The sequence below is a fragment of the Gordonia sp. 852002-50816_SCH5313054-c genome (genome assembly GCF_001665925.1).
Classification (GTDB): Bacteria; Actinomycetota; Actinomycetes; order Mycobacteriales; family Mycobacteriaceae; genus Gordonia; species Gordonia jacobaea.
Genome location: NZ_LZTE01000064.1, coordinates 56,922 through 114,592, shown reverse-complemented (window position 1 = coordinate 114,592; position 57,671 = coordinate 56,922). Strand labels below are relative to the sequence as shown.

The window sequence follows — 57,671 nt, the reverse complement described above, 5'->3', positions numbered from 1 at the left end:
GCGTTGGAAGACGAGATCGCGTCGCTCTCCGACGACGACCTGCAGGCGAAGACCGACGAGTTCAAGGATCGCATCGCCAAGGGCGAGACACTCGACGAAGTGCTGCCCGAAGCATTCGCGGTCGCCCGCGAAGCCGCATGGCGCGTTCTCGACCAGAAGCACTTCCACGTGCAGATCATGGGTGGTGCGGCGCTGCATTACGGCAACATCGCCGAGATGAAGACCGGTGAGGGCAAGACCCTGACCTGTGTGTTGCCCGCCTACCTCAACGCGCTGTCGGGCGACGGCGTGCATGTCGTCACCGTCAACGACTACCTCGCAAAGCGCGACTCGGAGTGGATGGGACGCGTCCACCGCTTCCTCGGTCTCGAGACCGCCGTGATCCTCACCGGGATGACTCCGCAGCAGCGCAAGGTCGCTTACGCCGCCGACATCACCTACGGCACCAACAACGAGTTCGGGTTCGATTACCTGCGCGACAACATGGCGCATGCACTCGAGGATCTCGTGCAGCGCGGCCACAACTTCGCCGTCGTCGACGAGGTCGACTCGATCCTGGTCGACGAGGCCAGGACCCCGCTGATCATCTCGGGTCCCGCCGAGGGATCGAGCAAGTGGTACACCGAGTTCGCGCGCATTGCGCCGCTACTCGAGCGTGACGTCCACTACGAAGTCGACATCAAGAAGAAGACGATCGGCGTGCACGAGGCGGGCGTCGAGTTCGTCGAGGATCAGCTCGGCATCGACAACCTGTACGAGGCCGCGAACTCGCCCCTGGTCAGCTACCTGAACAACGCGATCAAGGTCAAAGAGCTCTTCCATCGCGACAAGGACTACATCGTCCGCAACGGTGAGGTGCTCATCGTCGACGAGTTCACCGGTCGCGTGCTCGACGGCCGTCGCTTCAACGAGGGCCTGCACCAGGCCATCGAGGCCAAAGAGGGCGTCGAGATCAAGGCGGAGAACCAGACGCTCGCCACGATCACGCTCCAGAACTACTTCCGCCTGTACGACAAGCTCTCGGGAATGACCGGTACCGCGGAGACCGAGGCCGCGGAGTTCGACCAGATCTACAAGCTCGGCGTACTCCCGATCCCGACCAACAAGCCGATGATCCGCAAGGATCAGGGCGATCTGATCTACAAGACCGAAGAGGCGAAGTTCGCCGCGGTCGTCGACGACATCACCGAACGCCACCAGGCGGGTCAGCCGGTCCTGATCGGTACGACCAGCGTCGAACGGTCGGAGTACCTGTCCCGCCAGCTCGCCAAGCGCGACATTCCGCACACCGTGCTCAACGCCAAGTTCCACGAGCAGGAAGCACAGATCGTCGCCGAGGCCGGTCGACCCGCAGCGGTCACGGTCGCCACCAACATGGCCGGTCGTGGTACCGACGTCGTGCTCGGCGGCAACCCCGACATCATCGCCGACACCCGCCTGCGCAAAGCCGGACTCGATCCGGTCAACACCCCCGACGAGTACGAGACGGCGTGGGAAGAGGCGATCACCGTCGCGCGTCGGGAAGCCGCTGAGGAAGCCGAAGCGGTGCGTGACGCGGGCGGTCTGTACGTGCTCGGTACCGAGCGCCACGAATCCCGTCGAATCGACAACCAGTTGCGCGGACGTTCGGGTCGTCAGGGCGATCCGGGCGAGTCGCGGTTTTACCTCTCGCTCGGTGATGAGCTCATGCGACGCTTCAACGGCGCGGCGCTCGAGACCATCATGAACCGCGTCAACCTGCCAGACGACGTCCCGATCGAGGCGAAGATGGTCACCAAGGCCATCCGCAGCGCACAGACCCAGGTTGAGCAGCAGAACTTCGAGGTCCGCAAGAACGTCCTCAAGTACGACGAAGTGATGAACGAGCAGCGCAAGGTCATCTACGCCGAGCGTCGCGTCATCCTCGAGGGCACCGAGCACCGCGAGCAGATCATGCAGATGATCGCCGAGGTCATCGGAGCGTATGTCGACGGCGCGACCGAGGAGGGTTACGCCGAGGACTGGGACATCGACGAGCTGTGGACCGCCCTGCGCGCGCTCTATCCCATCGAGCTCGACCCGCGAGAAGTTATGGGCGAGAACGAATTCGGTGAGCGCGACGACATCTCGGCCGATGAGCTCAAAGAGATCCTCGTCGACGACGCTCAGAAGGCGTACGAGAAGCGCGAGGAGGAGATCACAGCGATCGGTGGCGAGGACGCCATGCGACAGCTCGAACGCACCATCCTGCTGAGCGTTCTCGACCGCAAGTGGCGCGATCACCTCTACGAGATGGATTACCTCCGCGAGGGCATCCACCTGCGCTCCATGGCGCAGCGCGACCCGGTCGTCGAGTACCAGCGCGAGGGCTACGACATGTTCACCGGCATGCTCGAAGGACTCAAGGAGGAGACCCTCCAGTACCTGTACAACGTGCAGGTGCAAGCCGAGCCCGCTCCCACCGTCACACCCGCATCCGCTGCAGCAACTGCCGCTGCGGCCGCTGCCCGTCAGCCTGCGATGGCAGGCGCATCGGCATCGGGCAATGGTGCGTCGGGCAACGGTGCGTCGGGTAACAGCGAGGCACCGGCCGCACTGCGTGCCGTCGGTGTCGGCACCGAGGCCGACGTTCCGATGACGTACTCGGGTCCAGACGAGGACGGCGGCACGTCCGTGCACTCGGAGGAAGAGGAACTCGAAGACCCGGCACTCGTGTCCGCGTCGCGTCGCGAGCGTCGAGCCGCCGCGCGTGCCAGCGGAAAGCGTGAGGGCGCGAAGCCTCCGAAGTCCAAGCGACGTCGACGCTAGAAAATTCTCTGAAGTTCATGGAACCGGGCGTACCTCGCGTGCGTCCGAGTTTCCATGACCAACACCTGCACTGATCACCCGTCGCTCGAAGCGAGTCCGGCGCCGAGTCGTATCCGGATAATGGCCGCCCCCGACTACGAGATGTGCGGGCCTATGACCCGCGCAACACGTGACGAGTCGCCCGCCGCGATTCCCGCTCGCAGTGGCGCGGACATGCAGCGCCAGGAGTCGCCTCCCCGCACAGCGACCCGCGCGGCGGCCATCGCGGCACGGGAGTTCTCGGTTGGCACCCTCACGATGATCTTCGAGGTCATCTCACGTCGCCGACCCGCGTCTCACCTGCAGCATCGGGTCGGAATGCAGGTCGACGACCAGATCGACGCCCTCGCGCGGGCCAGAGCAGCGGGTGACGACATGTGCATACCCACGGTTCGACGCGTCCACGTCCAGATGTGCGACGCGGGCACCGCGGAGATCTTCGGGACATACTCGCGGCAGGGCAGGTCGCGCGCGTTCGCCGGGCGTATCGAACGCGTACCGTGCCGCGTTCGCGTCGCGGGCCAGCCTCGTGGTCGCTACAGTCCGGTGGCGACCCGCGTCGAGTACCGCTGGCAGTTGGTCGTGTTGACACTTGGATGAGTACCCTCCCGCCCGCAGCCGGCAGACGTGTCGGGTATCGCCATCACGATGTCGGCGACGGTGGTCGCAGCGCTAGGATCATCGCGTGGCGAACCGGCTGTCTCCGCGCGAGGCTATCTCCTATTTCCTCGACGGTGCGGGTGCAACCAACCATCTCGGTGCAGTCATCATCTTTCCTGGAACCAACGTCAAGAAGCGTTCCGCGACAAAGGATCTCGCGACCAACCGCGCACGGAAGAAGTCGGAACCGCCTGTACTCGACTACCCGGCGCTCGTGCGGCTCGTCGAGAACCGACTGCAACTCGTGCCGCGGTACCGCAAGGTGGTCCTGGAGGTCACCCTCGGTCTGGCCCGCCCGGTCTGGGCTGACGATCCCGATTTCGACATCAACTTCCACATCCGCCGATCGGGCTTGCCGTCGCCGGGAACGATCGCCGATCTCGAAGACCTCGTATCCCGTGTAATGTCGCGGCCCCTCGACCGCAGCCGACCGCTGTGGGAGATGTATCTGATCGAGGGGCTCGAGGACGGCGGGTTTGCGATCCTGACCAAGTCGCATCGGTGTCTGATCGACGGCGGTGGCGCCGAGATGAGCGAACTCATCTGCGACGACGAGCCCGACGTCGCCCCCTTGCCCGTGGATGTCTGGATGCCCGGCCCGCCGCCCGGCACCGCCTCGTTGGCGGTCAGTGCGCTGGCCGAGGCGTTGGCGCGTCCGGGGGAGCTGATCGACTCGGTCATCGGCGGCAACGGACTGCTCGGCGAGGCGAGGTCTGTGGTTGTGGGAACGGTCCGCCGCGCAGGACGCCTGGTGCAGCAGCTCACGGATTCTGCGCCGTCGAGTCTGCTGAACGCGCCAGGGTCGTCGACCCGCACGTTTGTCTCGGCGTCGGTCCCGCGCCGCGACGTCGCAAAGATCGCCGAGCGCAACGAATGCACCGTCAACGACGTCGAACTGGCGATCATCACGGGCGCAATGCGCCATTGGCTGCTGTCCATCGACGCGGAGGGACAGTTCGGCGACACCGTGCGCGCGGTGCTTCCGCTCGGCGCCCGACAGTCCGGGGTCCTTGCGCAGGAGGAGTCACCCGAGACGTGGATCGTCACCGACGAGCCCCGGTTCGTCACCGACCTCCCCGTGGGCGAGTCCAATCCGCTGGTCCGACTCGCGCAGGTCGCGGGACTGGCCAATCGCTACGCGCAATCGTCACGACGGGTCTCACCGTCGACGCAGCCGTTGCTGAGTGAACTGGGCGTCGTGCCATTCGCGGAGCTCAGTTCGCGCGCGTTCCGGTCACTCGACCGCCGCGGGTACAACGTGCCCGTCGCGATGAACACGGTGCCGATTCCCCCGCAATATGTCTTGGGGCACAAGGTATCCGACCTGTTCGTCGTGCCCGGCCTCGTCGCAGGGCGCGCGTTGTCGGTCGGCGTGTGCGAGTACGCGGGGTCGATCGAGTTCGGGTTCACCGCCGATCGTGGTGTGATCGACGACCCCGCGCTCATCGGTGATTACGTCCGCGAGTCGTTCGAGGAACTCGCCGACGCCCATTAGTGTTGGCAGCGGAATCCAGGTAGTGCACTGAGGATGTCGTAGGAGGAAACACGCGGTGAGGGTCTACTTTCCGGCGACGTTGACCATGCTGCTCGAACTCGACGAGACCGGAGAGTTCCGGCCCGTCGGCGGAACGGGCTTCGCACTCACCCCGGCGTTGCGCGAGTCGTATGTTGCCGGTGACGACGAGGAGTTGGCGGAGGCAGCCATCCGCGAGGCCGCGCGTGCGTCGCTGCGCCTGTTGGCAGGAGAAGCCCCCGAGCCCGGCGACCCCGACGCCGAGGCCGACCTCGAAGCCGACGAGGCGAGCGCCAAGCCCGGCGACACACCCCGCCTACCGCCTCGTCGGGCCGTCGTTGCCGCCGACGTCGATGACGCCACATTGCGTCCCGATCTCGACGACGCCGTCGTGAAGGTCGCCGGTCCGATCGCGAAGTCGGCGATCGCATCTGTGTTGGTCGACGGCGCCGACGCCGAGAGTGCTGTCCGTACCGCGGTCGTGGTCATCGACGCCGCGGACTTGGGCGACCAGGACGCCGAGCTCGCCGTCGGTGATGTGGAAGACCACGACCTGGGTTGGTACGCGACCCAGGAGCTGCCGTTCCTCCTCGAACTGCTCTGACGCGGTAGTCCCCGGAGTCCGCTCACCCCGTAACCTACGGTTGCGTAGGTTAGAGTGTTGGCGTGAGGTTTACGGGGTCCCGACAGCGGGTTCCCCGTCCAACGCGCGGTCGCACGACGAGGGAGTGGGAACGGTGAATCTGCGGGAGCTGCGGGAGCGGTTTGAAGAGCCGGTGTCTGGAGTGGCCGCGCGTAGTCGCGGAGCACGGTGGGCGCGTGCTGCGGTCGCGCGGATCACCACGCCGCTGTTGCCCGACGACTATCTCCATTTGGCCAATCCGCTCTGGTCGGCGCGCGAACTGCGCGGCCAGGTGGTCTCGGTGACTCCGGAAACCGACGACTCCGCCACCATTCGCATCAAGCCCGGATGGGGATTCACGCTCGACTACGCACCCGGGCAGTACATCGGGATCGGAGTCCTCGTCGAGGGACGTTGGACGTGGCGCTCGTATTCGCTGACGTCGGTACCCGATCTGACGCGCACAGAGGGCACCATCGCGATCACGGTCAAGGCAATGCCCGAGGGCTTCCTGTCGACGCACCTGGTCAAGGGGCTCGAGCCGGGAACCGTCGTGCGATTGGCCGCACCCAAGGGCGAGTTCGTCCTGCCCGAGCCACTGCCGGACAAAGTGCTCTTCCTGACCGCCGGCAGTGGCCTGACCCCGATCATCTCGATGCTGCGCATGATGCGGCATCGCGGCCAGTCGACAGACGTGCGCGTGGTGCATTCGGCGCCGACGCCCGACGATCTGCTGTTCGCCGACGAACTCGTCGAGATGGACGAGAGCGGACTCATCGACCTGCACGTGCAGTACACGAGGGCAGACGGCAAGGTCAGCGCACAATCGCTCGACGAGCTCAGCCCCGACTGGCGGACGCGCGAAACGTGGGCGTGTGGTCCTGGCGGCTTCTTGGAAATGGTCGAGGCCGCGTTCGTCGACGCAGATGCCTCCGAGCGCCTGCACATCGAGCGATTCGCACTCGAGCGTGGCGCGGTCGGCGCGCAGGGCGGAACGGTGACCTTTGGGCGAACCGGGCAGACCGCGGAGGTAGACGGCGCGACGACCCTGCTCGAAGCGGGTGAGCAGGCAGGTGTGTTGATGCCGTTCGGATGCCGCATGGGCATCTGTCAGAGCTGCGTGGTCATGCTCGACAAGGGTTGCGTGCGCGATCTGCGGTCCGGCGACGAGCATGTCGCGGGCGAACGAATCCAGACGTGTGTGAGCGCTGCTGCGGGCGACTGCACACTCGATGTGTGACAAACCGCCGGGACTCTCGGCGAATGCGCAGGTCAGAAGGGCTGCGGGAAGCCCGGTGACGGTGTTCCCCGCCGCAGGGGGAGCCGACACGTTAGGCTCTGTGGGCGAGGCTGTCGACCACGGAGGGGATCCGCGTGCGAGCTGAACTGATTGAACTGACCGCGACAAGTGATGTTCCGGTGCTGACCGATGGCACCATCACGCTGCGGGCACATCAGACCGACGACGTCGATCGGATCGTCGGGTATGCCACCGATTCGTTGACGATGCGATGGGCCAAGATGCCATCGCCCTATGGTCGGTCCGACGCCGAGCGGTTCATCATCAATGCACTGCAGGGATGGCGCAACGGGACGTCGATGATCTGGGCCATCGAGCACCACGGCCAGTTTGCAGGCAGCATCGATCTCCGCGGGCCCGGCCGAATTGTCGACATCGGTTTCGGGTTGCATCCCGATGCGCGCGGTGAGGGGCTCGCGCGGCGCGCGATGGTGTTGGCGATGCAGTACGCCGTCGACAACCGCGACGTCGAGGTCGTGCGCTGGGAGGCCGCCGAGGGCAACCTCACCAGTCTGCGGGCCGCACACGCCGCAGGATTCACACTGGTCGGTCGGCTGCCCGATTGGCTCGAGATGAACAGCGGCGTCGTCGACGCCTGGTGCGGCAAGTGGCACGCCGGCGAGAGTTTCGAACCCAAGACCGTCTGGCACGCAACGACTTTTGAAACCGAGCGGTTCCGGCTGCGGCCTTTGGAGGCCAAGGACGACGAGCGCATTCGAGAGACGCTCGACGACCCGATCTCGCGCAAGTACCTGTTCGGCCGGCCCGACCCGCTGACCGTCGAACATGCCGCGGCAGAGCGCACCAGGAAATGGTGGACGGCCGCGCGCGGCGAGACCTGCACGTGGGCCGTCGCCGACAAGGAGACGGACCACTACCTCGCCGATATCTCGCTGTTCAAGATCGATCCGGTGGTCGGCGCCGAGATCGGCTTCTACACACATCCCGAGGCGCGTGGTGCCGGAGTGCTCGGCGAGGCGTTCCCCGCGTCGGTGCGGCACAGCTTCGACGTTCTCGGTCTACGCAGGCTGACGATGTTCGCGGCCGACTCCAACGAGGGCAGCAAACGCCTTGCGCTGCGAGCGGGCTTCAACGAGTTCGGCACCCAGCCGCTTGCCGCGAGCTCGGCCGGCAAGATCGAGGATCTGCTCGGGTATGAACTGCTCGCAGAAGCAGGCGATCAGTAGCGTCACTGTCCCCACAAGCTGGGGCTTTCCGTGGAGTGGCAACACTGGGAAAATCGGATGAACGCGACGGATTCACCGCCGCACTCCGAAATTCAGGTGAATCATGCCTTCACAGAACAGTGCCGGAGCGGTAGTGAACGTCGACCTCTGCATCGTCGGCGCGGGAGTAGCGGGCTTGAATGCGCTCGCCGTGGCCACCGAATACCTCGACGCAGGCGCTCGGGTGGCCCTCGTCGACCGCCGTCCGGACGCGGGTGGAATGTGGAACGACACGTATTCCTATGTCCGACTTCATCAGCCGTATGAGTTCTTCACCGCCGGCGATATCGCCTGGAGGTTGCGTCGCCCGCCCGACTACCTTGCGACGAAGCCGGAGGTCCTCGACCATCTGCGGTACTGCCGCGACGTACTCGCCGAACGTATCGCGCTCGACGAGTACTACGGATGGACGATGGATCGATTCGACGAACGCGCCGACGGGGTGAGCGTTCATCTCAGCGGCCCCGACGGTGGGGAGCTGGTCGTCGATACACCGATTCTGATCAATGCCTACGGATTCAATGTGACTCCGAATCAACCTCTCGCGCTGAGTAGCGCGCAGGTGAAGTCGGTCTCGCCCGACTCCTTCGACTTCTCCCAGGCTGACTTCACCGACACCGATACCCCGGTCTGGATCATTGGCAGCGGCAAGACCGCCATGGACACCGCCTACCTGATCACGACCAGAGATCCCGGTCGTGAATTACATCTGGTGGCTGGTGTCGGGACGTACTTCAACAACCGCGACGCGACTTTCCCCGCGGGAATGCGGAGATGGTGGGCGGCCAAACCTGTCAGCCAGATATTCGGCTCAGTCGCCGACATGTACGACGGGACAAACGATGAGCAGGTGACCGCTGCCTACCGCGCGAGGTATGTGATCAGTCCGATGCCCGAGTCGCAGCGGTTCCTGAACGGCAACCTCTCACGATCTGAATGTGACGCGATCTCAGCTGCGCTGAGGAGTGTTGTCGCCGACTACCTAGCCGATGTCGTGGACCGAGATGGCATGCCGCAGTTGGTGTTCCGTAGTGGTGACGAGATTCCCGTCGTTCCGGGGAGTTGGGTGGTCAACTGCACCGGCTACCTCATTCGTGAGAAATCGGCCGACGACGATCCGTACGTCTCGAAGGGTGGTCGCGTACTCACCATCAACACCGGATCGGCCATCGTCCAGTTCTCCACGTATGCCGCGTATTTCCTCACCCACCTCGCCTTCCTTGGCAAGCTCGATTCGGTGCCGCTGTACCAAATCGACATCGGTGCGGTGTTACGCCGACATCCGCAGGCGGCTATCGGGATCAGTTGCTGTCTTGCGATGTACAACATCGGGCTGATTGCCGACGAGGTGCCGCTGAAGGTCTTCACCAACTGTGGTGTCGACTTCGACAGGTGGGCTCGGATGCCGCTGCGGCTCGCGTCGTCGGCTCAATTCATGCTGACCCATCGGCGCAAGCGCGAGAACTATCGCCGCGCGCTGGACATCGCCTCTCAGCGGTTGGGGTTCAATTGCGGGCCGCTCGTCGGCGCCCCAGCGTAGTGACCACCGCGTGACCACAGCGATCAAGGTCACTGCGCTCGTACACTGAACACGTCTGGACAGTCTGGCGTCCGTAACCTACGATTGCGTAAGTTACGCGAACGTAGCCACAGCAACGGCACGTTCGACCCTGACCATCCGCGACCAGTGAGGACGCCCGTGGCGATCACCGACATCCCGGAGTACGCACATCTGAGCAAGGCCGACATCGAAGAGCTCGGTCGTGAGCTCGACAAGATCCGCGCCGACATCGAGGCCGACCGAGGGGAGCGCGACGCGCGGTATCTGCGCAACACCATCCGCTTCCAGCGCGGTCTCGAGTTGGTCGGCCGCGGACTGATCTTCGGTTCGACGCGTCGCTCGTGCTGGTGGGCGGGCGCGACGGCGCTCGGCGTCGCGAAGATCGTCGAGAACATGGAACTCGGCCACAACGTGATGCACGGGCAGTGGGATTGGATGAATGATCCCGAGGTGCATTCGACCACGTGGGAGTGGGACAACACCGGCCCCTCGGCTCACTGGAAGCACACCCACAACTACATCCATCACAAGTACACCAACGTGCTCGGCATGGATGACGACGTGGGCTACGGCTTGCTCCGTGTGACGCGCGACCAGCGGTGGCGTCCGTTCAACTACGGCAACCTCGTCTACAACACGCTGCTCGCGCTCTTCTTCCAGTGGGGTGTTGCCGCGCAGCATCTCGAGATCGGCAAGAAGCGTCGTACGCCGGAGGCCAAAGCGGAGTTCCGCCGCGACCTCGCCGACGTCGGCAACAAGATCGGTCGCCAGGTCGGCAAGGATTACGTGATCTATCCGGGTCTTGCGGCTGCGGCAACCGCCGCGGTGACCAAGGGCGACGTCCGGGCGTCGGCCCGCGCCTACGGCAAGGCCGCCACCGCCAACGCGCTGGGCAATGTCATCCGCAACGTGTGGAGTAATGCGGTCATCTTCTGTGGGCATTTCCCCGACGGTGCGGAGAAATTCACCAAACAGGACATCGACAGCGAGACCCAAGCCGAGTGGTATCTGCGACAGATGTTGGGATCGGCCAACTTTCGCTGCGGATTCCTGCTCGCTTTCATGAGTGGAAATCTCTCGTATCAGATCGAGCACCACATCTACCCCGACCTCCCAAGCAACCGGCTCGCCGAGATTGCCGTCCGCGTCCAGGCTCTGTGCGACAAGTACGACCTGCCCTACACGACGGGGTCGTTCCCGCTGCAGTACGCGAAGTCGTGGCGGACGATCGCCAAGCTGTCGTTGCCCGACAAGTACCTCAAGGCGACCGCCGACGACGCTCCCGAGACGGCGTCGGAGCGTCGTTTCAAGACCGAGCTCGACGAGGGAGTTCGCCTCGAGTCGGTCGTCGACCCGGTGAGTGGACGTCGACGCGGCTTGCGCAGCGCTATCCGGTCGCTGCGTGATCGGCGCCGAGGACGTCCGGCAGCGCCGAGGCTCATTACGGAACGTTCAACGCGCGCTGCCTGATCGTGAATCCGGGCGACCCCACGCTACCTGTGGTTACTCGCGGGTAGCATGGGTGTCGCACACACGCGGCGTGCGACATAATGGAGTGCAATGGCTATCACCGACATCAATGAATACGCACATCTGACTGACGCGGATGTCGAGGCCTTGGGCGCCGAACTCGATGCGTTGCGGCGCGAGATCGAAGCCGATCGCGGCGAGCGCGATGTGCGTTATCTGCGCAGGACGATTCTCGCTCAGCGTGCCCTCGAGGTCGCGGGTCGGCTTGCGTTGTTCGGTTCGCACCGTCGTTCACTGTGGCTGCTCGGCACCGGTTCGCTGGCGCTGGCCAAGATCATCGAGAACATGGAACTCGGCCACAACGTGATGCATGGCCAGTGGGATTGGATGAACGATCCCGAGGTGCATTCCACGACGTGGGAGTGGGACATGGTGTGCGCGTCGCCGCACTGGAAGCACTCGCACAACTACATCCATCACAAGTACACCAACGTCATCGGGATGGATCACGACGTCGGCTACAAGACGCTGCGCGTCACGCGCGACGAACCGTGGCAGGCCAAACGTGCGATCCAGCCGGTCACCAACCTCCTATTGGCTGCCGGGTTCGAGTGGGGAATCGGACTACACGATCTCGAGATTGCGGACGTCATCGCGGGCAAGAAGTCCAAAGAGGTTGCGATACCGCAGATCAAGGAATTCCTGCGAAAGATCGGCAAGCAGGTCGGGAAAGATTACGTGCTCTTCCCCGCGTTGACCGGTCCGAACTTCGTGCACACGCTCACCGCCAATGTGACCGCGAACGTGATCCGCAATGTGTGGGCGTATGTTGTGATCTTCTGCGGGCACTTCCCCGACGGCGCAGAGAAATTCACGGCCGACACCCTCGACGACGAGACGCCCGGCCAGTGGTATCTGCGACAGATGCTCGGCTCCGCGAACTTCAACGCCGGCCCGGCGATGGCATTCATGTCGGGCAATCTCTGCTACCAGATCGAGCATCACCTCTACCCGGATCTGCCGAGCAACCGCCTCGCCGACATCTCGGTCCGCGTCCGCGAACTCTGCGACAAATACGACCTGCCCTATACGACGGGATCGTTGTGGGTCCAGTACCTCAAGACGCTGCGGACCATCAACAAGCTCGCACTGCCCGACCGCTTCCTGCGTGATACGGCCGACGACGCACCCGAGACCGCGTCGGAGCGACGCTTCGCAGGTCTCGACAAGGCGATGGGTCTCAAGACCGCCATCGGCGAGGTGCGTCGACGACGTCGGCTGCGTCGTCGGGCTGGTCGGGCCTAGCTGGTCGCAGCCTTCACGCGCAGGCGGCTGTGTGCCGCGACGCCCTGCACCGGGTGGTCGCGTTCGACGCGGGCGAAGACGGCCCACAGGATCATCCCCGCTATTGCCGTTCCAGCGCCCGCCGCGCACACCAGTGCCCATCCGCCGGTCTGGTACGCCCAGCCGCCGAACGCCGAACCGAGGACTCCGCCTGCGAAGTAGGCGACCATGTACGCGGTCGTCAGGCGTGATCGTGCTTCGTCGTCGAGCGAGTAGACGGCGGCCTGGTTGGCGATCTGCACTCCCTGGACACCGAAATCGAACACCAGCAGCGCGATGATCAGCACGATCACCTGATGCGCTCCCCAGTAGAGCAACGCCCAACCGACGAGTTCGACGGCCCAGACGCCGTACTGGGTGTGGCGTAGGTACCCGCGGTCGGCGAGCTTGCCGACACGTGGCGCGGCCAGGGCACCTGCCACGCCCGCGAGACCGAAGAGGCCGATCGCGGCGTCGGAGAAGTGATACTCCGAGCCGTGCGCGCCGGCGAGCAGAAACGCGATGGCCGTCCACATTCCGCTGAACGCGGCCATGTTCAGACCGCCGAGAAGCATGCGGTGGCGCAGCACGTTCTCGCTGCGGATCAGGGTGACGATCGACCACAGCACACGGGGATAGCTGGTCGACGACGCGTTGACCGGGGTGCGCGGTGCGAACCACCAGACCGCTGCCGCCATCGCGATCTGCACGACCGCGGCGACTGCCAGCACCGTGCGCCAGCCGCCGAGCTGCGCAACCAGGCCACTGAACACGCGCGAGAAGAGGATGCCGACGAGCAGACCGCTCATCACCGTGCCGACGATGGCGCCGCGCTGGCCGGGTGCGGCCACCGCAGCGGCCCACGGCACCACCACCTGTGCGGCCGACGCCGAGATACCGACCGCGAACACCATGATCATCAGGACCGCATACGACGGTGAGAACGCGGCAATCACCAACGCTGCGCATGAGACCACGAGAAGTCCGCCGACGAGGAGTCGTCGATTGACGAAGTCGCCGAGCGGAACCACGAGAGCCAGGCCGATGAGGTATCCCACCTGCGTGATCGACACGACGAGACCCGCCGCGGCGGTCGAGATGTGGAAGTCGTTACCGACCTCGTGCAGCAGCGGCTGCAGGTAGTAGAGGCAACCTGCCGACGACCCGGCAGTGATCGCGAAGAGCAATACGACGAGGCGGCTCAGGCGCTTGGTTTCACCGGATCGCGAGGTGGGCCCCGATTGCGTGGTGGGCACAGCCGCTCGATCGCCGTCTGCGGACGTTCCGGCCGAGGTGGAGGACGCGCACTCTGAAGAGGACATACGTCAATGGTGAGCTGTCTCCGGCATGATGGAAAGCGATGGATTTCGATACGGACATCACGTTTGTTGATACCTGTTCTCGTTGAATCGCTGAGGTGCGTAGGAGGCCGGCTATGGAACTGCGACAGCTCGAGTACTTCCTCGCGTGTTGTGACCAGGGAACTTTCACCGCGGCTGCGCGATCGTTGCATGTGGTGCAGTCGGCGGTGTCGACGGGCGTGGCCAAGCTGGAGCGCGAATTGGGAGTGAAACTCTTCGACCGCACACGCACCGTGCTCGTGCTCACCGACGCCGGTCGGGCGGCGATCGCTCCGGCCCGAGAGGCGCTACGCGCGCGAGACGAGGTGCACGACGCGCTCGCAGGGCTGCGCGGCGAGATCCGGGGCGAGGTGGTGCTCGGTGCGCTCGTCAACGTCGCGACGATCGACCTCGCGGGGGCATTCGAAGTTGTGCATCGGCGTCACCCGGGAATCTCGATCGCGATGCGCCAGAGCCCGCAGGGCAGTGCGGGCAATGTCCGGCTGTTGCGCGACGGAAGTCTCGATCTGACACTGATCGGCGGACTCGTCGACGACCTCTCGGGCATCACTGTCCATTCTTTGGCTGCGGAACCGCTGGTGCTCGTCACCCATCCCGACCACCCGCTCGCGTTGGCTGGTCGATTCGTCGCGGCCGATCTCGCCGACGAGCGCGTCATCGACTACCCGCCCGGCTGGGGTACGCGATCCATCATCGACCGCGAGATCCCGAATCGGCACTCCGTCATCGAGGTTGCCGACCAGGTGTTCGGTATTCAGTTGGCGCGCAGCGGTTTCGGCGTGACCGCCGTGCCCGCCAGCGTTGCGGCCGCCGAGTCCGGTGCGGGACTCGCCCGCTGCGTCGACCGTGATCTGACGTGGGGGATACACGTCGCGCACTCGGCGTCGAGGAGCCTCACTACCGCAGCGAGCGCGGTCCTCGACATCATCCGAGAGGTGTGCGGGCCGCCCGGCGATGTGACAGCGTGAGTGGCAGCAGCAGCACGACGACACGGCAGTACGAGGACAGGGAAGGTGCGCGATGAAACTCTCGATCCGCAATCAGCTCGCAGGCGAGGTGGTGTCGGTGACGCTCGGCGCCGTCAACGCCACGATCAAGGTTCGCCTCGACGGAGGCGACCAGATCGTCACGTCGTCGATCACCAAAGAGGCGGCAGAGGAACTGGGTCTCGCCGAGGGATCGCGCGTGTTCGCGCTCGTCAAGGCCTCCGAGGTCAGCATCGGCGTCCCCGACTAGCCACCCGCCGCACGCCGCCGGTCGAACTCCTTAAACCGCTGGTCGAGCTTGTCGAGACCACCGCCCGCCCGCTGGTCGAGCTTGTCGAGACCACCCCGCGCCGGCTCAGCCCGCCTCGCCCCGGGGGTCGCCCTGGGCCTCCGCGTCGCCCGCATCGCCCCCCGACACCGCGCGCAGCAGGTGCCGCACGGCCATGGCGCGCCGGTACGAGTGCCCGGTCAGTGAGTCCAGTGCGCACTCGGGGTCGGCGGGCGGTCCGAGGTGGGTGCAGCCGCGCGGGCAGTTCTCGATCGCTTCGTGGAGGTCGTCGAAGGCGTTCACGATGTCGTCGGCGCTGACGTGCGCCAGGCCGAACGAGCGGATGCCCGGTGTGTCGATCACCCAGCCGCGTGGCTTGTCGTCGTCGCCCGGTAGTGGCAGGGCAACCGACTGCGTCGACGTGTGGCGCCCCTTGCCCACGCCGCTGACGACCCCGGTGGCCCGTTCCGCTTCGGGGACAAGGCGATTCACCAACGTCGACTTTCCGACACCCGAGTGTCCGATGAGTGCCGTGCGGTGATCGGTGAGCAAGGCCAGCACGTCGTCGAGCGGATCGTCGCGGCCCGCACGCACAACGGGTAGGTCGAGATCCGCGAATGCGGCAGCGAACTCGTCCGAGGAGGCGAGGTCGGTCTTGGTCAGACACAGGATCGGCGACAGTCCGCCGACATACGCTGCCGCGAGCGCTCTTTCGACGAATCCGGTGCGTGGGGGAGGGTCGGCCATCGCCGTGACGATGAGGAGTTGATCGGCGTTCGCGACGACGATGCGCTCGTACGGATCGGTGTCATCGGCGGTGCGGCGCAACACAGTTCGACGCTCCGCCACCTTCACGATGCGTGCGAGGCTCCCGGAATCCCCGGAGAGATCGCCGACGAGAGACACGTCGTCGCCGACCACCACAGGCGTGCGGCCGAGTTCGCGGGCGCGCATCGCGACCACACGTCGGTCGGGGTCTCCGTCGATCACGCAGCCCCAGCGGCCCCGGTCGACCGAGACGACCATCGCATGTTGCGCGTCGTCGTGTGTCGGTCTGGTCTTGGTGCGTGGTCGGCTGCCCTTGCCGGGACGAATCCGCACATCGGATTCGTCGTAGCTGCTCGCGCGGCGGCTCACCGGCATCCTCCGTCAGGACACACTGTGAAAACCTTTGCCGCGCGGTAGATCACGGATGTCCGACCATCTGCTGCCACATCCCGGGGAAGTCGGGCAACGTCTTCGACGTGGTCTCGATGTCGTCGACGGTGACGCCGGGGACCACCAGGCCGATGATCGCGCCCGCGGTTGCCATGCGGTGATCGGCGTACGAATCCCATTGTCCGCCATGTAGTGGCGCTGGTCGGATGATGAGTCCGTCGTCGGTCTCGGACACATCGCCGCCGAGTTTGTTGATCTCGGTGGCGAGCGCGGCAAGCCTATCGGTCTCGTGGCCGCGAAGGTGGGCGATGCCACTCAGCACGGATTCCCCATCGGCGAGCGCGCACACCGCGGCGATCGTCGGTGTCAACTCGCCGATGTCGCGGAGATTGCGGCTGATCCCCGTGAGTCTTTCTGGCCCGCGCACCGTCAGCACGCCGTCGAAAAGCTCTACGGTGCAACCCATCTCGGCGAGAATGTCGGCGATCTGTGCGCCCGGCTGCGTTGTTGTCGCGGGCCAACGCGGGATGCCGACCTCACCTCCGGTGACCGCGGCTGCCGCGAGAAACGCTGCGGCATTGGACAAGTCGGGTTCGACGGCGACGTCGACCGCTTTGATCACACTCGGGGGTACGCGCCAGGTATCGGGTTGTGACGTGTCGACGACGACCCCCGCGGTGGCGAGCATCTCGACGGTCATGTCGATGTGCGGCGTCGACGGTACCGGCGCGCCGACGTGTCGCACCGTGATCCCGTTGTCGAATCGTGCTGCGGCAAGCAGGAGTCCCGACACGAACTGCGACGACCCGGACGCATCGATCGTGACCGTGCCGCCGGCGGCCGATCCCGTGCCGTGGACCACGAACGGCAGGCTGTCGCCGTCGACGCCCACCCCGAGGTCACGCAGAGCGTCGAGGATGGTGGTGAGTGGACGCTGTCGGGCCTGTGGGTCGCCGTCGAATGCGACGTCGCCGGAGGCGAGCGCGGCCACCGGCGGCAGGAAGCGCATGACTGTTCCGGCCAGGCCGCAGAACACCTCGCCCGCATGCATCGGCAGCGGTTCGATGGAGACGGTCGTCGGATCGGCGGGATCGACGCGCACCCCGATCCCGAGTTCGGTGAGCGCCGACAGCATGAGGTTGGTGTCGCGACTGCGCAGGGTTCCGGTGATTGTCGACGGTCCGTCGGCCAGCGCGGCGAGCACCAGGGCGCGATTGGTGACGGACTTCGAGCCTGGCAGGTCGACGGTGGCCTGAATTCGGCCGTCGGCGAGGGGCGCAGTCCAGATGCTCATGCGTTCAGTCTCGCATGTCGTGGTTGCACCGTCGGATGCCCAACTCAGCGGTTGTCCAATCGCAGCGGATGGTCGGCAGGTACTTCGACGAGGATGAGGGTGCGACCGTCGGGGTCGACGATGTGCATTTCGATGAGGCCCCACGGTTCGGTCAGTGCTTCCCTGCGGATGTCGACTCCCATTGCGCTCAGTTCGCGCTGGGTCGCGGCGACGTCGCGCACCTGAATCCACAGCGCGGCCCCGTTCGCGTGGCCGTCGGGCAGGTCGGTGCTCATGTGGCCGGGTACTTCGATCAGGCCATTGCCCGCGTAGAAGACCAGGCCGCCCGGGTACTCACGCGCGATCGCGAGATGGAGCTTGTGGCGGTAGAAGTGCTGCAGCGCTTCGGGATCGCGGGACCGCAACAGGATGCGACTACTCAGGATCTCCATGTCTTCAGTGTCTACACGGTTACCGACGAGTCGGACACCAGCCATCGCGGCGCGTCAGGACTTGCCGACGGTACCGGTGCACCTGCGCTGACAGGCCGACGGCGTCACTGCCCCTCGGTTGTCCCGTTGCTGCCACCGAGCGCGTGGCCACGATTGAGGTCGTTGCCGTGGCGGCCTGCTTCGTAGATCGCCTTCTCGCGGGCGATGCGATCGGTCTCGCCGATCGGTGTGGCGTCGCCGAAAGCGAACGCCGACTCGTGAGGCTGCTCGTGGGGGATGTCGGGGACGTCGGGATCGGTGCTGTCGACTTCGGGGCTGTCGGGATCGGGGCTGTCTGACATGCACCAACGATAGGACTGATCCGCTCGTGGCGCGGGGAGACGGCACAGCGACCCGTTACCGTCTAGGAATGCATCGCATCTTCACGACGAGCTTCGCCGACGTCTACCCGCTCTACGTCGCCAAGGTGGAGCGCAAGGGCCGCACCAAAGCCGAACTGGATCAGGTCATCACCTGGCTCACCGGATTCGACGACGCCGCGCTCACCCGTCACATCGAGGACGGCACCACCTTCGAGGAATTCTTCGACGACGCGCAGCTCAACCCGCGGGCAGAACTCATCACAGGCGTCGTCTGCGGTAAGCGCGTCGAGGAGATCGACGACCCGCTCATGCGCAAGATCCGCTACCTCGACAAGCTGGTCGACGAACTCGCCAGGGGCAAGGCCATCGAGAAAGTACTGCGGTAGGTCCAGCGTCGTCCCCGACCCTGGACCTACCGCAGCTCAGGCCGGTGCGTCCTGTCCGCGGCTGGAGAACTTGCCATCGGTGACGTCGTCCCACTTGTCGAACAAGCTCGTCACCTTCGGGTCGCCGAGAGCCTTGATCTCGTCGCACAGATCTTTCGGCGCCGACGGGTTGGTGACGATGAACGGGTGCAGCCCGGGGTCGTGCTCGGCCAGGATGCGTAGCGTCTGCGGACTCGTGTTCGGGTCCGCGGCGGCGAGCGCGTCGCGTGGGTCGAATGCCGCCCCGCGCGGTGCGTCGGACCCCGATATCCCGACGTTGTCGCCCGCGACGTCTATTTCACCGGTGTTGTGGTAGTCGACGGGATCGGGAGATGTGCTGCGCCAGTTGAAGACCAGGTTCAGCACGATGGCGCAGATGGCTCCGGCCGAGATTCCCGAGTGGAAGATGGTTTGGAACCAGTCGGGGAACTTGGCGTAGAGGTCGAGCGCAACGGGGACCTTGTCGTCGTTGGTGTACGACAGGCTCGCCTCGGTGAGCATTGCGACGCCGATGGAGATCGCGACCACCAGGATGTTGGAGTTGTTGAACTTGACCTTGGTCAAGGTTCGCACGCCACTGGCGGCGACCATGCCGAACAGCGCCACACCCGCACCGCCGAGCACGGGTTGGGGAATGCCCTCGATGATCGCGGCCATCTTGGGAACCAGACCCAGGATCACCAGGATGACGCCCGCGCACGTGGCAACGTGGCGCGACTTGACGTTGGTGATCGCCACCAGACCGACGTTCTGCGCGAACGCCGTGTACGGGAACGTGTTGAAGATGCCGCCGAGCACGGTGCCCGCACCGTCGGCGCGCATGCCGTCGGCCAGACGCTGCGGGGTGATCTTCTCGTCGACGATCTCTCCGACGGCCACGATGTCGCCGGTCGTCTCGGTCATGATGACCAACGCGACGATGATCATCGCGATGATCGAGCTGACGTCGAAGCTGGGGAAGCCGAAGTAGAACGGCTCGGGCACTGCGAACCACGAACTCGAGCCGACGTGGCTCCAGTCGGTCATCCCGAACGGAATCGAGATGAGTGTTCCCGCGACGAGGCCCAGGAGGATCGAGACGCGTTTGACGGCGGGTGGCCCGAATCGCTCGAGCAGGATGATGATCAGCAGCGTCAGGAAGCCGAACGCGATGGACTTGGGAGCACCGAAGTCCTCACCTTTCGCCGTGCCGCCGCCGAACCAACCCGCGGCGACGCTCATCAGCGAGATGCCGATGATCAGAATGATCGTGCCGGTCACCAGTGGTGGGAAGAATCTGATGAGCCTTCCGACTATGGGTGCCACGAGCATCATGAACAGGCCGCACGCGATGACCGAGCCGTAGATCGCGGTGATGCCGTGGTTGAGGCCGATGGTGATCATCGGGCCGACAGCGGCGAACGTCACGCCCTGCATCAATGGGAGTCGCACACCGAAGCGCCAGAATCCCACCGCCTGCACGATCGTGGCGATACCTGCGACGAAGAGGTCGGCGGTGATCAGGTGCACGATCTCGTCCGAGCGCATCTGCCCTGCGCCGACCATCGCGCCGCCGACGATCAGCGGAACGGCCACCGCGCCCGCGTACATCGCCATCACATGCTGAAGCCCCAATGGGAACAGCCGCGCCAGCGGTGGGATGTCATCGACCGCGCGGTCGGCCTTCTTGCCATGTTTGATGGTGTCTAGAACGGTCACGGATCATTGTTCTACTTTTCGGGCGTTTCGGACACGACGCGATCGTGTGACGTCCTTGTTTCCGCCAGAATATATTGCGTGGACAAGCGCACTCACCGACACAGTTTCGGGCTCCTGGTGTTTCGACGCACCGACGTTGCCGCGTCAATCGAAGCCGGTGAAGCCGGCTCTTTCGAGGGAGTCGAGGTACTCATCGCGCACCCGGGTGGTCCGCTGTGGGCGCGTAAGGACGAGGGCGCGTGGTCGGTGCCCAAGGGGCTGCCGGAGCCCGACGAGTCGCCGCTCGACACGGCGCGGCGCGAGTTCGAGGAGGAAACCGGGCACGCTGCGCCTGCAGGCGAGGTCATCGAGCTCGGCGACGTGCGCCAGAAGAGCGGCAAGGTCGTCACCGGCTTCGCCGTCGAGGGAGACCTCGACGTGTCGACAATCGTCAGCAACACCTTCGAGATGGTGTGGCCGCCGCGGTCGGGGCAGCTGCAGACCTTCCCGGAAGTCGATCGGGCGCAGTGGTGTGGCCTCGACGAGGCGCGCGTGAAACTGAACTCAGCGCAGGCGGAGTTCGTCAGTCGACTCGAGTCGGCGCTCGGCGACCGGTGAATGTCGTGCTCGCCAATCAGCGAGCCTCGCCGTTCGCTGACAACCATTGTCGATAAGGGTGTGGTGTCACTACGGTGGGATGCATGACAGATCATGCTGCGGAAACCAGGTTGGTCGGCTTGTTCAATTCGATCGGCACCGATTTCGACGCCTTGCGCCCGAGTCTGTGGGGGCCTGCCGGTCAGGCTCTGGTCGATGAACTCGACATCCGGCCGGGGGAGCGGATTCTCGACATCTGTTCGGGTACCGGTGCGAGTGCATTGCCCGCTGCTCGAGCTACCGGACCGGCGGGAACCGTCGTCGCAGTCGACTTCGCGGCCGAGCTCCTCGACATCGCGAGTACCAATGCCGCCGACGAAGGTCTGGAAATCGACTGCGTCGTCGCCGACGTCACGGGATTGAAGGCCGGAACACCGCCCTGCGCAACACCTTTCGACGTGGTGGCGTGCTCGTTCGGAGTCTTCTTCCTTCCGAACATGGACGACGCCGTGCGCAACGTGTTGAGTCTGCTGCGTCCGGGAGGACGCATGGGGGCATCGATCTGGCACGCCGACAGTCTTCGCGAGTTCAGCGAGATCTACCGCGCATCGGTCGCGGAGGTGGCAGGCGAAACCTCACATCAAGGGCCGCGCAGCGGAAGTCGGATGCCGATCAGTCACATCGACACCGAAGAGTCTGTCTCGCAATGGTTCACGACGTTGGGCGCACAGAAGGTCGACACGTCGGTGTATAGATTGCGCATCGAGTGCACGCCGGACTTCGCCTGGAAGATGGTCGTGGGCACGGGGATGCGTGGTGCACTCACGCCGCTCGACGACGAGCAGATCGCACGGGTGCGGCAGGTGTTCCTCGAACGGCTGGCACTCGAGGGGCCCGCTGAGATCAACTGCGACACACTCATCGCGGTGGCGACGGTCTGAGGTCGCCACCGCGATGAGTGGTGTTCCAGGCGGTACCTGATCTAGGTGACGGTGATCCCGCCGTCGACGGCGATCGTCTGGCCGGTGACGTAGCCGCCTGCTGCCGAGCTCAGCCAGATCGCGGTGGCTGCGAGTTCCGAGGGATCTCCCATGCGTCCCAACAGGACTCGCGGCATCTGCGACTCGATGTAACCGGGTGCGTAGGTGTCGGTCATCTCGCTCTCGAAGAACCCGGGTGCAATCGCGTTGACGCGGATACCTTTTCGGGTTCCCCACTGTTGGGCAAGATCGCGGGTGAGACCGACGATGGCGGCCTTGCTCGCCGCGTAGGCGGCCTGGGGGAGTCCTGCGGTGGTCAGGCCCAGGATGCTGGAGATGTTGACGATTGCGCTGCCCGGCTGCATGACACGGCCCGCGGCCTGAGCCATCCAGTAGGAGCCGTTGAGGTTGACGTCGATGACCGAACGGAACTGCTCCGGCGTCTCACGCGTAGCTGGTACCGCGGTGCCGATGCCCGCGTTGTTGATGAGGATGTCGACGCGGCCGAATGTTTCGACGGCGCTGTCGATCACGCGCTGGCAGTCCGCGGGGTCGGAGACGTCTGCGGCCACAGTGAGGGCTTTGCGTCCGAGCGCCTCTACTTGCGCAGCGGTCTCGGTCAGGCGGTCGGCGCGTCGGGCGGCGAGTACGACGTCGGCACCGGCCTCCGCGAAAGCCGTGGCGAAGCGGACACCGAGTCCCGACGACGCGCCGGTGACGACGACGACCTTGTCGGTGACGTTGAACAGATCGAGTACTGACATGAAGTCTCTCCTGGGTCGATCGTGCGGGGATGTGTTGTGGGTCAGAAAATCTCGGGACGCGCGTCGAGCGTCGTGCGGTCGAGCGCCGCGAGGAGGTCGAACTGTGCGTCGACCTTCGGTAGTTCGTAGGTGAAGAAGTACTGCGCTGCGACGCGTTTGCCGTCGTAGAAATCTCCGGCCTTGTCTGCGACGGCGAGCAGTTGCTCGAGCCACATCCAGGCGATGACGATGTGTCCGGTTGCTTCGAGGTACGCGGTGGCATTGGCCAGCGAGACCGCTACATCGCCTGCGGACCACACCTGCATGGTCACGGTGACGAGTCGTTCGACGCGCCTGCGCAATTCGTCGGCCAGCGCTGCGGTGGGGTTCGAGGCCGCGCGGTCGATGGTCTGGGTGATCGTGTTCGCGAGCAGTTCCAGGCCCGCGCCGCCGTTCATGACGACCTTGCGGCCGAGTAGATCGAGTCCGTGGATGCCGTGCGCGCCCTCGTGGATGGGATTGAGACGGTTGTCGCGGTAGAACTGCTCGACGGGGAACTCGCGGGTGTAACCGTAGCCGCCGTGAATCTGGATGGCGAGATCGTTTGCGGTCAAACACCATTGGGATGGCCACGACTTGGAGATCGGCGTGAGTACATCGAGCAGCAGGCCCGCTCGGGCTGCCTCGTTTGCGTCTCCGGTCTGCTGCAGATCGACGAGCTTGCCGGAGTACAGGCCGAGCGCGAGTGCTCCTTCGACATAGGCCTTCTGCGCCAACAACATTCGTTTGACGTCAGCGTGCTCGATGATCGGTACGGGCTTGGAGGTCGGGTCCTTCTGGTCGACAGGACGCCCCTGCGTGCGGACCTTGGCGTACTCGAGGGAGGCGAGGTAGCCCGCGTAACCCAGTGATGTTGCGAGGAATCCGACGCCGATGCGCGCCTCGTTCATCATGTGGAACATGTACTGGAGGCCCTTGTGCTCCTCGCCGACCAGGTAGCCGACCGCGCCGGGAACGGAGTGAGCGGGCGGAGTTGATTCAGCGCCGGGAACGGGTGAGTCTGCTGTGCCGTAGGTGCCGTCGCCGAAGTTGAGGAGGCAGTTGGTGGTCGCGCGCTGGCCCATCTTGTGGTTGAGGCCGACGAGTGCGACGTCGTTGCGGGTGCCGTCCGGCAGGTACTTGGGGACGATGAACAGCGAGATCCCCTTGACTCCGGGCTTGCCGCCCGGGGCCTTGGCGAGCACGAGATGCACGATGTTCTCGCCGAGTTCGTGGTCGCCTCCCGAGATCCACATCTTGGTCCCGGTGATGCGGTAGGTTCCGTCGTCGGTCGGTGTCGCCTTGGTCGTGATGTCGGCGAGGGAGGATCCGGCCTGCGGCTCGGACAGGCACATCGTGCCGAAGTAGCGCCCCTCGACCATTGGGCGCACCCAGGTGTCGATCTGCTCTGGTGTGCCGTACTCGGCGATCAGGTTGGCGTTGCCGATCGTGAGGAACGAGTACGACGACATGCCTGCGTTGGCTGCCTGGAACCATGACTGCGCAGCGAGGCTGACGACGGTGGGCAATTGCATCCCGCCGAGCGACTCGTCGAACGAGCCCGCACCCAGGCCGGCCTTGATGAACTCGGCGATGCCCGACTGGATTTCCTCGGGCAAGACGACGGCGCCGTCGTCGCCGACGTAGGGCTCCTTGGTGTCGCCGAGGCGATTGACCGGCGCGAAGCGTTTGGTCGCGAGGTCGGCGGCGAGTTCGAGTACGGCGTCGAACGTGTCGCGTGAGTGTTCGGCGAAGCGTTCGCGCTCGGTCAGTGACTCGACGTCGAGCCACTCGTAGAGCATGAATTCGAGGTCGCGCTTGGAGATCGGTTCGGCCATGACACTTTCCTTGGGGCAGCGGATTGCTGACTGCTCGACACGACGATCCGATCAGACGTGACGGAATCGTCGTCCTAAGCAGTCGCTCATTTTATGAGCACTCGCTTATACTGCCTGGTGTGCCGGTTGGGGTCAACCATCGGCCGGGAATTCGACGAGCGAAATGGGGTGACGGCGACGTGACGACGAGGGAGTCTGCTGCAGCGCAGCGCATCCGCGATGCGGCGATCGTGTCGTTCGCTCAACTCGGCTATGCCGGCACGTCGACCCGTCAGATCGCGGCGTCGTTGAAGATGAGCGCCGCGGCGATGTACCCGCACTTCCGCTCGAAAGAGGACCTGCTGTACTCGATTGCCCTCGACGGACACCGCAGCGTCTACGAGGCGCTCCGCGAAGTCGACGACCCGACGGACCCCTACGCCGTTCGTCTGGAGAACGTCGTGAGCGCCTTCGCGCGGTGGCAGGCCGAACATCACGAGCTGGCCAAGGTGGTCCAGTACGAGCTGGGTGCGCTCACCGCCGATCACTACCGCTCGATCAGCGCGGTTCGACGTAAGACGACAGCGATTCTCGCGACCATCGTCGCCGGAGGGGTCGCGGCCGGCGAGTTCGCTGCCGACGACCCCGACGATGTCGTGCTCGCCATCTCGTCGCTGTGCGTCGACGTGTGCCGCTGGTTCCCCAGCCGTGATCGCCGCGATCCCGGCACTTTGGGCACGGCGTACGCGCGTATGGCCCTGCGCATGGTGCTGGCGCGCCAGAGCTGATTCGACGCCCAACCGCACGCTCACCCGTTTCCTTCCGGCTTATTGAATTCAATAAGCCGGAAGGAAACGGGTGAGCGGGACTGCACCACTGTTGAATCAGCCGTGTCGGTTACCTCGCGGACATGATCCTCAGCCGCGCGCGATCCACGTCGTCTTGAGTCCGGTGAACTTCTCGATCGCGTGGACCGACAGGTCCGAACCGAACCCCGACGCGCCGAAGCCGCCGAAAGGCGTTCCCGGAGAGAGGGCGTCGACGGTGTTGATCGAGACGGTTCCGGCGTGCAGAGTGTCCGACATCCGTAGTGCGCGGTCGAGATTCGACGTCCATGCCGATGCCGCGAGCCCGTACGGAGTGTCATTGGCCAGGGCGACGGCCTCCTCCTCGGAATCGAACGCGATCACCGACAGCACCGGGCCGAAGATCTCGTCGGTCATCACGGTCGAATCGGCGGGAAGGTCGACGACGACGGTGGGTTCCATGAAGCATCCGACGTCGCCGATTCGGTTGCCGCCGAGTGCTATTCGTCCGTCCACGCGTGCCTGAGCGACGAAGCCGAGGACGAGGTCGAGTTGCTTGCGCGTCACCATGGCGCCCGTCGTCGACGCCGGGTCGAGCGGGTCGCCCGGCCGATACGCCGCGGCTTTCTCGACGACCTTGTCGACGAATTCGTCGAGTATCTCGCGCTGCACCAACAGTCGGCTGTTGGCGGAACAGACCTCGCCCTGATTGCCGAAGATGCCGAAACAGGCCATCTCTGCGGCGGCGTCGAGGTCGGCGCAGTCGGCGAACACCAGGTTGGGGCTCTTGCCACCGCACTCGAGCCAGACCTGCTTCATGTTCGATTCCGCGCTGTACGCCAAGAACTTCTTTCCGACCTCCGTGGAGCCGGTGAATGTCAGGCACTGCACGTCGGGATGGAGCCCGAGCGCGCGACCGGCGTCGGCGCCCAGGCCCGGTACGACGTTGAAGACGCCGGGTGGGATGCCGGCTTCGAGGGCGATCTCGGCCATGCGGAGAGCTGAAAGTGGGCTCTCCTCAGCGGGTTTGAGAACGACGGTGTTGCCCGCGGCCAGGGCGGGGGCAACCTTCCACGCCGCGATGTCGAGCGGGAAGTTCCAGGGAACAACAGCGCCGACGACGCCGAGCGGCACTCGGCGAACCATGGCCACGCTGCCGTCGGCGGTCGGTGGCAACTCGCCCGGGATCTTGTCGGCCACCTCGCCGTAGAAGCGGAAAACTGCTGCGGCGCCGGGAACTTCGACCTCGTAGGAATCGCGGATCGCCTTGCCCATCTCCAGCGTCACGAGCGTCGCGAGCTCCTCGGCATGCTGTTCGATCAGGGTGGCGAAGCGGATGAGTATCGCCCCGCGCTCGCCGGCGGACAGCTTCGACCAGCGCCCGTCGTCGAAGGCGCGACGCGCAGCAGCAACAGCGGCGTCGACGTCTTCGGTGTTGCAGGCGGCGACGGAGGCGAGCACGGTGTCCGTCGCCGGATTCACCACGTCGAAGGTCGCGCCCGACTGCGCGGCAACCCACTGGCCGTCGATGAACGCCTCCGAGCAGAAGGTGATCTCTCCGGCGCGTGCGGACCAGTCGATGGAGGTGAGGTCGGGTAGATCGGTCATGACTCCATCGTGACCGGGTTTCCGGGTGTGCGATAGATCAGGCGGCGCCGATTTATCTGACTTTCTACATCGGCCTGGTCGATGCAAGGTGTGCTGGGGTGGTTGCGCTCTCCGTCCGCGCCGAGAAGTGGTGGGGCGTCGAAGGTCATCTGTTCTCCAGATGTAAAAGACCGGAAGTTTCTGTTTTCCCGGTGATAGCGGTCACCCCGATACTTGCTGAACAGCCCCGACGCCGTGGCCGCGATTCCATCCGAGTCACTCACCCGTGACTCCCGCACAGACACCCGCATTGGGCAACACAGCAACAGAGCAGAGGTATCTCCCGATGAACACGTCAACCCAGCCGTCGACGGGCTCAGCTCCGTCGGTGGAGCGCCGCACCATCGACCACATTCCGCACGACGAGCGCCACGGCAGGGCGCGCGACATCTTCACCGTGTGGTTCGGCTCCAACATCATGTTGCTGACGATCATCACCGGCGCTCTGGCGACCACCGTGTTCGGGCTGCCATTCTGGGCGGGTGCGATCGCGGTGGTCGCGGGCAACCTCGTCGGCGGTGTGGTCATGGCACTGCACGCGGCGCAGGGCCCGCAGATGGGTGTGCCCCAGATGCTCCAGACCCGAGCGCAATTCGGCTCGCTCGGCAGCCTGCTCGTCGTGGTCCTCGTCGTCTTCATGTACCTGGGTTTCTTCGCGTCGAACGCGGTGCTCGGCGGCAAGGCCTTTGCCGAAGTGACCGGGCTGCCGGACAACTGGGCGATCTTCATCATCGGTGCCATCAGCGTCGTCGTGACCATGATCGGCTACAAGCTGATTCATTCGATGGCGGCGGTGCTGTCGGTTGTCGCAGGTGTGGCCCTTCTTCTCGCATTCATCTGGATGATCGGCGTCAACGGGTTGCCGACTGATACCTGGCATAGCGACGGATTCACCTGGGCGGGCTTCATGGCGACGTTCTCCGCGGCGGCCCTGTGGCAGATCGCCTATGCGCCCTACGTCTCGGACTACACGCGCTATCTGCCGCGCGACACCGGTGTGAAGACCGCCTTCTGGGCGACGTATGCGGGATGCGTTCTCGGGTCGGTACTTCCGATGCTGCTCGGTGTGCTGATCGGCGCCGCACTGCCCGACTCCGACACCCTCACAGGCATGGGCACGTTGACCCATGGGATCTCGACGGGGCTGTTCCTCGTCTTCGCCGTCGGTATCAGCGTCACCAACGGCATGAACCTCTACTGTGGTGCGCTCTCGACGATCACCGTGGGACAGAACATCTTTCCTCGATGGCGAGCTGAGGCGAAGAGTCGTGCAGTCATCGCGCTCGTGCTGTTCGCCCTCGCGATGTTGCCCGCACTGCTCAGTGCAGACGACTTCCTGGCCAACTACGCCAACTTCTTGGCTCTGCTGCTGTGCGTCCTGATTCCCTGGACCGCGGTCAATCTCGTCGACTACTACCTCCTGCGCCACGGCGAGTACGACATCGAGTCACTCTTCCGTCGCGACGGCGGCGTGTACGGCCGATTCAACTGGATCGCCATCGCGTGCTACGCAATCGGTATCGGAGTGCAGATTCCGTTCCTGTCGACAACACTGTGGACCGGACCGCTGGCGAAAGAGATTGGCGGCGTCGACATCTCGTGGATTGTCGGACTCGCGGTCATCTGCCCCCTCTACTACGTCCTGATGACCACCCGTAAGAGCGAGGCGTTGGCGAGCGCGAACCTGGCGTCAGAGCCGGCGGCATGAGCCAGCCTGACAACCCTAGTGCCCCTGACTATCTCGTCGTGGGAGGCGGCACCGCAGGCTGCATCGTGGCGGCCCGCCTCAGTGAGGATCCCGCCGTGACGGTCACGGTCCTCGAGGCCGGTCCGAGTGACGAGCACGAACCCCGCGCCCGGTCGATTCGACGCTGGGCGGAGATGCTCGAGAGCGAGTACGACCAGGATTACCGGAGCGTGCCGCAGGAGCGCGGCAACTCCGGAATCCGTCAGGCGCGCATGCACATCCTCGGAGGTTGCGCGACGGCCAACACGATGATCACGTGGCGACCGCTGCGCGCGGACATGGACGAGTGGGTCGCGCTGGGGGCCTTCGGCTGGGACGCCGACACGCTCGGCCGTTGCTTCGACAAGCTCGTCACGCCCATTGCGCCCGTCGCAGAAGCCGACCGCAATCCGTACGTCGCCGACGTCGTCGACGCTGCTCGCTCGGCGCTAGATCTGCCGGCGCGAGCAGGCTGGAACCACGACGCCGACTTCGCCGAGACGGGTGAGGGGTCCGGTTTCTTCGACATCGGGTACACCCCCGAATCCAACCTGCGATCGTCGACGTCGGTGCACTATCTACACCCGGCACTTGCCGAGCGTGCCAATCTGAGTGTGCTGCACCATGAACTGGCCAGTTCGATCCTCTTCGACGGAGACCGCGCCGTCGGAGTGCGGACCATCGCGCGCGACGGTAGCGAGAGCGATCACTTCGCGACGCGCGAAGTGATCGTGTGCGCGGGTGCGATCGCTTCACCCGCCCTGCTGCAGCGCTCGGGGATCGGCCCGAGTGACGTGCTCACCCGGGCGGGAGTGCCGGTGCGCGTCGTCGCACCCGGCGTCGGCGAGAACCTCATGGATCATGCCGAGGGTCTCATCGTGTGGGAAACCGATCGCGACGTGCCGTCGACGTGTGCCACCGGGTGGGATGCGGGCGCTGCGCTGCGTGTCGACGAATCGAGTCCCGCACGTCCGGACGTGCTCATGCACTTCCCGGTCGAGGCCGTCGCCGACCATGCCGTCAGCTACGGCGTCGACATGCCTGAACGGATCATCTCGATCGCGCCGAACGTCGCCAAACCGCGCAGCCGTGGCCGAGTCCAGATCGTCGACGACGATCCGTCGACTCCGCCGTCGATCGACTACCGGTACTTCACCGACCCCGACGGCGTGGACGAGGCGATGCTCGTGGCGGGTATTCGTGCCGCACGACGCATCGCCGCGACCGCGCCGATGTCGAAGTGGGTTGTGCGCGAGGTGTTCCCGGGCGAGGCCCTGCAGTCCGACGACGAACTGTCGTCGGCACTGCGGGCCACACATCAGACGGTCTATCACGTATCCGGAACCTGCAGGATGGGATCGGACGACGACCCGATGGCCGTGCTGGACCCCTCGCTGCGAGTTCGTGGTGTCAGCGGTCTGCGCGTCGTCGATGCCTCTGTCTTCCCCACGCTCACGTCGGTCAATCCTGTCGGCACCATCATGAGTGTTGCCGAACGCGCCGCGGAGATCATCGCTGCTCGACAGTGAGTGACGTGCTCCGGCGCGACCTTCGCGCGGCGAGGTAGCCGGCGACGGCGATGACGGTGAGCACCGCCAGCGTTCCGAGTGTGAACGCCTCGAAGCGGACGCGGGACACATTCCAGGTGTCGAGGAAGTCGTAGTCGAGGCCGAACAGCTTCTCCAGCGTGCCGGGGAACACGGCTACCCAGACTCCGAGCGCTGCCCAGAACGTCGCGAGTCCCGACGCGATGCCCATGCCGATCGTGCCGCCGGGCACGGCGTAGGGCCGCGGCGTCTCGGAATGGTTGATGCGCAGGCGGAATGCGGCGGGAAAGACGAAGAGGTAGGCGATCAGTGATGTCGAGATGGTGATGGTGAGTACCACCGTGAACGTTGCTGCGCTGTCGCCGCCGGAGAAGATGACGCCGACGATCATGAACGCCAGGGCGATGACTCCGGTGAAGATGCCGACCCGAAGCGGCGACCCCGTCTTCGCGTCGAACTTGGCGAAGTAGGGGAAGAAGCCACCGTCGCCTGCCGCGACAGCCAACGCGCGGTTCGCGGCCATCGCCCAGGTGGCGCCCGTGATCGCGAGCGCGATGATGAACGCGATCACCGCAACCTTCACGAGGATCGACGCTGCCGAGCCGTAGACACCGAAGACGGTGTCGAGGGCTGCCATGAAACCGCCGATGCCGGTGATCTTGTCAGTCGGCAACACCAGCAGGAGAGCCAACACCGGGAGCGCGTAGACCAACAGACCGATGCACCCACTCATCGCGATACCGCGCGGAACGTCGCGCTGCGGATTCTGCATCTCGCCGCCAGCCTGGCTGGGAACCTCGAAGCCGACCAGAGAGAACAGGAGAAGTGGGACGAGTCCGAGGAAGCCGCCGAGCGTCGGCGACCAGGTGACCGAGCCGATTCCGTTGAATCCGTGCTGAATTCCATAGACAACCGTGGTCACGAGGAACACGGCGGCCAGGATCAGCTTGAGGTAGGTACCCAGTTGCAGCACGGCACGTGCCCGCCGCATCGACAGCAGGGTGACTGCGACAGCTGCCACGACGAAGAGCGTTTTGAAGACGAAGTCGCCTGCGGTCCCCGAACCGATCGGATGGATGAACGTGCTCCATGCTTCGGTGCTGATGAAGGCGAGGGACCCGCCGATCCACAACGGGTTGATCGACCAGTACATGACCGTGGCGATCGATGCGGGTAGACGTCCGAAGGCGCGCTTGACCCACTCGAACAATCCGCCCTCGTCGGGAAATGCGCTACCGAGCTCTGCGGTGACGAGGCCGTAGGGGACCATCCACAGCAGCGCCAACACGACGAGCCACGTGAAGGTCTCCCCGCCGAACGACGAGATCTCGCCGACCATGTCGAGGCTGATCAGCGCCGACAGGATCATGATCGGAACGTCGAAGCGGCGCAACGAATGTCGGAGGTGCGGGCCTGCTGGTTCGATGTCGGGGTGAGCGGGACCGGGGCCTACTTGTCCGGAATGTGTCCGTCCCGGGTCGGAATGCGAGAGCGTCATGGAGGTACTCCTCGGAGAGGTGGATATCGCGTGGCGTCAGATGGCCGTCGAGATGAAGCGAGGTTCTGTAGAGTCGGGGTTCTTACGCATCGGCATTGATGGAGCCGATGCGGTGTCCGGATCGTCTGTGAGGTCGTGGTGGCTGATTACACGTTGCGTCAGTTGGAGTATTTCGTCGCCGTGGCCGAGGCGGGGAGTATCACCCGCGCGGCGTCTGCCGTGCATCTGTCTCAGTCAGCGATGTCGACTGCGCTGACCGATCTCGAAGGGGCACTGGGGATTCAGCTTCTTGTCCGTCATCACGCCAAGGGCATCACGCTGACTCCCGCGGGTCGACAACTGCTCGTCGCCAGTCGCCAGTTGTTGGCATCGGCGGCCGATCTTCGTTCTGTCGCACACGGATTGGGCGGATCGTTGACCGGAACCCTCACGATCGGTTGCTTCGAGGTCATGGCGCCGTACCTGCTTCCTGAGTTGTTGTCCGTGGCAGCCCAGAAGCTGCCGAATCTGGAGTTGCTGACCACCGAGGTCGATATGGCCGACCTCGCCGAGGGCGTCGCAGACGGAACATTCGAGATGGGCATCGGATACGACCTTGTCGACGACCCGCGACTCAAGCGATGGCCACTACGCCGCGTGCCGCCCTACGTGCTGGTCGAGGGCTCGCACCGACTCGCCAAACGGCGGAAGGTCAGGCTCGCCGACCTGGCCGACGAACCCATGGCGTTACTCGACCTGCCGCATAGCCGCGACTATTTTCGGCAGGTATTCGCTGATGCAGGCGTCGAACCCGTTGTGCGCTACCGCTCGACGACCGTCGAGACGTGCCGCGCACTCGTGGGACGCGGGTTGGCGTACACGGTGCTCAACCTGCAGGCCGCCGTACCGATGGCGCTCGACGGACACCAGGTTGCGGCGATACCCATCGCCGACGAGACGCCCGCGCTCACGATGGTCCTGCTCAACGCGATTGCCGCGCGACCGACCCGGCGCGCCGCGGTCGTCGCTGAACTGTGCCGAGATCTGTTCGGCGACAACACTGTTCATTGAGTTGACGCCTTGCCGCCGACGACCTCGCCGAGTGCGCTACCGCCAACGAGATCGCCACCGACCATCGTCAGTTGTGCTGTGAGGCAACCGATGTCCCGGGCCGTTGAGATGTCACCCGAGAGTGCGACGAGGTCGGCGTCCTTTCCGATCTCGATCGAACCGGCGTGTTGTGCGCAGTGTGCGGCGCGCGCCGCGCCGATCGTGTAGGCGTCGACGGCGGTCCGCAGACTGAGTGCCTCCTCGGCGATGAGGGGCACGGTGCGAGCGTCGGTGCCGATGGCGTGCGGATCTGCCTCAGAACCGGTCCGATTCGCTGCGGTGTGTATGGCCCACAACGGATTGGGGTCGGTGACGGGCCAGTCGCTGCCCATCGCCAGCGTCCCACCGGCCGTGCTGATCGAACCGAAGGGGAAGTGCCATCGCTCGCGGCCGGTGCCCAGTAGCGGGAGCTTGCGCTCGACGATCTCGATGTCGCGGCGAGCCCACAGGGCCTGGATGTTCGCCATCACGCCGAGCGCTGCGAACCGTGGAATATCCTGCGGGTCAACCACATCCAGATGTGCGATCTGGTGTGCCGCATCGAAACGCGGATTTGCCGCGCGTGCGGCACCGAGCGCGTCGAGGCATTCGCGGACCGCGCGGTCGCCGACGGCGTGCATGTGAATGTGGAACTCGTCGCGTGCCAGGAGTGCACACACCTCGTTCAGTTCTGCCGGGTCGATGAAGGAGAGTCCGGTGGGATCGGCGCCCGTCGGTAGGTCGGAGTAGGGCGCGAGCATTGCGGCAGTGCAGTTCTCGCAAATCCCGTCCTGCATCACCTTGACGGTGTCGACGTGAAACCGGCGGCCGTGTCGGGAGACCGCCCGGCGTTCGCGGAGTACGTCGATCTGCGAGAGTCCCTGTTCGGCCGCCCACCACAGCGCACCGCAGACCCGTGCGGTCAACTCTCCCGCCTCGTCGGCGGCAAGGTACGTCGCGAGTGTGTCGGAGAGTCCGAATGCCGGGATGTCAACGCCCGCGTCCTGCCAGCCGGTGACGCCGACGGAGTGCAGCCGACGCTGAGCCGTCAACAATGCCTCGCGCAGTACGGCGTCGTCGATCTCGGGTGCGAGCGCCTGCACACTGTCGGCGGCACGCTCGAAGAGGACGCCGGTGGGTTCGCCTGCGGCGTCACGCTCGATGCGCCCACCCGTCGGATCGGGCGTGTGCCGGTCAATTCCGGCGTTCGCCAGTGCTGCACTGTTGACCCACACGCCGTGTCCGTCGTGGCTGGAGAGCACAGCGGGCCGGTCGGCGACGACCTCGTCGAGGTCGGCACGCGTGGGTAGACCGCCGGGAAACGCATCGCCGTACCAACCACTTCCGGTGATGACCGGAGCGTCGGGGTGTGAATCCACGTACGCCGCGATCGCGTCGAGGTAGCCTCGGCGATCGTGTGCGAGCTCGGACAGATCACAGCGCAGCGCTGCGAGTCCGCCGGCCACCGGATGGACGTGCGCGTCGATGAACCCCGGCAGCAGGCTTGCTCCCGCGAGGTCGTGGATGACAGTCGACGCCGAGACCAGGTCACGATCGACGTCGGACCCGATCGCGACGATGGTGCCGTCGGACACGGCGACACTGGTCGCCGGTGGCATACCGAGTGGTTGCCACACCGCTGCGTTGGTGAATATGTGATCTGCGTACATCACCACTCCTGTGATCCGTGGGTCCGTCAGGACACCGAGACCGGCGTACTGAACACCGGCTCGATCGACAACTGGGTGACCTCCCGGCGGAACGGCACCGGGTCGTCGTTGCGTGGCACGTCGAGTTCCTCGGCGAACCGGTGTCCCGACCAGACTGCTGCGGCGATGGTCGACGGTGCCCAGGCGTCGCCGACACCGGTGACGCTGCGGACTCCGGCCTCGGCCCAGTCGTCGCTGCGGTCGTGCAGTTGGGTGTAGAGCTCGTCGTGGGGGAGGCGCGCGGTCACCATGACGACGGCGTCGGCGTCGAGATGTCCTGTCCGCCCGGTGAATCGGCATGCGGTCTGTACGCCGGTGGCGTCGACGGCGGTCACCGCGGTGTCGGTGCGCACGTCGACGCCCGCCTCCATGATCCGCGCGCGAATGCGGTGAGCCTCCATGGTGTTGGTGGTCCACTGCGACACCTGCGGGACCGGGGTGACGAGCGTGACCGCGAAGCCCTCCTTGGCGAGCATCTCCGCGACGACGGCACCGAGGTAGTAGTGGTCGTCGTCGAACAGTACGACGCGCTTGCCGGCGGGCCGTACTCCGGCCATGATGTCGTCCGGAGTGAAGACCGCTGTGCTGGAATCGATCTCGATGGGATGTGTGTGCCAGCGACCGACGCCGTCGCCTCGCCACGATGCCCCGGTCGCGATCACGACGTGGTCGAAGCCGAACTCGAGGATGTCGTCGGTGCTCATCGGCGATTCGCGATAGACCTCGACGTTGTCGAGACGGTCGAGTTGCTGCAGCCGATAGTCGATGACGCGAATCCATGCGGACAGTCCGGGAAGCTTCGACTCGCGGGCGACACGGCCACCGAGTACGCGGCTCGCCTCGGTGAGAGTCACGGGATACCCGCGATTACCCAGTGCGCGTGCGGCTTCGAGGCCCGCAGGCCCCCCACCGACGACGAGCACCGAGGAGTCGGAGCCCTTCACCGAGATGCGCTCCGGATGCCAGCCGCGTCGGAATTCCTCTCCCATTGTGGGGTTTTGCGTGCACCGGATCGGCGACATGGTGAAGTCGCCGGACACGCAGATGTTGCAGCCGATGCACTCGCGGATATCTGCGAGGTCGCCGCGTTCGATCTTGTTGGGCATGAAGGGATCCGCGATAGACGGCCGTGCGGCGCCGATGAGGTCGAGAATGCCTGACTTCACGTGCCGGACCATGGTGTCGGGAGAAGTGAAGCGGCCCACGCCGACAACCGGCTTGGTGGTGAGTTGCTTGAGTCCGGTGACGTACGGTTCCTGCTCGGCCTCGGGGCCGAAGCGCGAGGTGACCGAGTCGTCTTCCCAGCTTCCGAGCACGAGGTCCCAGAGGTCGGGATGCTCGCCGATCAGGCCGAAGACGTCTTCCATCTCGCTGCGGGTGATGCCGTCGTCGCCGAGCAGTTCGTCGACCGAGATGCGGCATGCGACAGCAGCTTTGCCGTCGGCGATCTCGCGGGTGTCCTCGAGGATCTCTCGAGGATCTCGCGGATGAGGCGTACACGGTTCTCGAGGCTGCCGCCGTACTCGTCGGTGCGATTGTTGTACCGGCGCGACAAGAAGTGGTGCAGACCGCCGATTGCATGTCCCGCGTAGACATAGACGATGTCGTAGCCGGCTTTCAGTGACCGATGCACCGAATCCGCATGCCACTTCCGCAGATCGACGATGTCGGCCTTTGTCATCGCACGGGCCTGCACCGGATCGAGATTCCACGAGACGACGGGGAGATGCTGTGGTGCCAGCGGAGTTTCGCGGCTGATGAGATTGGGGCTGTTGAGCCCGTTGTGTGCCAGCTCGATTCCGGCGAGCGCACCACCTTCGTGAATCTGCTCGGCGATGCGCGCGATCGCGGGCATGTCCTGGTCGTCCCAGAGGCGGAGCTCGATGAACGGTCCGATATCCGAGGTGGGATGGATCTCGACCTGCTCTGTGCAGACCACGGCCCACCCGCCCTCTGCTTTCGTCCGCCGCATCGCCGCCTCGCCCGATGGATCGCGGTATCCCATGCCGTTGCAGTGCGGCACCTGGAAGAACCGGTTGCGGGCGGTGACCGGTCCGATCCGGACCGGTTCGAAGAGGATGTCGTAGCGATGGTCGCGCATGTGGATCTCCGTCGAGAGGTGCTGCGGCGTGAAAACGCCTGGCGCAGTGAGTCAGTTGTTGGCTGTGGAGTCGGCGTCGGGCAGTGGCGGCGACTCGTGTCATTCTTTGAGGTCAATCGCAAAGAATGAAATGACGGTATCGCGGTTTGTCCCGTCGGGCAGCCCTGTTGCGGACATCTCACGGTGTGAACTTCCGAATTGGTTCATCGGGAGAACCGATGTAATCAGCGGAGTTGCCCCGACGCGGTGCATGGCGGCAGTATCGGGACGTATGGCACGTCCACGCAATCAGCACGCACGTCGCGCAGAGATCGTCGACGCCGCGACGAGTGCGATCGCCGCGCGCGGACTCATGGGATTGCGTATCAAAGACGTCGCCGACGCGGCGGGTCTGTCGCCAGGGTCGATCACCTACTACTTTCCCGGGATCGACGAGTTGTTGCTCGCGGTGCACGAGGCCGCGGTCACGCGGTTCTACGAGGGTCGACGTACCGCCGCCACCGACGTCGACGATCCGGTGACTGCGCTGACAAGGCTCGTCGAGCTCGGAATCTGCGACCCCGACGATCCGATGTCACCTGCGCTGTACGAGTTGCATCTTTACAGTGCGCGCTCACCCGCACATGCCGAACTGATGTCGACGCTCTTCGACCTCGAGACCTCGCTGTACCGCGAGGCAATCGACGGTGGCATCGCGGCGGGTGTCTTCGCCGACGTCGACAGCGAACTGGTCGCCAGGGGCGCGGTGGCGCTCGAAGACGGATGCGGCATCCATCTCGTCGGGCGCACCAGGGCGCTGGATGCCGCGAGTGCCCGCAGCGCCGTTACGCAGTATCTGCAGGCAGCGCTGCGGTGTCCTGATCTCGTCGTCGACGAGCATTCCCGCTGACGTCTCGACGCGCCGAATCGTGTGGCCGGCAGAGGTTGTCGGGGTGTAGCGCGGTGTCGAGAGCGGTGTCGTCGAGCAGTGCGGAACGTCGAACGAGATCGGGAATCGACGCTCCGGTTGCCACCGCCTCCGCGACCAACGCGGTGGTCGCCTCGTAGCCGAGGACCGGATTGAGCGCAGTGGCGATACTGGCGGAGCCATAGACCGCAGCGCGCATTCGTTCTTCTTGAGCAGTGATGCCTCGGATACAGCGTTCGCCGAGAACAAGCACCGCGGCGCGCAGATGAGTCAGTGACGACAGGAGTGCCCGCGCCATGATCGGCTCGAAAGCGTTGAGCTGCAACTGACCTGCTTCTGCGGCGAGGGTCACCGTGAGGTCGTTGCCGATCACCTCGAAGGCCACCTGGTTCACGACCTCGGGGATGACCGGGTTGACCTTGCCCGGCATGATGCTCGATCCGGCCTGAACGGCGGGAAGCACGATCTCGCCGAAGCCCGCGCGCGGACCGGACGACAAGAGTCGCAGATCATTACAGATCTTCGACAGCTTCACCGCGGCACGTTTGGTGACGCCGGAGAGTTGTACAAAGGAGCCGACGTCCGACGTCGCCTCGACCAGATCTCCCGCGGTGGTCAGCGGCAGGCCGGTGAGCTGTCGCAGACGTTCGCATGCCTGCGTGGCGTAGGACGGGTGGGCGTTGAGTCCGGTGCCGATCGCGGTGCCGCCGAGATTGATTTCGGCGATGAGCGAGATCGCCTCGTCCATCCTGTCGGCGTCCTCGCCGATGGTGACCGCGAACGCGCCGAACTCCTGCCCGAGAGTCATCGGTACAGCGTCTTGCAGTTGGGTACGGCCGAGTTTGAGCATGTCACCGAATTCGACTGCCTTGTCGGCACATTCGGCCGCCAGTACGCGCAGGGCATCCGAGAGTCCACGGGCGGCGATTCCCAGTGCCACCTTCACGGCCGTGGGGTAGACGTCGTTGGTGCTCTGTCCGAGGTTGACGTGTTCGAGTGGGTGAAGCACGTGATAGTCGCCGCGCCGATGCCCGAGCAGTTCGAGTGCCCTGTTCGCGATCACCTCGTTGGCGTTCATGTTGGTCGACGTTCCCGCGCCGCCCTGGATCTGGTCGACGACGAACTGCTCGTGAAGCGCTCCGCCCCGGATCTCGGTGCACGCCGTGATGATCGCCTCGGCGATCGGTGGATCGAGCAGTCCGAGCTCGCGATTGGACGCTGCAGCAGCCTGTTTCACTGCGGCCAGGGCGACGATGAGGTCGGGGTGAGTGGAGATGGGGACGCCGGAGATCGGGAAGTTCTCCATCGCCCGTGCCGTGTGCACCCCGTAGTAGGCGTCGGCGGGTACCTCGTGATCGCCGAGGAGATCGTGTTCGATGCGAACCGCACCCGCGGCGTCAGAGGTCACCTGTTGCCCCAGTATGTGTCGTGCGAGCGCCGTTGGACAGAAGCCTGCCGCGGATGCCGTCGAGCACGGCTGCGTCGACAACGGTCCCCGCCAGGGCTAGGGCGCCCTGAGAGATTGCAGTCTCCGCTGCCGAGGTGAGTGTGGCAGCGGCGAATTCGGGTTGATGGTTGACCGTGGGTAGCGAATCGATGCCGATGTAGGGGTGAATCGCCGGGAGCACCTGCGAGACGTTGCCCATATCGGTCGACGCACGCGCCATGGTCGCGTCTGGTCCAGAGCCGAAACGGCGTCCAGCCGCGAGGGCGCGCTGCTCGTAACGGCCGAGAAGTTCTTCATCCGTGCGGAACTCGGCGTACGGCTTGGACTCCGGGGTCACCGTGAGCGACGCGCCGCTGGCGAGTGCACCCGCCTCGAAGCATCGCATGACACGCGGTTCGACCTCGGCGAGTTCGGCGAGCGTTTCGGCGCGGACATACCAGCGTCCCTCGGTGTGCTCGGCGATGGAGTTGGGTGCCTCGCCGCCGCGTGTCATCATGCCGTGTACGCGCACCGACGCGGGAAGCTGTTGGCGCAGAAGGCCGATGGCCACCTGGGCGATGGTGAACGCATCTGCGGCGTTGACGCCACGTTCGGGGTAGGCGGCAGCGTGCGCCGACTTGCCGTGGTAGTCGATGTGACTGTGCGAGACGGCGAATGGCCGCGCGCGTGCAACATCTGCCGGTCCGGGGTGAACCATCGCGGCGGCGTGCTGAGCGTCGAATCCGCCGCGCTCGAGCAGTTCGATCTTGCCGCCGCCGCCTTCTTCCGCGGGAGTACCGATGACCGTCAGTGTCAGACCGAGGTCGTCGACGATCGGTGCCAGCGCAAGTGCCGCTCCGACGGTGATCGCGGAGATGAGGTTGTGCCCGCAGGCATGGCCGAGTCCCGGCAGTGCGTCGTATTCGGCGCAGAGTGCGACGTGGAGGTTGCCACTTCCGAGCGTTGCGGTGAAGGCGGTTGGGAGGTCGCAGAACTGTTCGACGATGGTGAAGCCGCCGTCGGCGAGTGAGCCGGCCACCCGAGCTGCCGAATAGGTTTCCTCCCAAGCGGTCTCGGGATTGTCGTACAGGTCGTGCGAGAGCGCGATCAGACCCGGGTGCGCCGACGCGATGCGGTTGCCGAGTTCGGCGTCGAATCGATCGGGGGTGGTGTCGATGGTGGTCACAGGTCTCCCGGAACTCCGTAGGAGGGCGCACGCGTCGGGTCGACGCCGCGGACACGGTAGTCGTTCTTTTGTGGCTGCCAGATCTGCCAGAGCGAAGCGAGGTCGTCGAGCGGATCGTCGGCGAAATCCACGCGCAGATCGGTGACGGGCCACGGCACGTCCTCGACGACCAGGAGGCCGGCAGAGTGCACCGGTCCTTCTTCGCCTCCGGCGTCGAGCGCTGCGCGGAGGCCGTCGAGCAGTCGTTGTTCGAATGCGTCGGCTGGACTGTCGGCGTAACCGTTCAGCAGCGACTCGAGCACCGACAGGTCGGCAAGCATATTGCCGGCGGCCACGGACTGGTCGCCCTCGACGCCACCGTAGGTTCCCAGGCTGCGCGCGCCGGAATGCAGCGCGGTGTGCCCGTGCGCGTCGACGACGCTCACCTGGCGGTACTCGGGGTGTTGCTCCGTGGAAAGTGCTGCGGTGAGCGCTTTCTCGGCGTCGAGGCCGTCGGAAAGCCGGTCGAGCACCGCGGGGCCGAGTGCGGGATTGGTGACGTTCTGCGACGCGACCACGCCGACACCTGCCCGCGGGTGGGCGCAGCGCGCTGCTACCGCGGGACTCGACGAACAGACGATGATGCCGAATGCGCCACTCGCGGGGTCACGCGCGACGAGCGACATCGTCATCGTGCCGCTCCGCTCGGCTCGCTGAGCACTGCGGTCGCGTCGATCTCGACGAGCCATTCCGGCCGCGCGAGTGCGTCGACCACCAGTCCGGTCGACACCGGATACACACCCTTGAGCCAGCGGCCCATCACCCGGTAAACCGTCTCGCGGTAACGGATGTCGGTGAGATACACGGTCACCTTGACGATGTCGCGCAGCGAACTGCCCGCCTCGTCGAGCAGCATCGCGATGTTGCTCATGGCCTTCTCTGCCTGTACCTCGACGTCGCCGATGCCCACCGATTCGCGGGTGTCGAGATCCTGGCCGATCTGTCCGCGCAGATAGACGACGCCGCCTGCGACGACGGCCTGGCACAGGTCGTTGTCGAGGTTCTGCTCCGGGTAGGTCTCGCGGGTGTTGAAGGGACGGATGCGGGTGTGGGTGACGTCAGGGCTGACGGCTGCGCTCATGGGTTGCTCCCGTGCTTGAGTGTGTGGAGTGGCTGGATAGCGTGTTGGCGGATTACGGGGAGTTCAGGAAACCGCCTGAGCGGCAAGCGCATCGGAGTCCGACGGTGCGGCGGCGTCGACCTGCTCCGGTCGGTAATCCCGATAGCCCCGCTGGATGGCGATCTGGTCGGCCAGATACTTCGCGTCGTGCCATACGCCCCAGATGAAACTCGATCCGCGACGTGAGAGCCATGGCAGTCCGAGGAAGTAGATTCCCGGTTCGCCTGACACGCCCCGCTGGTGCGCCGGGCGGCCCTTCTCGTCGAAGGCGTCGACCTTCAGCCAGCCGTAGTCATAGGCGAAGCCTGTCGCCCACACGATGGACGTGATCCCGGCGGCGGCGAGGTCGAGTTGCGCGATCGGATCGGTCACGCAGTCGGGGAGTGGTCCCAGGACGTGGGCCTGTGGTTCTGCGGGGAGGTCGAGGCCATTGCGCTCGATGAAATCGTCGGCCTCTCGGAGCATCGCGAGGTACGTTGCGTCGCCGTTCTCGATATTGGTGCGCAGATCCGCGGCAAACGTCATGGTGCCTGCGTCGAATGCCTGCGCGCGCCCGAGAAGGGTGGTCCCGTCGGCGGCGAGCTGCCGGAAGTCGACGGTGTGCCCTCCGCCCGCGCCGCTGACGGCGATGGTCACGTGCTCTGCACCCGCCGGAGGTGCCGCGGCATCCCATTTGCCGAGAACGCCCAGCCACCAACAGAAGTCGCGACCACGGTAACTACGTGGCGGGCGATCATGCGGTCCGACGGCGAGGTACGTCTCGCGGCCTGACGCGCGCAGTTCCGCAGCGATCTGCACGCCCGACGACCCCGCGCCGACGACGAGAACGCCGCCCTCGGGGAGCTGCTGCGGGTTGTGATAGTCACTGGAGTGGATCTGATGGAACGGTGCATCGTGGGGCACGACGGCGGGGATGACCGGGGTCTGGAAGGCGCCGGTCGCAGCGACCACGAAGTCCGCCTCGATCGGTCCGTCCGAAGTCTCGACGCGAAAGCCGTTCTCGCCCTGCTTCTTACGGACCGATGTCACTTCCACGCCGGTGCGGATGGGTGCGTTGATGCGCTGGGCGTAGGAGCCGAGGTAGTCAGCTACCTGGTCCTTCGTCGCGAACGCGTCGGCGTCGACGTCGAACTCCAGTCCGGGGAAGCGGTCGTGCCACGCGGGACCGTTGGCGACCAACGAATCCCACCGCCACGTTCGCCAGCGTTCGGCGACGCGATCGCGCTCGAGTACGAGGTGGTTGATTCCCTGAGCCGTGAGGTGCTCGCTCATCGCGATACCTGCCTGGCCCGCGCCCACGACGAGCACCTCGACCTGTGTGGCCGCGGTACCCGCGGGTGTCTGGGTCCCCGGCGTAGCCAACTCCACCATCTCGTACCTCCGCTGTTGCATGCGTTGTCGTTGACTCAATGATCATCGGACCACCTGCATCTGTACAGCAGAGATATCCTGGGTATTACATCGGTTCAGTCGATGCAGGGTTTCAACGGTCGCGACCGGGATAGGGCTGGTAGGCCCGGCGGGCCGCGGTGGCCACGACCTCGGTGAGCTGGTCGTCGCTGAGTATCGCGGGCGCCCCGGCGCTGACCGCCTTCAGATACACCTCGCTGAGCCATTCGACGACGCCGAGGTGCTCACACGCGGTCTCGATGTTGCCGCCGATCGCGACCGACCCGTGGTTGCGCATCAATGCCGCGGTGCGCTCGAACAATGCAGCCACCACGCCCTCGCTCAGCTCCGGGCTTCCGAAGACCGCGTAGGGAGCAACTCGTACCGAGCCGCCGACCATGGCGGCGTCGTAGTGGATCGGTGGGAGGAGCTCGGTGATCGTCGACACCGCGACCGACGCGATCGGGTGGGCGTGGGCGATCGCCGAGGCGGAGGTCGACCGGTAGAGGTCGAGGTGGAATCCGAGTTCTGCCGTCGGGCGGTAGCGGGTTTCTTCGATCACCGAGCCATCCATGTTGACGACTACCAGTTGATCCGGTTGGACGGAGCCGAGGCGTGCACCCTGCGGTGTGACGAGCACGCGATCGCCGACGCGGACGGAGAGGTTGCCGCCGGTGCTCAGCGACGTGCCCGCGGCCGCGAGTTGATGCGCAGCGACGCACAGGGGTACGCGCTGATCGACGATGTCCACCTCTTTGACGGTAGTCGGTCGAATGGCCTCGCCGCAGTGAGACGCCTGTGGCTCCTCATCTCGATCTGATTCCGGGGGTCCCCGGATGGTCGCGGTCTGATTCATTGCAGCTCATTGAATGCAACTAATGGTTGCGTGTTGAGTCAACGGGTCGTAGATTCGTACGCAACCAAAGGTTGCAGGAGGAGCTATGGACAAGCTGACCGACCCAGAGGTGGGGACCCTCGTGCGAGAGCTCTACATCGACGCCGAGCCCGACATCGTGTTCGACGTCGTGAGTTCGCCCGAGCATGTCGCACAGTGGTGGCCCGATGAGGCTCGATACCGACTCGAACCGGGGTCGCCCGGCGAGTTGGTGTTCCGTACCGGCGATGGTGGCGAGATCGTGCAGCAGTTCACCGTCGTCGAGTCGAATCCGCCACGCACGTTCTCGTTCCGGTGGACTCACCGGCCCGGCGACGACCCGGTCGCGGGCAACTCGTTACTTGTCACCTTCGCCCTCACCGCGTCGGGCAGTGGTACGACGCTGACGATGACCGAGACGGGATTCCGTGAAAGAGGTTGGGAGGAAGCAGAACTCGAACGGCAGTTCCGTGAACACATCGACGGCTGGAGCTTTTTCCTGCCTCGACTGGTGACCTACGTTGACGGAATGGAGGCCGCATCGTGACGCGTCGTCGCGGATCAGTAGGCGACGTCGACGACGCACTGTGGTCGGCCATCGGAGATCCGACGCGCCGCCGCATCGTCGACCTTCTTCTTGCTGACGACGGGGGTACGGCGACGTCGTTGAGTGAGCAGCTTCCGGTCAGCCGTCAGGGAGTTGCCAAGCACCTCGGAGTGCTCGACCGAGTAGGACTCGTGCAAGCGACGTCGACGGGACGTGAGCGACGCTACGACGTCGACAGGGCTCAGCTTGCCAAGGCAGCCGCACAGCTCGAATCCGTCGGGGCCGCGTGGGATGCCCGGCTCCACCGCATCAAGGGCATCGCGGAGGCGCTGCAGCAGGCCCGCAACCAGGGCAAACCAGAACACCAACCTCCAAAACAGAACGGTCCACAAGAGAACCGTCCAGAACATAACGATCAAGGGAGTAACTGATGAGCAGCATCCTGCACAGAATCGGCGTCGAGGGCGCCACCACCACAGACGTCTACGACGCGTTGACCACCATCGACGGCTTGGCGGGCTGGTGGACAGAAGACGTAAGCGGTGACGGTGCGGCCGGTGGACGGCTCGAATTCCGCTTTCCACCGGTCGGCGGATTCGACATGGAGGTACTCGAGACCGTCCCGGCGGAGTCGGTGCGATGGCGCGTGATCGAAGGCCCCGACGAATGGGTTGGCACGACCATCACGTGGTCGCTGAGCCAAGAGGGCGACTACGCCATCGTGATGTTCAGTCACGACGGCTGGCGCGAGCAAGTGCCGTTCATGAACCACTGCAGCACCAAGTGGGCGGTGTTCCTGATGAGTCTCAAGGCGCTGATCGAGTCGGGCAAGGGCACACCCGCACCGCGCGACGTCGCGGTCAGCGACTGGCACTGAGTGCGCCCACGGTCAGGTGTTGATCCCGAACTCCCTGATCTTGCGATAGATGGTCGCCCGCGAGATGCCGAGGGCCGCGGCCGCCGCTGCCTTGCTGTGGTTGTTCTCCTCGAGGCTGCGTACGATCGCGTCGCGCTCGAGCGATTCGATCCTGGTCAGGGTGTGCCTGCTCGTCGAGCGACAGCGCGGAGGTAGTTGAGCCGCCTCGATGGTGCCGGTGCGCTGATGGGTGACCACCTCGCGCAGGATCTGTCGTAGCTCGGTGACATTCCCGGGCCACGAGTACTTGCTGAGCTGGTTCATCGCGTTCGGTGCGACTGCCAACTCACGTCCGCGGGTCAGTTGCTTGAGCAGCGTCGGCACCAGATCGTGGAGGTCTTCGATGCGATGCCGCAGCGGAGGGAGTTCGACGGTGTGCCCGAAGAAGGGCAGCAGCACCGACGCCGCGTTCCCGGCGTCTGGCAGCGTCGTCACCGCGAGCCAGCCTGCGTGCTCGCGACCCGGAAGCAGATCGGAGATCGCGTTCACGGTGTCGTCGTCGAGTTGGTCGAGGCCACGGATGATGACCCCGAAGCCGTCGGTGTCGAGTTCGGCTTCGAGGGCGTCGAACGTCTCCGGCGACTCGAAGTCGTCGGCGTTGAACACCCTCGTCGTGCCGGGCAGAAAGCGCTCGGCCGCGGCCCGGAGTACGGCTGTGCGGCCCGAGCCCGATTCCCCCGAGACCGCGATCCAGCGTCCGGCGCGCACGTGCCCGGCGACGTTGTCGCAGCACTGACGCCACGATGAGCTTCGGCCGACGAGGCCGGGAAGGGCGGTGGCGGAGGTTCGAGTGACGCGTGCGTGTCGGGTCGGGCTGCCGTCGACGAGGTGAACTCGGAAGACCGCGATATCGGAGTCGCAGTGCTCGTCGACAGGTGACAGCCGTGCCACCCTCCCGCTGGGCAATGCACTGACCCGCGGGATCGCTGCGTCGAGGGAATGGGCGTCGACGGAATGGTCGACGGCCAGCTCGAGGAGAGCGGTTTGGTCGGACGGATTCATGCTGTGGCGCAGCCTGCGATTCATCAACACGACGTCGCCGGACAGCCCGATCACCATCGCCTGCGGAGCCCTTCGACACGTCGCGAGATAGGCATTGAGGAGTCGGGATTCACGCTCACTGGCCTGCGAGACCATGCGCTGCACGATCTGCGACGTCGCCGACTTCGCCAGCGAGAGCAACAGACTCGACGGGTGCTCCTGCTCGGTCAGGCACGTGAGGTCGAGCGCGCCGACGATGGCTCCGGAGATGGGATTGAGGATGGGAACTCCCGCGCAGGAGAGTCGGCCGAGACAGCCCGCGTAGTGTTCCGAGCCGCTCACCAGCGTCGGTTGCCGGGTCTCGAGGGCTGTGCCGATTCCGTTGGTGCCGGCGTGCTCTTCGCTGTAGCTGTATCCGGGAGCGAGACTGACGTCGTCGAGCATCTGCTGCAGGCCCCGATTGGCGGTGGCACGTGAGAGTACGACGCCGTCGGGCGAGGTGAGGATGATGCTGATCGGTTCGGAGACGAGGTCGTTGGCGAGTTGATCGAGAACCGGCCGAGCCGCGGCGATCAGGGGTGTCTCGGGATTGGGTTCACGAACGAAGGGGAGTTCGAGTCGGTCGGCATCGACATTGAGCGCGCGCGAACGTCGCCACGACGTGAAGATCGCGTCGCGGACGTCGACATCGACATCGTCGTCGCTCAGAAATCGCTCGCGGGCGCGGGCGACGTGTCGTGATGTCGGAGCCTGGGCTGGTGGCTGGGATATCACGTGGTAGGTAACCCCTCTGTGATCTATATCTCACTTCCGAGTGTAGCCGACACATGGTCTGACGGACATGTGTTGACGGCCGGTCGTGTGCGCGTGTGTTCGGCGTTGGGAAGGGCCGGCCGCGATCAACGCCGTGAACGGTTAGTTCAGATCGCGACCGGCCCAGTTCGGGGGACTACCAACCGGTCAGTAGATGTTGGACGGGCGCACCATTCCTTCGGCGAGGTCGCCGAATCCGGGTGCGGGGATCGCGCCCGGATTGCCCATGACCTCCTCGACCACCGCGGTCTCGGTGGTGATCAACAGTGCGGCGATGGAAGCCGCGCTCTCCAGCGCGGCGCGGGTCACCTTGCACGGATCGATGACGCCCTCGTCGAACATGTCCGCGTACTCGCCGGTGAGCGCGTTGAAGCCGTGCCCGAGGGGCAGACCCGTCACGACGGTCACCACTTCGTCGCCGTCGTAGCCCGCGTTGGTGGCGATCCAGCGCACCGGTTCGGCGAGTGACCGTCGAACGACGTCGATGCCGACGGCGTCGTCGCCGGTCGCCTCGAGCGGTTCGAGCGCGCGATGCGCCTGTGCCAACGCTGTACCGCCGCCGGAGACGATGCCCGCCTCGACCGCCGCGCGTGTCGCCGCCAACGCGTCTTCGACGCGAAGCATGCGTTCCTTGAGTTCGACGCTCGTCACGCCGCCGACCCTGATCACGGCCACGCGTCCGGTCAAACGCGCGATACGGAGTTCGAGACCGTCGCGATCTGCATCGATTCGAGCTCGCTGCAGTTGCGCTTCCAGATGCGACACGCGAGCGTCGACGGACGCCTGGTCGCCGTGCGCACCGACGATCGTCGTCTCGTTCTCGGTGACCGTCACCCGATCGCAGGTCCCGAGGTGCTCGATCGACACCTCGGACAACTCGATGCCGGTGTCCTTGGCGATGACGTGGCCGCCGAGCGCGACCGCGAGATCTTCGAGCTCGGCGATCCGTCGATGCCCGAAACCGGGAGCGCGTACAACGACCGATTGCATCGTCTTGTGCATGTTGCCGCCGACAAGAAGTTGCAACGCCGGGCCGTCGACATCCTCGGCGAGGACGAGCAGCGGCCGATCGGCTCGCTTGGCCACCTCGATCGCGGGCATGATCTCCTGCACCGACGTGATCTTCTTGTTGGTCAACAAGACAACGGGATTGTCGAGGACGGCTTCCATGCGTTCGGGATTGGTGACCATGTAGCCGGAGATGTAGCCGTGGTCGAATTCGATGCCGTCGACGATGTCGACCGCGAGACCGAGAGTGTCGCTCTCCTCGGTCGTGATCACTCCGGTCTTGCCGACGTGCTCGACAGCAGATGCGATCACGTCGCCGATCACCTCGTCGTCGCTTGCGGCCAGAGATGCGATCCGTTCCAGGTCGCTGCGGCCGCCGATCTGGACGGCCTGGTCGTTCAACGACCCGACTACCGCGGTCACCGCGCGCTCGATACCGCGGCGCACCCGCATCGGATTGGCGCCCTGCTCGACGGCGCGCAGTCCCTCACGAACCATGGCCTGCGCCAGCACGGTGGCCGTCGTGGTGCCATCACCCACGACGCCGTTGGTCTTCATTGCGACTTCCTTGACCAACTGAGCACCCATGTTGGCGAACGGATCTCGCAGCTGGATCTCGCGTGCGATCGTGACTCCGTCATTGGTGATCGTCGGCGGTCCGGTCAATTTCTCCAGCACCGCATTGCGTCCTTTCGGACCCAATGTCACCTTGACCGCGTCGGCGAGGGCGTTGACGCCCCGCTCCAGCCGCAGTCGCGCTTCGGCGTTGTAGCGCAACTCCTTGGCCATGTTGGCACCTCTTTCGATTGGGTTGTGGGGGTTGGGGTTTCCTGGTTGGGCTGTGTGATCTCGACAGGCTCGATCAGCGAGTGGGGCGTTCCCGCTGGTTGAGCTGTCCCCGCTGGTTGAGCTTGTCGAAACCTCAGGGGACGAGGATCGCGCGGCCGCGCACCCGGCCGGCGTCGAGGTCGTCGAGCGCCTGCTGGTATTCGGTCAGTGGGTAAGTGACGGTGTGTAGCTTCACCTTTCCCGCCGCCGCCAGGGTCATGAGCTCGGTCAGATCGTTGTACGAGCCGACGAGGTTTCCGATGAAGTTGATCTCGGTCGAGATCACGTCGATGGTCGGGATGTTGATGTTCTCCCCGTAGCCGACGACGAAATAGTTGCCCGCCTGGCGCAGCATCGCGATGCCCTCCGACGTCGCACCGCCCTCACCGACGAAGTCGAGCACGGCTTCGGCGCCCTTGCCGTCGGTCAGCGCGAGCACCTTCTCGACCTGCGTGCCGTCGGCGACAATGCCCTCGTGCGCGCCGACCTCGACGGCCAGCGCCACCGCATCGGGATTGCGGTCGACCACCACGATGCGGACCCCGGAGATAGCGGCAAGAACCTGAATCCCTATGTGTCCCAACCCGCCCGCGCCGATCACGACGCAGGTGTCACCCGGCCGCGTCATCCGTGCGACCTTGGCGGCAGCGTGATAGGCCGTCAAACCGGCATCCGCGAGAGCCGCGATATCGGCGGGCTCGAGCGAATCGTCGATCTTCACGACGCTGCGCGCAGTTGTCTTCAGGTAGTCGGCGTACCCGCCATCGGTGTCGATGCCGGGGAATTTGTTGTTCTCGCAGTGCACGTCGTCGCCTGCACGGCAGGCGCGACACAGGCCGCAGGTGATCAGCGGGTGCAGGATCACCTTGTCGCCCACCGACACATTGGTGACGGCATCGCCGATCGCCTCGACCCATCCGGCATTCTCGTGCCCGATCGTGTACGGCAGGTCGACGCCGCTCTTCTCGGCCCACTGCCCTTCGAGAATGTGCAGATCGGTGCGGCATACTCCTGCGCCACCGATCCGGACGATCACGTCGAGTGGACCGGTCACCACTGGATCGGGCACCTCGGTGAGTTGCAGCTTGTCGTGGTAGCCGACAACCTGTACGGCTCTCATGATGACCTCCCGGTGATGGTTGCTGTTGGTGATGCGTCGAACATGTGGTGGCGCAGGTCGGTGATGACCGGCCCGCTGGTTCCGTCGCACTCGTCGTCGTCGGCGTAGCGGGTTGCGAGCAGTCCGCGGCAGAAATGTGCGTTGCCCTCCATGGAAATTCGCACCGATCGTGCGAATCGCATACGCATCGGAACCTCGTCGGCGCTCAGGGTTCGCCCCTCCTCGTCGACGACGACCCGACAGTTGGGGCAGACACCGAGTCCGATCTGTACTCGTCTGCGCAAGAGTGCGTACTTCTCCGGTCCGTCGGGGATGTCGCGCAGCAGCAGGTGCGTGCAGCCCTCGACGTCGACGACGCCCGACGAGATCAGCGGTGTCACGGCACGTTCCATTGCGGCGGTGTGCGCCTTGCGGAAGAAGGTGAGTCGGAGTTCCTCGAGATCCTGCTCCGCCTCGACACCGAAGGTGCCCTTGTAGCCCGCGTGAGCGGCCAGGCCCGCGTTGATCTTGTCCGAGTCGTGGTGATCGTCGAGCATCACGCGGACCCGTCCGATGTCGTCGATCGCTTCCAGGGCATCGAGTGCGTCAGATGCCATGAGGTAGGCGAAGTTCGGCGAACAGAACGACGTGGGTAGTCGCAGGTGCACGGTGACACCCTCGTCGTCGAGGCTGATCGAGCGCACGAACCCCAGTTCGGTGATGGGCAGATCCAACTCGGGATCGGCAACCGTGTCGAGAGCTTCGATGACGATGTCCGACAACGGCATACCCGATGCCTGTGCCTGCCCGCGATGTGCGAGCGCGGTCATGCGGTTACCGCCTCCGCGGCCGGCGTGTCCTGGGCACCAGCGGCGACGTCGACGCCGGGATCGGCTGCATCGGTGGGGATTCGCAGTTCCTCGGGAACCGAGATGTGCGGATACAGTGCCGCCGCGTTGAGTCCGAGGATCTTCTTCTTCTGCTCGACGGTGATCGGTGCGTACTCCGTCATGTCCTCGGGAATCTGGAAGTCGACGAAGCGCTCGACGAGCCACTGCGGTGTCCAGAGCGCGTAGTCGCTGGAGAACAGGATCTTGTCCTCACCGATCCAGTAGAGGAGTTCGCCGATGATCTGCGCGAAGTACCTCGGCCGCGTGTGGATGAACGGAATGGCAACGGCGAGACCGCCGTACACGTTGGATTCCTGCGTGGCGATCCAGCAGAAGTCCTCGAGGCGAGGAAGGCCGACGTGCTCGATGATGAAGTTCAGATCGAGGTAGTCGGTGGCAACCTTGTCGACATCCGCGACGTCGAAGGCGTCCCGGTCGAGCGGGCGGATCGTCGGCCCCTTGTGTACGTGGACGTTCTTGATGCCCAGTTTCAGGCACTCCTCCAGATAGCGCCGCGACCACGGGTCGTCGAGCTTGTATCCGCGTGAATCCCCATGCCACTCAGCGGTATACAGCTTGACACCCTTGAGGTCCATTGCCTCGGCGTCGCGTCGGAGTTGGACCAGACCGTCCTCGCCGTCGCGCGGGTCGTAGGCGTGGTTGTAGGTGAGTTTGTCCGGGTTGTCCTGCGCAAGCTTGAGCGAATCGTCGACCTGAGCGAAGCCGTTGACGTAGAAGTCCTTGAGGATCGTGGCCTGGAAGATCGCGTGATCGGCGGGCCCGTCGACGAAGAGGTCCTGCATCAGGCGGTCGGGGCCGTAGTAGCAGTAGGTGTCGTAATCCCACACCTGCTCTTCGGGACTCAGGTTGCGGTGATAGTTGTAGAAGCAGTCGATGAACTGTTTGCCGTGAATGTTGCGCTGGTTGGATTCGCGGCCGTCCCACAGGTGGACGTGGGCGTCGACGATGAAGTACTTCTCGCCATTCTTCTCGTACATCTTCTCACTCGCTCTCTGAGATCTGGGCTGTCGTGATGATCTGGCTGTCGTAAAGATTGGGGCTGTCAGGTGTAGCGGAAAACTACGGCGCGGCAACGTGAGTCGCCGCTATGGATTCGCCGCAGGCGCCGGATGGACGGGCTCGGCGCCTGCGGCGAAGCGTTACGACGACGCGGTGAGGTCGAATCCGATGAACTCGGCGGCGTCCTCCGGGCTGGCGAACAGGATGGTCTTGTCGTCGAGGTGGACCATCCGTCCGTAGTGCGTGGAGCTGATCTCCTCGAAGATCGACCCGTCGAAGTCCTGGCCGAGGGCATCGGTCAGTTCGTCGTAGTCGAAGATGAGGCGGTTGACGCCGTCGACACGGATCATCGACGGATACTCGGTGAGTTCGACGCCGTCCTTGGCTCCCATGACGTCGGCCACGATGCGACCGATCGGCGTGTTCATGAGCGTGACACCGCACATGTTGGAGAACTCGGTATCGGCCCCGAATTGCATGGTGCTCACTTGTTCAGCTCCTCTGGGATATCGACGTCCATGGCGGTCAGAACGTCGGCGAACTTGGTCTTCGCGTGTTCGAGACTGGATGAGAAGGTGACCGACTTGTCGGCGGGCTGCGACCAGATCGGCTGCAGGGCGCGCGCGGCGTCGAGGCTTCGCGGTACCCATTCGGACATCCACCGCGAGAAGAGCTTTCGATTGTCGATGCCGTACTTCTCGTCGCGCGAGAGCATCTGGAACAGTGCGCGTGAGTAGTTCAGGTCGCGGTCGTAGTCGTACTCTCCGGTGCCGACGATCGTGGGGGTGATGTAGTCGCCGTTGCGGGCGGCGACCTGCATGACGAGTTCCGACCGGAACAGCGAGCCCACCAGCTGCTCGAAGACGATATTGGAGCAGAACAGCAGTTCGGCCCAATCGCCGATCGCCGTCAGTCGCTCTACCGCCTCGCGGGTGGGCTGCCACTCGGGGGCCGATTGCCAGACCTCCTTGTGCGCCGAGCCGTCGAACGCTTCCTCGGCTTCGGAAAGGTCGAGGTTGAACAGGGCAAGGTCCTGCGCGAACCGCAGCTTGTGCGCGGCGTTGACACAGACCGCGTTGTTGATCATGTTCGTCGGCGCCGACCGCTGAATCGAGGTGAACACATGCAGACCCATGCCGCTTTCGGCGTGCATCCAGGCACCGAGGTTGCGCTCGATGAACTTGAGCCACGCCGAATTCCATCCGTCGTACGCCCGTGCCCGCTTGGCGTTCTGCAGGCACAGATCAACCTGGTGGACGACCGCGGAGTTGTTGCGGTAGATCGACTGTTCCCATTCCTCGTTGGGATCGAGGAACTGATGCCAGTTGTCCGATTGCGCGGCGGTCCACTCCTTCGGATACCCGCCCGGGCCGTCGCCGAAGCCGTAGATCCATCCCTGGGTGAGGTGACGCTCGGGGTCGGGCTGGACGTCGACGGTGACGTCCTCATAGATCGTGGCCCGCTTCTTGGAGGGCTGATAGTAGTTGTACTTTCGGCTGCGGCTGCTCGGGAATTCCCTTGCGCCGGCCTCGGCGTCGGTGAATTCGATGGAGGGGAAACTGCGTTCCCTCGATTGAGCTGGTGCGGACATACCTTTCGTTCCTGTCGTTCAGGCTGATTCGACCGCGATGGTCGTGATCAGGAGTCGAATGCCGGGCTGGTGAACTTGTCGTAGAAGATCTGGTCGCGCGGAACCGAATGCTGCTCGGCCAGCGCGAGAGCTGCATCGACCATGGGTGGGGGACCGCAGAAATACACCTCCGTTCGTGCGAGGTCCGCTTCGTTGTCGTTGACGATGTCGGTGACGTTCCCGCCGATGACGGTGACGCCGTCAGGTGCGTCGTCGGTGCTCTCCGACAGGCACGCGGTGAACGAGAAATCCTCGATTTTCTCACCGAGAGTGGCGATTTCGTCGAGAAGGAAGAGATCCGACGCGGTGCGTGCGCCGTAGTAGAACCGGACCGGCCGGTGCAGCCCTGTCTCACTGATGTGTCGCAGCAGTGAGAGCAGCGGCGCCATCCCGGCGCCCCCGCCGATCGCGACGATCGGGAGGACGTGCCCGTTGCGCAGCGTGCACGACCCGTACGGGCCGTTCACCTTGATCTCTTGCCCCTCCGACAGGCCATCGGTGAGCATGCCGGCGAACAGACCACCGGGATACTTCTTGATCAAGAACTCGAGCCGATCCGGAGTCGCCGGGGTGGTGGCGATGGAGAACGACCGCTTCTCATCGGTGCCCGGGATGAACAGGTCGAAATACTGACCCGACTTGAATTCGACGGTTTCCGGCTCGACGACGTCGAGTTTCAGCGACACGATGTCGCGGGTCATCGGCTCGATGGCGGCGACCTTCGTGGTGACGTCCTGGATGGGCGCACCGCCGAGGAGTTCGTCCTCGTCGAAGTTGAGGAGCTCGATCTCGCAGTCGCTGTATGCGTATGTGCGACAGAGAAGTACGTACCCTTCGGCTTCTTCCGCGTCGTTGCAGGCGAAGGTGGAGTAGTCGTCCATTTGGACGTCGCCGTCGAGCATGTACGACTTGCAGGCCGAACAACGGCCTTCTCGGCAGCCGTGCATGAGGTGGATTCCCTGCCGGAATGCGGCGTCGAGGATGGTCTCGTCCTCGGCGACCTCCATCTCGATATCGACGGGTTCGAAGCTGATGTGATGCGTGTCGGCCATGAAGTCTCCTGGGCTTTATGGGGATGTCCGCGCTGGTCGGGGCCGCGAGCGAAGCCGGGGGCGTATCGAGACCACGCTTGCGGAGGTGGTCTCGATACGCCCTTACCCCGGGGCTCGGGGTCACTCGCCGAGCCGGGCGAAGCTCGGGCTTGCTCGACCGGCGCGGCGAGTGCGTCCGTCGCGGATCAGACCGTGACGGCCCCGTTCTTGTTGGCCATGTAGGCGGCGATATGAGCTTCGCGTTCCTCGTCGCTCATTTCGTTCAGCGCAACATTCGGGCTGCCGAACGGAATGCCGCGCACATCGTCGAGCGTCCACATCTTCTTGGGATCGAGATCGAGATGCGGTTGCGGGATGAGCGTCTTGCCGTCGTCGCGGACGTAGCCGAGATCCTTGATGATGTCGGCGAGATCCTTGCCGTGGTGCAGCGTCTCCCATTCACGGAAACCGGTGAGGCGCCCCATGTTCGGGGTCGGGCGACCTTCGTACTCGGGACGGAATGCCACCTTGTCGGTCCATGCACAGGTCTCCGAGCAGTAGGTGCGCCACTGGCCGTCGACCTTGTCGGTCACCATGTCCTCGCGAATCAGGCACGGCACCATGCACGTCCAGCACCGGTGTGGGTACTCGTAGTCGACGTCCTCGAAGGCGATCGGCTTGTTCTTGCCGGGGTAGGCGAGGCGGTTGTAGTTCTCCCACCACTTGCCGAACTTGTTGTACCAACCGGGATACTTCTCCTCGAACCATTCGAAGTCGGTGTCGGTCATGGCGTCGATGCGCCAGTAGTTGACCGGCCAGCCGGTGGCGAAGAAGCGGGCGACCTCGTGCACGTAGTGCTTGTCGACGATGCGGTTCCACGCCTCCTCGACCAGGTCGTGCGGAATCGTCAGACCGTACTTCTCCAGTGGCAGAAGGTAACTGCGGTAGTAGTCGTCGTAGATCCAGCGGCGCCACATCTCGGCGTAGGACTCGCGGTCCTTGCGGCGGTCCTTGGTCCCGTACTCGATGAAGGTGCCGATCGCGGCGTCGACGACGCAGTGGTTGTTCCACCACGCGTAGCGCAGATCCCGTTCCAGCAGTGGACGATTGCGTTCGTCGGCCAGGGCCATCAACAGAATCGAGTAACCGTTGGAGATGTGGCGCGACTCGTCGGACTGCACCGAGTGGAACACCGTCGGCAACAGATAGTCGCCGTTGGCGGCCGCCTCGTCGGGCATGGCCACGAACAGGGTGTTGGTGAACGCGGTCTCGGCGACGACCGTCAGATAGATGTTTGCCGCGGTGATCGCGTCACCGGTGATGAAGCCCTCGCCGAACTGCCTGCCGATGGTGCCCGCGTAGTTGTTCGCGAATGCCTTCTCGGTGATGTCGAAGCCGGCCGGATCGATGTAGTTGTTCATGTACAGCTTCTTGAGGTTCATCTGGATCGTCGAATGACGAACCTCGTCGATCATCTGCACCGCGAGCCCGTTGTGGATCTCCGGGTTCGGGACGGCGTCGATTGCCATCGGCATCGCGCGTGCGGCAGAGATCTCAGGGAAGGGGATGATCGACAAGAACAGCTTCTGCCATTCGAGCCAACGTTCCTGGACCTGCCGGAACATGTTGCCGCGGATGGCGCCGTCCATGGCACCGTAGACGCGGTTGTCCTTCTCCTCCTCCATCGGGAAGTACGACCGCATGATCTGCTTGAGCGGATCCTTTTTGGGGGCCTTCTCGAACGTGTAATCGGTACCGAACCGAGTGGCGGGGGTGGCGAAGGTGGGCTCCCACGACAACTCGGTGATCTTCGCATGGGCTTTGGTCAAGCTCTGCCTGCTCAATGTGCGCCTCCTCGTATGGGCCGGCGCTGTGCCGACCTGGCTGGACTGGAGCGCTTTCGATACAACCGCGTGAGGTGCATCACAGCCGTCTCACTGTGAGACGCGGCACATATTCACGATCGCGCAGCGGGCATGCGATGGGGGTGGGGTGGCTGCTGGCGGGCGTGGGGCGTGGCTCGGGTGTGGGCGGCGCGTCGTCGTCGAGCCGGGTTGTAAATGTGTGTCGTGTCGAAGGATGTGGGTGCTGCAGCGCCCACATCTTTACGTTCGACACACATCTAGCGCGGCGCGGGGTGGATGTGGGCGGAATTGGAACCGGGCGGTCTCGGCAGGTCGCGGGGCGTGGGCCGCTGCGGGCAGCGGGGCGGGCGCTCGGGGCGCGGGCGGCGGGTGCGCGGCCCGGGTGCGGGCGGTGCGTCGTCGAGCCGGGTTGAGGATGTGTGTCGTATCGAAGGATGTGGGTGCTGCAGCGCCCACATCTTTATGTTCGACACACATCTAGCGCGGCGCGGGGTGGATGTGGGCGGAATTGGAACCGGGCGGGCTCGGGGTGCGTCGGATATGTCATGCACTCACCCTCCGCCGCGCGCAACTCCACTGCCCGTCATCCGGCTGCTTGTTATCCAGCGGACCGGTTCGGGCTCATTCATCGGAACGCGGTGCTGGCCGCCGGGTACACCGACAACGACCTGCGGGCGTCGCTGCGTCGACGGGAGATCGAGCGTGTCCACCGCGGGGTGTTCGTCGTCTGCGGCGATCGGACGCGGCTCGAACACCACCGTCTCGTCGCGCTCGCGTCCGTGCAAGCCGCGAAGGGTGAGGGCGCGGGGGATCGCGGCTCGGGTGAGTCGGAGGCCGCCGAGTCGGGCGCATCGGAATCGGAAGCGGGGGTGGAAGAGGCAGCTGAACCTCGCGCAGCGCTGAGTCACCAGAGTGCCGCGGCGGTGCATGGTCTCGAGATGCTCTCGCCGACGCTGACGCGCGTCCATTCGACGACGGTGGGTGGTGCGGGATTTCGAACCGCGACCCATCACCGCCATGTCGCGACGCTGTCTGACGACGAGCTCGTCGAGGTTGACGGCGTGCTGGTCACTTCGATCGAACGAACGGCTGTCGACATCGCCTGCGGGGCAGCGACGTTCGCTCAAGCGCTCGCGGTTGTTGATTCGGCTCTGCGGCTCGGTGCCGATCGGGAGCTCATGACGAAGATGCTCACCGGCAAGCGTCGCGGAGTGGGCCTTGCGCGCCGAGCGTTGCACCACGCTGATGGGCGGTCGGAGAATCCGGGCGAGTCGTGGAGTAGGGCGCAGATGATCGAGGCGGGTTTGCCCGCCGCGCGGCTGCAGCACACGTTCCGCGACGTCGACGGCGAGCACGTGGCG

At 64.9% G+C, this 57,671-nt stretch carries 50 protein-coding genes and 1 pseudogene (2 of these 51 cut by a window edge); 23 read left to right on the top strand and 28 right to left on the bottom strand.

All coding sequences use genetic code 11. From position 1 onward, the window contains the following. From secA to A5788_RS17150, 9 genes are all read left to right on the top strand, one after another. On the top strand, positions 1–2,787 hold the 3' portion of the coding sequence (secA, locus tag A5788_RS17190; RefSeq protein WP_064870709.1) for a preprotein translocase subunit SecA. The gene continues 75 nt to the left of window position 1, outside the view; 2,787 of the gene's 2,862 nt are visible here — the last part of the coding sequence; the start codon falls outside the window, past its left edge; its stop codon occupies positions 2,785–2,787. Between the two features lie 153 nt (positions 2,788–2,940). Then, complete coding sequence (locus tag A5788_RS17185) at positions 2,941–3,426, top strand: Rv3235 family protein (RefSeq protein ID WP_231894359.1); 486 nt, start codon at positions 2,941–2,943, stop codon at positions 3,424–3,426. Positions 3,427–3,511: 85 nt separating this feature from the next. Further along, positions 3,512–4,981, top strand: coding sequence for a wax ester/triacylglycerol synthase family O-acyltransferase (locus tag A5788_RS17180; protein WP_049698903.1), 1,470 nt, complete (start codon positions 3,512–3,514; stop codon positions 4,979–4,981). 55 nt (positions 4,982–5,036) lie between these two features. Next, positions 5,037–5,603 carry a DUF6912 family protein gene (locus A5788_RS17175; protein WP_049698904.1) on the top strand — a complete coding sequence of 189 codons (567 nt, stop codon included), beginning with the start codon at positions 5,037–5,039 and terminating at the stop codon, positions 5,601–5,603. 133 nt (positions 5,604–5,736) lie between these two features. Beyond that, the gene (locus A5788_RS17170) at positions 5,737–6,861 is read left to right on the top strand and encodes a ferredoxin reductase (protein ID WP_049699058.1); all 1,125 of its coding nucleotides are present in this window, start codon (positions 5,737–5,739) and stop codon (positions 6,859–6,861) included. 134 nt (positions 6,862–6,995) lie between these two features. Further along, positions 6,996–8,108: a GNAT family N-acetyltransferase gene (locus A5788_RS17165; RefSeq protein WP_049698905.1), complete on the top strand. Its 1,113-nt coding sequence runs from the start codon at positions 6,996–6,998 to the stop codon at positions 8,106–8,108. Between the two features lie 103 nt (positions 8,109–8,211). Further along, positions 8,212–9,687: an NAD(P)-binding protein gene (locus A5788_RS17160; protein ID WP_049698906.1), complete on the top strand. Its 1,476-nt coding sequence runs from the start codon at positions 8,212–8,214 to the stop codon at positions 9,685–9,687. 159 nt (positions 9,688–9,846) lie between these two features. Continuing rightward, positions 9,847–11,178 carry a fatty acid desaturase family protein gene (locus A5788_RS17155; RefSeq protein WP_049698907.1) on the top strand — a complete coding sequence of 444 codons (1,332 nt, stop codon included), beginning with the start codon at positions 9,847–9,849 and terminating at the stop codon, positions 11,176–11,178. 90 nt (positions 11,179–11,268) lie between these two features. Then, positions 11,269–12,483 (top strand): fatty acid desaturase family protein, encoded by a 1,215-nt coding sequence (locus A5788_RS17150; RefSeq protein ID WP_049698908.1) that lies wholly within the window; start codon positions 11,269–11,271, stop codon positions 12,481–12,483. Here A5788_RS17150 and A5788_RS17145 read toward each other — a convergent pair. After that, on the bottom strand, positions 12,480–13,823 hold the full coding sequence (locus A5788_RS17145; RefSeq protein WP_231894358.1) for an MFS transporter: 1,344 nt from the start codon (positions 13,821–13,823) through the stop codon (positions 12,480–12,482). The genes A5788_RS17150 and A5788_RS17145 overlap by 4 nt on opposite strands. A 113-nt stretch (positions 13,824–13,936) precedes the next feature. On the opposite strand from A5788_RS17145, the gene A5788_RS17140 reads away from it, so the two are divergent. Both A5788_RS17140 and A5788_RS17135 read left to right on the top strand, forming a co-directional pair. Next, positions 13,937–14,830, top strand: a complete 894-nt coding sequence (locus A5788_RS17140; RefSeq protein WP_049698909.1) for a LysR family transcriptional regulator — start codon at positions 13,937–13,939, stop codon at positions 14,828–14,830. A gap of 52 nt (positions 14,831–14,882) precedes the next feature. Then, positions 14,883–15,098: a TOBE domain-containing protein gene (locus A5788_RS17135; protein WP_005202233.1), complete on the top strand. Its 216-nt coding sequence runs from the start codon at positions 14,883–14,885 to the stop codon at positions 15,096–15,098. A gap of 105 nt (positions 15,099–15,203) precedes the next feature. Here A5788_RS17135 and rsgA read toward each other — a convergent pair whose 3' ends face one another. The 4 genes from rsgA to A5788_RS17115 form a co-directional block, all read right to left on the bottom strand. Then, the gene (gene rsgA, locus A5788_RS17130; RefSeq protein WP_049699060.1) at positions 15,204–16,253 is read right to left on the bottom strand and encodes a ribosome small subunit-dependent GTPase A; all 1,050 of its coding nucleotides are present in this window, start codon (positions 16,251–16,253) and stop codon (positions 15,204–15,206) included. 49 nt (positions 16,254–16,302) lie between these two features. After that, positions 16,303–17,568, bottom strand: coding sequence for a 3-phosphoshikimate 1-carboxyvinyltransferase (gene aroA, locus A5788_RS17125; protein ID WP_049698910.1), 1,266 nt, complete (start codon positions 17,566–17,568; stop codon positions 16,303–16,305). A gap of 44 nt (positions 17,569–17,612) precedes the next feature. Continuing rightward, positions 17,613–17,999, bottom strand: a complete 387-nt coding sequence (locus A5788_RS17120; protein WP_049698911.1) for a VOC family protein — start codon at positions 17,997–17,999, stop codon at positions 17,613–17,615. A 104-nt stretch (positions 18,000–18,103) separates the two neighbouring features. Next, a complete protein-coding gene (locus tag A5788_RS17115) occupies positions 18,104–18,340 on the bottom strand; it encodes a hypothetical protein (RefSeq protein ID WP_049698912.1) in 237 nt (78 codons plus the stop codon). Positions 18,341–18,408: 68 nt separating this feature from the next. Between A5788_RS17115 and A5788_RS17110 the strand changes: the two genes are divergently transcribed. Next, positions 18,409–18,747, top strand: coding sequence for a DUF2200 domain-containing protein (locus A5788_RS17110; protein WP_049698913.1), 339 nt, complete (start codon positions 18,409–18,411; stop codon positions 18,745–18,747). A gap of 36 nt (positions 18,748–18,783) precedes the next feature. Here the strand turns inward: A5788_RS17110 and A5788_RS17105 are convergent, their stop codons facing one another. Then, positions 18,784–20,484 (bottom strand): nucleobase:cation symporter-2 family protein, encoded by a 1,701-nt coding sequence (locus tag A5788_RS17105; RefSeq protein ID WP_064870707.1) that lies wholly within the window; start codon positions 20,482–20,484, stop codon positions 18,784–18,786. Between the two features lie 78 nt (positions 20,485–20,562). Between A5788_RS17105 and A5788_RS17100 the strand changes: the two genes are divergently transcribed. Next, positions 20,563–21,081 (top strand): NUDIX domain-containing protein, encoded by a 519-nt coding sequence (locus tag A5788_RS17100; protein ID WP_082938140.1) that lies wholly within the window; start codon positions 20,563–20,565, stop codon positions 21,079–21,081. Between the two features lie 83 nt (positions 21,082–21,164). Then, positions 21,165–22,001, top strand: coding sequence for a class I SAM-dependent methyltransferase (locus tag A5788_RS17095; RefSeq protein WP_064870706.1), 837 nt, complete (start codon positions 21,165–21,167; stop codon positions 21,999–22,001). Between the two features lie 41 nt (positions 22,002–22,042). On the opposite strand, the gene A5788_RS17090 is transcribed toward A5788_RS17095, so the two are convergent. Continuing rightward, positions 22,043–22,804 (bottom strand): SDR family NAD(P)-dependent oxidoreductase, encoded by a 762-nt coding sequence (locus A5788_RS17090; RefSeq protein ID WP_049698915.1) that lies wholly within the window; start codon positions 22,802–22,804, stop codon positions 22,043–22,045. Between the two features lie 41 nt (positions 22,805–22,845). Beyond that, positions 22,846–24,660 carry an acyl-CoA dehydrogenase gene (locus A5788_RS17085; RefSeq protein ID WP_064870705.1) on the bottom strand — a complete coding sequence of 605 codons (1,815 nt, stop codon included), beginning with the start codon at positions 24,658–24,660 and terminating at the stop codon, positions 22,846–22,848. A gap of 179 nt (positions 24,661–24,839) precedes the next feature. Between A5788_RS17085 and A5788_RS17080 the strand changes: the two genes are divergently transcribed. Further along, positions 24,840–25,427, top strand: coding sequence for a TetR/AcrR family transcriptional regulator (locus A5788_RS17080; RefSeq protein WP_064870704.1), 588 nt, complete (start codon positions 24,840–24,842; stop codon positions 25,425–25,427). A 129-nt stretch (positions 25,428–25,556) separates the two neighbouring features. Here the strand turns inward: A5788_RS17080 and A5788_RS17075 are convergent, their stop codons facing one another. Together A5788_RS17075 and A5788_RS23885 are read right to left on the bottom strand one after the other, a co-directional pair. Beyond that, positions 25,557–27,053, bottom strand: coding sequence for an aldehyde dehydrogenase family protein (locus A5788_RS17075; RefSeq protein WP_064870703.1), 1,497 nt, complete (start codon positions 27,051–27,053; stop codon positions 25,557–25,559). Then, entirely contained in the window at positions 27,050–27,316 is a 267-nt protein-coding gene (locus A5788_RS23885) for a hypothetical protein (RefSeq protein WP_156525544.1), read from the bottom strand. The genes A5788_RS17075 and A5788_RS23885 overlap by 4 nt, the downstream gene beginning before the upstream one ends. Positions 27,317–27,378: 62 nt before the next feature. Between A5788_RS23885 and A5788_RS17070 the strand changes: the two genes are divergently transcribed. Together A5788_RS17070 and A5788_RS17065 are read left to right on the top strand one after the other, a co-directional pair. Next, positions 27,379–28,800 (top strand): purine-cytosine permease family protein, encoded by a 1,422-nt coding sequence (locus A5788_RS17070; protein WP_064870746.1) that lies wholly within the window; start codon positions 27,379–27,381, stop codon positions 28,798–28,800. Positions 28,801–28,838: 38 nt separating this feature from the next. Next, positions 28,839–30,347, top strand: a complete 1,509-nt coding sequence (locus A5788_RS17065) for a GMC family oxidoreductase (protein ID WP_231894357.1) — start codon at positions 28,839–28,841, stop codon at positions 30,345–30,347. Here the strand turns inward: A5788_RS17065 and A5788_RS17060 are convergent. Continuing rightward, entirely contained in the window at positions 30,328–31,863 is a 1,536-nt protein-coding gene (locus tag A5788_RS17060; protein ID WP_082938139.1) for an APC family permease, read from the bottom strand. The genes A5788_RS17065 and A5788_RS17060 overlap by 20 nt on opposite strands. 138 nt (positions 31,864–32,001) lie before the next feature. On the opposite strand from A5788_RS17060, the gene A5788_RS17055 reads away from it, so the two are divergent. Continuing rightward, positions 32,002–32,913, top strand: coding sequence for a LysR family transcriptional regulator (locus tag A5788_RS17055; RefSeq protein WP_049698920.1), 912 nt, complete (start codon positions 32,002–32,004; stop codon positions 32,911–32,913). Here the strand turns inward: A5788_RS17055 and A5788_RS17050 are convergent. Both A5788_RS17050 and A5788_RS17045 read right to left on the bottom strand, forming a co-directional pair. After that, positions 32,907–34,601 (bottom strand): amidohydrolase, encoded by a 1,695-nt coding sequence (locus A5788_RS17050; protein WP_064870701.1) that lies wholly within the window; start codon positions 34,599–34,601, stop codon positions 32,907–32,909. The genes A5788_RS17055 and A5788_RS17050 overlap by 7 nt on opposite strands. 26 nt (positions 34,602–34,627) lie before the next feature. Then, positions 34,628–36,741, bottom strand: a pseudogene (locus A5788_RS17045) (oxidoreductase). Positions 36,742–37,012: 271 nt separating this feature from the next. Between A5788_RS17045 and A5788_RS17040 the strand changes: the two are divergent. After that, complete coding sequence (locus tag A5788_RS17040; RefSeq protein WP_064870700.1) at positions 37,013–37,630, top strand: TetR/AcrR family transcriptional regulator; 618 nt, start codon at positions 37,013–37,015, stop codon at positions 37,628–37,630. Here the strand turns inward: A5788_RS17040 and A5788_RS17035 are convergent. The 6 genes from A5788_RS17035 to A5788_RS17010 all read right to left on the bottom strand — a co-directional run bounded on the left by A5788_RS17035 (position 37,566) and on the right by A5788_RS17010 (position 43,559). Further along, complete coding sequence (locus A5788_RS17035; protein ID WP_064870699.1) at positions 37,566–39,056, bottom strand: aspartate ammonia-lyase; 1,491 nt, start codon at positions 39,054–39,056, stop codon at positions 37,566–37,568. The two genes, A5788_RS17040 and A5788_RS17035, sit on opposite strands and share 65 nt — an antisense overlap. Then, the gene (locus A5788_RS17030; protein WP_064870744.1) at positions 39,046–40,206 is read right to left on the bottom strand and encodes a M20 family metallopeptidase; all 1,161 of its coding nucleotides are present in this window, start codon (positions 40,204–40,206) and stop codon (positions 39,046–39,048) included. The genes A5788_RS17035 and A5788_RS17030 overlap by 11 nt, the downstream gene beginning before the upstream one ends. Positions 40,207–40,256: 50 nt before the next feature. Then, positions 40,257–40,931, bottom strand: coding sequence for a DUF1028 domain-containing protein (locus tag A5788_RS17025; protein WP_064870698.1), 675 nt, complete (start codon positions 40,929–40,931; stop codon positions 40,257–40,259). Then, positions 40,928–41,380, bottom strand: a complete 453-nt coding sequence (locus A5788_RS17020) for a RidA family protein (RefSeq protein WP_064870697.1) — start codon at positions 41,378–41,380, stop codon at positions 40,928–40,930. Before A5788_RS17020 ends, A5788_RS17025 begins: the two co-directional genes overlap by 4 nt. A gap of 63 nt (positions 41,381–41,443) precedes the next feature. Next, complete coding sequence (locus A5788_RS17015) at positions 41,444–42,790, bottom strand: flavin-containing monooxygenase (protein ID WP_064870696.1); 1,347 nt, start codon at positions 42,788–42,790, stop codon at positions 41,444–41,446. Between the two features lie 112 nt (positions 42,791–42,902). Next, positions 42,903–43,559 (bottom strand): class II aldolase/adducin family protein, encoded by a 657-nt coding sequence (locus A5788_RS17010; protein ID WP_064870695.1) that lies wholly within the window; start codon positions 43,557–43,559, stop codon positions 42,903–42,905. A 190-nt stretch (positions 43,560–43,749) separates the two neighbouring features. Here A5788_RS17010 and A5788_RS17005 point away from each other — a divergent pair, with 190 nt between their 5' ends. From A5788_RS17005 to A5788_RS16995, 3 genes are read left to right on the top strand one after another with little or no spacing between them, the layout of a single operon-like run. After that, positions 43,750–44,229: an SRPBCC domain-containing protein gene (locus A5788_RS17005; RefSeq protein ID WP_064870694.1), complete on the top strand. Its 480-nt coding sequence runs from the start codon at positions 43,750–43,752 to the stop codon at positions 44,227–44,229. Continuing rightward, positions 44,226–44,660, top strand: a complete 435-nt coding sequence (locus A5788_RS23595) for an ArsR/SmtB family transcription factor (protein ID WP_082938138.1) — start codon at positions 44,226–44,228, stop codon at positions 44,658–44,660. The genes A5788_RS17005 and A5788_RS23595 overlap by 4 nt, the downstream gene beginning before the upstream one ends. Continuing rightward, positions 44,660–45,106, top strand: a complete 447-nt coding sequence (locus A5788_RS16995; RefSeq protein ID WP_064870692.1) for an SRPBCC family protein — start codon at positions 44,660–44,662, stop codon at positions 45,104–45,106. The genes A5788_RS23595 and A5788_RS16995 overlap by 1 nt, the downstream gene beginning before the upstream one ends. Positions 45,107–45,118: 12 nt before the next feature. Here the strand turns inward: A5788_RS16995 and A5788_RS16990 are convergent, their stop codons facing one another. The 9 genes from A5788_RS16990 to A5788_RS16950 all read right to left on the bottom strand — a co-directional run bounded on the left by A5788_RS16990 (position 45,119) and on the right by A5788_RS16950 (position 56,289). After that, entirely contained in the window at positions 45,119–46,900 is a 1,782-nt protein-coding gene (locus A5788_RS16990) for a sigma-54-dependent Fis family transcriptional regulator (RefSeq protein WP_064870691.1), read from the bottom strand. Between the two features lie 186 nt (positions 46,901–47,086). Further along, entirely contained in the window at positions 47,087–48,736 is a 1,650-nt protein-coding gene (gene groL / locus A5788_RS16985) for a chaperonin GroEL (RefSeq protein ID WP_049698933.1), read from the bottom strand. Positions 48,737–48,869: 133 nt separating this feature from the next. Next, positions 48,870–49,895: an NAD(P)-dependent alcohol dehydrogenase gene (locus tag A5788_RS16980; RefSeq protein ID WP_049698934.1), complete on the bottom strand. Its 1,026-nt coding sequence runs from the start codon at positions 49,893–49,895 to the stop codon at positions 48,870–48,872. Beyond that, a complete protein-coding gene (locus A5788_RS16975) occupies positions 49,892–50,704 on the bottom strand; it encodes a metal-sulfur cluster assembly factor (RefSeq protein ID WP_064870690.1) in 813 nt (270 codons plus the stop codon). Before A5788_RS16975 ends, A5788_RS16980 begins: the two co-directional genes overlap by 4 nt. After that, a complete protein-coding gene (locus A5788_RS16970; protein WP_064870689.1) occupies positions 50,701–51,762 on the bottom strand; it encodes an amidohydrolase family protein in 1,062 nt (353 codons plus the stop codon). The genes A5788_RS16975 and A5788_RS16970 overlap by 4 nt, the downstream gene beginning before the upstream one ends. A 162-nt stretch (positions 51,763–51,924) precedes the next feature. Then, positions 51,925–52,263 carry a propane 2-monooxygenase effector subunit MimD gene (gene mimD, locus A5788_RS16965; RefSeq protein WP_174273062.1) on the bottom strand — a complete coding sequence of 113 codons (339 nt, stop codon included), beginning with the start codon at positions 52,261–52,263 and terminating at the stop codon, positions 51,925–51,927. Positions 52,264–52,268: 5 nt separating this feature from the next. Beyond that, the gene (locus tag A5788_RS16960) at positions 52,269–53,375 is read right to left on the bottom strand and encodes an aromatic/alkene monooxygenase hydroxylase subunit beta (RefSeq protein ID WP_064862353.1); all 1,107 of its coding nucleotides are present in this window, start codon (positions 53,373–53,375) and stop codon (positions 52,269–52,271) included. A 47-nt stretch (positions 53,376–53,422) separates the two neighbouring features. Continuing rightward, complete coding sequence (locus A5788_RS16955; protein WP_049698939.1) at positions 53,423–54,466, bottom strand: 2Fe-2S iron-sulfur cluster-binding protein; 1,044 nt, start codon at positions 54,464–54,466, stop codon at positions 53,423–53,425. 185 nt (positions 54,467–54,651) lie between these two features. Further along, the gene (locus A5788_RS16950) at positions 54,652–56,289 is read right to left on the bottom strand and encodes an aromatic/alkene/methane monooxygenase hydroxylase/oxygenase subunit alpha (RefSeq protein WP_049698940.1); all 1,638 of its coding nucleotides are present in this window, start codon (positions 56,287–56,289) and stop codon (positions 54,652–54,654) included. A 566-nt stretch (positions 56,290–56,855) separates the two neighbouring features. Between A5788_RS16950 and A5788_RS16945 the strand changes: the two genes are divergently transcribed. After that, a protein-coding gene (locus A5788_RS16945) for a hypothetical protein (protein ID WP_049698941.1) crosses the window boundary here: on the top strand, positions 56,856–57,671 show its 5' portion. The gene runs 255 nt beyond the window's last position; the window shows 816 of its 1,071 coding nt (coding positions 1–816); its start codon is at positions 56,856–56,858; its stop codon lies off the right edge, out of view.

What these genes read in the sequence shown, in the direction of transcription:
- A5788_RS17185 (WP_231894359.1), top strand. Translation starts at nt 2,941, where the DNA reads ATGACCCGCGCAACACGTGACGAGTCGCCCGCCGCGATTCCCGCTCGC.
- A5788_RS17145 (WP_231894358.1), bottom strand. Translation starts at nt 13,823, where the DNA reads ATGTCCTCTTCAGAGTGCGCGTCCTCCACCTCGGCCGGAACGTCCGCA.
- A5788_RS17050 (WP_064870701.1), bottom strand. Translation starts at nt 34,601, where the DNA reads ATGTACGCAGATCACATATTCACCAACGCAGCGGTGTGGCAACCACTC.
- mimD (WP_174273062.1), bottom strand. Translation starts at nt 52,263, where the DNA reads ATGCAATTCGGGGCCGATACCGAGTTCTCCAACATGTGCGGTGTCACG.
- A5788_RS17005 (WP_064870694.1), top strand. Translation starts at nt 43,750, where the DNA reads ATGGACAAGCTGACCGACCCAGAGGTGGGGACCCTCGTGCGAGAGCTC.
- A5788_RS17135 (WP_005202233.1), top strand. Translation starts at nt 14,883, where the DNA reads ATGAAACTCTCGATCCGCAATCAGCTCGCAGGCGAGGTGGTGTCGGTG.
- A5788_RS17020 (WP_064870697.1), bottom strand. Translation starts at nt 41,380, where the DNA reads ATGAGCGCAGCCGTCAGCCCTGACGTCACCCACACCCGCATCCGTCCC.
- A5788_RS17075 (WP_064870703.1), bottom strand. Translation starts at nt 27,053, where the DNA reads ATGACCGATCTACCCGACCTCACCTCCATCGACTGGTCCGCACGCGCC.
- A5788_RS17095 (WP_064870706.1), top strand. Translation starts at nt 21,165, where the DNA reads ATGACAGATCATGCTGCGGAAACCAGGTTGGTCGGCTTGTTCAATTCG.
- A5788_RS17025 (WP_064870698.1), bottom strand. Translation starts at nt 40,931, where the DNA reads ATGACGATGTCGCTCGTCGCGCGTGACCCCGCGAGTGGCGCATTCGGC.
- A5788_RS17115 (WP_049698912.1), bottom strand. Translation starts at nt 18,340, where the DNA reads ATGTCAGACAGCCCCGATCCCGACAGCCCCGAAGTCGACAGCACCGAT.
- A5788_RS17090 (WP_049698915.1), bottom strand. Translation starts at nt 22,804, where the DNA reads ATGTCAGTACTCGATCTGTTCAACGTCACCGACAAGGTCGTCGTCGTC.
- A5788_RS17120 (WP_049698911.1), bottom strand. Translation starts at nt 17,999, where the DNA reads ATGGAGATCCTGAGTAGTCGCATCCTGTTGCGGTCCCGCGATCCCGAA.
- aroA (WP_049698910.1), bottom strand. Translation starts at nt 17,568, where the DNA reads ATGAGCATCTGGACTGCGCCCCTCGCCGACGGCCGAATTCAGGCCACC.
- A5788_RS16995 (WP_064870692.1), top strand. Translation starts at nt 44,660, where the DNA reads ATGAGCAGCATCCTGCACAGAATCGGCGTCGAGGGCGCCACCACCACA.
- A5788_RS16960 (WP_064862353.1), bottom strand. Translation starts at nt 53,375, where the DNA reads ATGTCCGCACCAGCTCAATCGAGGGAACGCAGTTTCCCCTCCATCGAA.
- A5788_RS17110 (WP_049698913.1), top strand. Translation starts at nt 18,409, where the DNA reads ATGCATCGCATCTTCACGACGAGCTTCGCCGACGTCTACCCGCTCTAC.
- A5788_RS17015 (WP_064870696.1), bottom strand. Translation starts at nt 42,790, where the DNA reads ATGGTGGAGTTGGCTACGCCGGGGACCCAGACACCCGCGGGTACCGCG.
- A5788_RS16970 (WP_064870689.1), bottom strand. Translation starts at nt 51,762, where the DNA reads ATGTACGAGAAGAATGGCGAGAAGTACTTCATCGTCGACGCCCACGTC.
- A5788_RS16975 (WP_064870690.1), bottom strand. Translation starts at nt 50,704, where the DNA reads ATGACCGCGCTCGCACATCGCGGGCAGGCACAGGCATCGGGTATGCCG.
- A5788_RS17140 (WP_049698909.1), top strand. Translation starts at nt 13,937, where the DNA reads ATGGAACTGCGACAGCTCGAGTACTTCCTCGCGTGTTGTGACCAGGGA.
- A5788_RS17040 (WP_064870700.1), top strand. Translation starts at nt 37,013, where the DNA reads ATGGCACGTCCACGCAATCAGCACGCACGTCGCGCAGAGATCGTCGAC.
- A5788_RS17060 (WP_082938139.1), bottom strand. Translation starts at nt 31,863, where the DNA reads ATGACGCTCTCGCATTCCGACCCGGGACGGACACATTCCGGACAAGTA.
- A5788_RS16955 (WP_049698939.1), bottom strand. Translation starts at nt 54,466, where the DNA reads ATGGCCGACACGCATCACATCAGCTTCGAACCCGTCGATATCGAGATG.
- A5788_RS17070 (WP_064870746.1), top strand. Translation starts at nt 27,379, where the DNA reads ATGAACACGTCAACCCAGCCGTCGACGGGCTCAGCTCCGTCGGTGGAG.
- A5788_RS17160 (WP_049698906.1), top strand. Translation starts at nt 8,212, where the DNA reads ATGCCTTCACAGAACAGTGCCGGAGCGGTAGTGAACGTCGACCTCTGC.
- A5788_RS17150 (WP_049698908.1), top strand. Translation starts at nt 11,269, where the DNA reads ATGGCTATCACCGACATCAATGAATACGCACATCTGACTGACGCGGAT.
- A5788_RS17085 (WP_064870705.1), bottom strand. Translation starts at nt 24,660, where the DNA reads ATGGCCGAACCGATCTCCAAGCGCGACCTCGAATTCATGCTCTACGAG.
- A5788_RS16980 (WP_049698934.1), bottom strand. Translation starts at nt 49,895, where the DNA reads ATGAGAGCCGTACAGGTTGTCGGCTACCACGACAAGCTGCAACTCACC.
- groL (WP_049698933.1), bottom strand. Translation starts at nt 48,736, where the DNA reads ATGGCCAAGGAGTTGCGCTACAACGCCGAAGCGCGACTGCGGCTGGAG.